We start from the raw sequence: 57,671 nt of genomic DNA on the forward strand, positions 1-57,671 counted from the left end.
CTGCCATTTGAGCTGTTCGTACTGAATATTCAACCGTAAATACGCAATCTTTTGGTGCTTGCGCAAATTGACCTAAAAAAGCAAAATTTGTTGAACCTGTTGGTATAACATCTGGTCTATCTCCAATATTATATGGCATAAAAAGACTATCAATAAATGGCATTGAAACAGGAATACAATTCACTTTTCCAGCTTTCGTAACAGGCTGCATTAACTCTTGAATTTTTAAATGATAATAAAGCTCTTCTAAGAGTTCAGCCCCTGAACACTCCGCCATTGTTTTATTTATATAATTTCCAATTCTATCAGGGAAAAGTCCATAACCCCAAAAAATCTTCACATCTTTAGCTTGGTTTGGGAAGTGCGGTTGCCTTGCAATTACTATTGACATAAGCCAATTTGAATCAGTTAATGTAACAAGTCCACCTGTTCCATCTACGTTTCCTGAGAAGTTTTCCATGTAGTCCAAAAATGTGCTGTCTTTCATGGTTGCTGTAAATGAGTACCATTTCTGTAAATCTATATTGTCACAAAATGGATTTGGATTACCAAAAGAAGCATCTTTTTTTGCTATTTTTTTCCATAATTTCCAAGAACCAGATTCTTCAAGTCCTTTTAATTTAGCTGAAGTATCCCAAGTACCATTATTTGTACTTTCTGTAATTGAACCATTTGTAAAAAATACAAAATCATTTTCTTTGATTATTATTTCACTTTTATTTTTTATATGAAGAACTGTAGCAGTTTTTTTATCATCAGATAAATCAAAATCAATATCAATTACTTCAGTAGCCATATCAAAATTCACCCCTCTTTCTTCAAGGTATTTTTGAATAGGTCTTACAACTGAGTCATATTGGTTATATTTTGTTCTCATTACACCACCTAATTTTGGCAAACCATCCACAAGATGCATAAAACGTTTCATATATCTTCTCATAACAACTAAACTGCTCCATTTTTGAAAAGCAAACATAGTGCACCAAATATACCAAAATTTGCTATCAAAAAAAGATTCATCAAACCAATCTTCTATTTTTTTATTACCTAATGATTTTTCTGAGACATATGTTAATTTTATAAAATCCATTTGTTGTTCAAAAGACAATCCATATGAAGTTACATCTAGTTTTTTCCCATCCTTTAAAAGACGAGCTTGTGCATTTGAAACAAATCTTTCATTAAATTCATAAGATTCATCTCTAACTGATATATTTGGATTTTCTAGTGAAGGAATGTGTGAAAGCAGCTCCCAATAACACTCATAGTGCATTTCGTGCATTCGTCCACCACGAACAACATATCCTTGTTCTGCATTACCAGCTCCATCAGTAGCTCCACCTGCAATTAAATCTTTTTCTAAAATATGGATATTTTCACTACAAATATTGGCATCTTTTATCAAATACACAGCACTAGCAAGTCCTGCAATTCCACTACCAATGATATACACTTTTGAATTTTTCAGGTTTTTCGTTTTCATCTAATTATCCTTTGAATTATTTCTACTTGTATGCTTAAACATAGTAACTTAATAATTGATTTATTGGTGTATATTATTGGAGAATTAGATAATTCTATAAAATTATTATTATATTAACTTAGCAGATATAAATCAATTCAATAAATAATAATATTATGAAGCACTTAATAAATAATATTATCATTATCTGTTATAATTATGTCACATTTTTATAAGTGAAAATAATATGAAACTAAAACTACTTCTTCTCTCAATTTTTTATATATCAAATCTTTGTTTTGCGCAAGAAACTCCAATCAAAATTGGGATTGCACCACATTCATCAACTAGAGTAATTTTAGAATCTCATCAAGATTTGAGGCTTTTTTTAGAAAATTATTTTAAAAGACCTGTTCAGATTTTAACAGCAAAAAACTTTAGTGAATTTACTAAACGCTCAAATGAGGGAACTTATTATGATTTGATTTTAACATCACCAAATCTAGCAGTTCTTGCCCAAAAACTAGGTGGATATAAACCTATAATGACTTATACCAAAGGTCTATCAACTATTCTTTTAGCAACTGACAAAAATATTTTAGAAAGTAAAAATCTACCGCTTCATGTTATTGGATTAGACCCTGTTTCATTTCCTACCTTAGATGCACAAGATTGGTTGGAAAAAAATGGCTTTGAAGAAGGAAAAGAAATTAAATATACATACACAAGTGCAACAGATAGTTCAATATCTATACTTCTAAATAATAATGCCGATATGATAATTATGTCTCTACCAAATTATATAAAGCTTATGACAGAAGAGATTAAATACCTAGTACATATAATATATCAAAGTGAACCAAAACCAAGTAGAATTTATCTAGCAAAAAGTGCAGATGGTATTACTTTAGAAGAGTGGGAAACGGCACTTGATGCTTTTTCAAAATCTCCAGAGGGTAAAAAACATTTGGAAATTACAAAACTTGAAGGCTTTAAAAAAGTTGAACAAAAAGACATAGATAGTCTTGGTTCAATAGCAGATAAAACTCTGGAAAGGTTAAATAATTAAATGAAACTATCTTTATCTTGGAAATGGGTAATTGCAAGTTTATTAATTGAAAGTTTAATGCTTACATTAATGGTAATAAAAAATGTAAATCAACTTGAAACAAACCTATCTGCACAAACTAATGTAAGATTAGATGAACAAAAGATATTATTAAAAAGTGCCTTAGTTGCACCTCTTGTTCAAATGGATTATGCAACTATTGATGCAATTTTAAATGAAACTAAAAGAATTCAGACAATAGATTATCTAGCAGTTGTTGATAATCAAAATAATTGTATTTCAACTGTTGGATTAAAAGATTGTTCAAAATTACCAACAAAAGAAGCAGACCCTTTTAGTAAAGAATCACTTGAAGATGAAAGATTTGATACAAATATTCCTATAACTTTATTCTCAGAATCATTGGGAAAGATATATTTAGGTCTTTCTACAAAATTTTATATTCAAGCAAAAAAAGAGATGATTACAAGAAGTATTATTATTGCAATAATAGAATTAATATTATCGGCAATCTTTCTTATTACTGTGAGTAAATGGATTATAAAAAATCTAGTAAAATTAACTCATAGTGCAAATGCAATTGCCCGAGGAGATTATTCTCAAAGGATAAATCTAGGCAACAGTAAAGAGACAATTGAACTTCAAGAATCTTTTAATCTAATGGCTAGAAATATAGAAAAAAATATAATAGATTTAAAGCATTTAAATAAAAAAGAAAAAGAGTTATTTAAAAAACTAAAATCTCAAGTAGAAAAAAATCAAGAACAAGATATTCTTCTTAAACATCAATCAAGAATGGTAATTATTGGAGAAATGCTTAATAATATTGCCCATCAATGGAGACAACCTTTAAATGCAATTACTGTTCATATGAGTGGATTAAAACTAAGAAAAGAGTTAAATCTAATAGAAGATAAAGAGATAGAAGATACCTCAGATAGTGTAATGAAATATGCAAATTATTTAAGTAATACAATTGATGATTTTAGAGATTATGTTAAAGATTATAGTAGTAAAAAAGAGTATTTTAATATTGAAACTTCTTTAAATAAAGCCCTTGATATAGTATCTGCTTCTTTAGAAAATAATTTTATTACTCTAAATATTGAACACAGTGAAAACGAATTATTAGTAGATGGTGTGATAAATGAATTAACTCAAGTTTTTATAAATATACTTAATAATTCAAAAGATATACTAAATGAAAATAATGTAGAAGAAAAAGTAATAGAAGTAAAATTTTTAAAAGAAGATAGCAAAATAACTATCACCATTCAAGATAATGCAGGTGGAGTAAAAGATGATATTATTCATAAAATATTTGACCCATATTTCACTACTAAATATAATAATCAAGGTACAGGAATTGGATTGTATATGAGTGCAAAAATTATTCATGAACATTTTTCAGGTCAGATAATTGTAAAAAATGAGAATATAGAATTTAATAATAAAACTTATAAAGGTGCAAAATTTTTCATAATTTTACCACTATAATCTCTTTTATTATAAGAACTATATTTAAGTATTCGTTATCTACTTACAATTTAAAAATCTAATTCCGAAGAGTTGCTATTAATCTATTTGAATCTTTTAAAAAAGCAAAAACATCAAAAATAGATTTTACTAAAATATCTGAGTTTAATAATGTTTGCGTACAAAGCCCCTCATCTTGTAAAATTGCTATGCCTAAAACTGTCTCTTTTAGCATCAATTTATCATTTCGACCATTTCCCACACTTAAAGTATATTGCAAACCTAATTCTTTTACAAAATCTAACTTACTAATATCTTGTTGTGAATTAGGAATTACAATTACCTCACACTTTGTATTTTGTAACTCTTTTTTTACAGTGCCATAAGTATCTGCTGTGATTACATAGAAATTAAAACTATTTGAGAGTTCATTTATACTCTCAGAAATTCCCTCTATTAATTTCCCATCAATAGCGACTGTGCCATTGTAATCAAAAACAACATTTTTTATCTCAAAAGATTCTCTTCCTGGTATTTCAACTATCATTTTTTATTCTCCATTTAAAACAGACATAACTGTTGCTCGACTTGTATTTAAATCTTTTGTAATCTTTACAATATTTAAATCGCCATTTTCTGTGTAGTAATTTTCATCATCTAACATTTTTAATATAGTATCTTTTTTATCAAGTATCTCAGCAGAAGTTTGTCTAGTTTCAAAAGTAAAATCTTCTTCACTCATGGTTTTAAGTGCTTCCAAATCTCTTTTGATTGTTTGAATTGTAACTTTCAGTTCTTTTGCTAAGTCTTTTGGCTCATTTATACCTCGCAAAATCAAATCCCACAAAGCTATTCTTCTTGTTTTGATTTTACGTCTGCGATGATAAGAGATTTTCATTATTATTTTGTCTTTTGATTTTATAAAAGTTCTAATTCAAAAGGCTCAATATGAGCATTATATTGTTTGAAATTATTTATAAAATGTGAGTAGTGTGGAGTTTCATAGTGTTTGTTTAAAGCTTCTTCACTTTCCCAAGAATCAATCACGATAAATTCTACTGGATTACTTTTTGTTTGAAAAACTTCATACATCAAACATCCTTCTTCTTTTTTAGTATCTTCAATAGTTGATTTAAGTAATGCTTTTAGTTCTTTTATACAATCTCTTTTTGCCAAAAATATTATTTGTCTTGTTATTGCCATAATTATCGCTTTTATTGGTATTTTTTGTATTTTAGTTAATAGTTAGTGAAAATTAACCAGAAAGCTATTTCATAATCTTTTCAAATCTGAACATTTCATCTTCTTCCAAAGATTCTTGAGATGTATGATTAGGATCTGGTCTATACTTATTGTAAAATTCTACAATTTTAAAACCACATTTATTCACATAAAAATGGATGTTTCTTTTTTCAAAATACGGAGTAACCGTTTCCCAAATTTTTGTTTTTGGATGTTCTTTTTCAATTGCTTCCCAAGCAAGGTGTCCAATTCCACGACTATGATTATTTGTCATAATGAAGAAAAAAGCAAGAGAATTATGTTGAGTAATCTCATTAATATAAACAATAGCTCCTCCAACTAATTCATTTTCAAAAAATATACTGTAAACAATAGAATTATCAGTCTTAATTGATTCATCAATATCTTGATCAGAGGGAATAGGTTCTTCTAAACTATGTCCAAATTCTTTTTCTGCAGATACTCTGAAAGATTCCTGTAAATCGGATTTAAACTTATCTAATTCATGTAATTCAGTTTTTCGAAGAATTACAGATTTTTTTTCAATATTTTCATTCATTTTTTTTACTCTATTTTAATTTGTCATATCTAAAATATCTAATTCAAAAGGCTCAATATGAGTATTGTTATTGGCATAATTATAGTTTTTTGATATTTTTGTATTCTAGTTAATAGTAGCTTTAGTTTCTATATTAATAGTTATGTTAGAATCTTAATAAATAAAAATTTATGGAAAATATAATTATGAAAAAAAATACTAACAAAAATATAGAAACATTTCAAGAACTTGTAAATTCAAGTGATTACTCATTTATAGAAAAACTCAACAGTGACCCTGACGCAAAATTTAATGGAGACAATAAATTATCAAGAGAGGTTTTTAGTGGTCACTATGTACCAGTAAGTCCAACTGCGATTAAAGAGCCAATATATATTTCTCACAGTGTTAATTTTTTTAAAGAATTAGGCTTTTCTGAGAACTTAATAAAATCAGATGATTTTATCAAAATGTTTTCAGGTGATATGTCTAATATTTCTAATCTAACACAAAATGCAGGTTGGGCGACTGGATATGCACTATCTATTTATGGCACAGAATATTATGCTCAATGCCCTTTTCAAACTGGAAATGGTTATGGAGATGGTAGAGCAATCTCAATTCTTGAAGCTCTAATAAACGGCAAAAGACGGGAATTTCAACTAAAAGGTGCTGGAAAAACTCCATATTGTAGAGGTGCGGATGGAAGAGCAGTTTTGCGGTCAAGTGTAAGAGAGTTTTTAGCTCAAGAACATATGCACTCTTTAGGGATTCCAACATCAAGGTCTTTAACTCTATTTACCTCTACAAAAGAGCAAGTAACTAGACCTTGGTTTAGAGATAATTCTTACTCAAAAGACCCCGAAGTTATGATTGAAGAAGATGTTGCAATCACTACAAGGGTTGCATCTTCGTTTTTAAGAGTTGGACAACTTGAACTTTTTGGCAGACGAGCTAGAAAAAATGAACATGAAAATGCTTTAAAAGAGTTAGAGATGATTGTTTTACATTTAATTGATAGAGAATATAGTGAGGTAATAAATCAAGATTTAACTTTAGAAGAAAAGATAATATTACTAGCAAATGAGTTTCAAAATCGTCTTACATCTTTAGTAGCTAATTGGATAAGAGTTGGATATTGTCAAGGCAATTTTAACAGTGACAACTGTGTAGCTGGAGGTTTTACACTTGATTATGGTCCATTTGGCTTTATCGAGATGTTTGACCCAAAATATCAATCATGGACTGGTGGAGGAATGCACTTTTCATTTTTTAATCAGCCAGTTGCAGCTTTTAAAAATTTTAAATCATTTTGTAGTGCATTAAAACCACTACTTAGTTCAAATAAAGAAGCTTTAGAAGAATTAGAAGAATTAGAAAAAATTGAAAATAACTTTTCAAAAATCATGCAAGAAAAAATGGAAGATATGTGGGCTAGAAAACTAGGAATTGATAAATTTGATGTTGAGTTGTTTGAAGAACTTATCAATCTTATGATAGATACAAAAGTTGACTATACTATATTTTTTAGAGAATTATCAAATATTCCTGATGATATAAGTAGCCTTGAAAAAAGTTTTTATGGAAAAATACAAAATGAAAATATCAAATTAAGATGGAACAGTTGGCTTGAAAGTTGGAAATCTTTTATAAATGTAAATGATGAAAATTCTAAAGACAAACTTTCAAATCAAATGAAACTAACTAATCCAAAATATACTTTAAGAGAATGGCATCTTGTTTGGGCTTATCAAGAAGCTGAAAATGGAAACTATAAACCAGTACATGAGTTACAAGAAATAATGACAAATCCATACGAAGAACAAACAAAAGAAATAGAAGAAAAATATTATATAAAAAAACCCTCAGATTTTTTTGGAATAGCTGGTATATCGCATGTTAGCTGTTCGTCATAAAAAATATAAATTTATTATTTAAACAGCAATGAGAATTTTAATTTTCATTGCCCATTTTTTATAGCATCTTTAATAACTTGTGCTACATTTTCAGAAGTTATATTTTTATCTTTACAATATTTTGATTGAAGCCAAATTGAAAGTTGCTTTTGTCCTTTACTTGCATTACAACCACAGCAACATAAAGCAATATTTTCTCTAGTAATGATTTTGGCATCATTAATAATATGTTCCCAACTTGCAGCAGTTTTTTTAGAAACTTTTGTTGAAGTAAATTCCACACCACAATAAACACAAACTTTATCTCTTTGTCTAATTTCTTGTTCTAAAGAAGAAGGTATATTCCAATTATTTGCCATTGAGTTTCCATATAATAAAAAAGTTTAATGATTTTAAATAAAGCTGTAGATTTTAGCTTCAGACAAGGAAAAGAAGAAAATCAACGATTGAGCATACAACAAGTATGTGATTGAGTTGATTTTCTTATTTGACGCAGTATCAAGTTAAAAGATACTGCTTTATTTTATTCCCACTCGATAGTTGCTGGTGGTTTTGATGATATATCATAAACTACTCTATTGATTCCATCAACTTCGTTGATGATTCTTCTTGAGATAGTTTCTAATATTTCATGTGGAATATGTGCAAAAGTTGCTGTCATTCCATCTGTTGCTTCAACGATTCTTACACAAACTGTATTGTCATAAGTTCTGTTATCACCCATAACTCCAACAGATTTTACATTTAATAATACTGTAAATGCTTGCCATGTTTTGTCATAATAACCAGTTGCGTGTAATACATCTAACATAACTGTATCTGCTTTTCTTAATAACTCTAAATCAGGTTTATTTACATCTCCCATGATTCTAATAGCAAGTCCAGGTCCTGGGAATGGATGTCTTCCTATCATAGAAGCTGGAAGTCCTAATTCTAATCCTAAAGCTCTAACTTCATCTTTGAAGATTTCTCTTAAAGGCTCAACTAACTCAAATTTCATCCAATCAGGAAGTCCTCCAACATTGTGGTGAGATTTAATTGTTTTTGAAGGACCTTTTACAGAAACTGATTCAATAACGTCTGTATAAAGTGTACCTTGTGCTAAAAACTCAATACCATCGTGTTTTTTTGCTTCTTTATCAAATACTTCGATAAATGTTTCACCAATGATTTTTCTTTTTGTTTCAGGGTCTGTAACACCTGCTAGTTTTGTTAAGAATTGTTCACTTGCATCTACAGTGATAAGTTTTACGCCCCTTGCTTTGAACATAGCTTCAACTTGTTCTCTCTCATTTGCTCTTAATAATCCATTATCAACAAATACAGGAATAACTTGTTCTCCAATTGCTTCAGCTAAAAGAGTTGCTACAACTGAACTATCAACTCCACCTGAAACTCCACAAAGAACTTTTTTATTTCCAACTCTTTCTTGAATACTTTTTATTTGCTCTTTTGCAAAAGAACCCATATTCCAAGTTGATTCACATTCACAAATATGTTTTGCAAAGTTTTTTAATAGTTTGCTTCCTTCATCTGAGTGGTAAACTTCTGGATGAAATTGGAATGCATAAATATTTCTTTCCATATCTGCAATAGCTGCAAATGGAGAGTTTTCACTTGTCGCAATTCTTTCAAATCCAGCTGGAATATTTTCTACTCTATCACCGTGAGACATCCAAACAATTTGACCATCTGTTGTGTCTTTGAAAATTGGATTTTCAATTTCAAATTTTAATTTAGCTTTTCCATATTCATGATGAGCAGCAGGAATTACGCTTCCACCAAAATGTTGAGAAATTAACTGCATTCCATAACAAATACCTAAAATTGGAAGACCTAATTCAAAGATTGTAGTATCTGGATGATAAGCATCTACTGCATAAACAGAAGCAGGACCACCTGAAAGAATAATACCTTTTGGTGTTCTAGCCATAATATCTTCAATACTCTCACTATAAGGTACTATTTCAGAGTAAACACCAGCTTCTCTTAGTTTTCTAGCAATGATTTGAGTGTATTGACTACCAAAATCTAATACTACGATTGGGACATGTTTCATATATTGTTTTCCTTCATATTTCACACTATTGTGTTGAATATTACAAATTTTAATTAAATATTTTATCTAAAAAGTTGTAAAAAATTGGTTAAACAAAAAATTAGACATAAAAAAAGGCTACCAGATAATCTAGTAGCCTTTTTCATATACTAAAAGTAATTTTAATAGTGACTAATTTCTAAAATATGATATTGGAAATACCAAACACTACAAGAAACTATATATCCTAAAAGAATCGTCCATGCGTATTTCATGTGAGAACCAAATGTATAAATACCATGTAATTTACCCATTACTCCAACACCAGCTGCTGATCCAAAAGAGATTAATGAACCTCCAATTCCAGCTGTCATAGTTACAAGCATCCATTGGTCAACACCCATTTCAGGATTTGCTTTTAGAATCGCACTCATAACAGGAACATTATCAACAATTGCAGATAAGAATCCAACACCAATATTTGACCAAGTAGGTCCAAGAACTGATGGGTCATAAACAACAGCTGCTAATCCTAACCATCCAACAAAGTATAATGCACCAACTGCTGCTAAGATACCAAAGAAAAACATTAATGTATTATTTTCAATTTTTGACATTGATTCAAAAATATTAAAGTGGTTTTTCCCATATTTTTTACCTAAACTGTATGAATACACTTTAAGTAATGCTAATCCAAACATCATTCCCCACATAGCAGGTAAATGTAATACTTGATGAGACATTACCGCAGAAAAAATTGTAAATACTCCAAGAGCCATTACAACTTTTGCACCTTCAGCCATTTTTGGTTTTTTCTCATTTGCTACATCAAAATCTGGAACAACTTTTGGAACAAATCTTGATAATAAAAATGCCGTAACAACATATCCTAAAACTGAAGCTGGGAATAAATACAAGAAGTCTGTAAAGACACCTTTCCCTGCTGTCCATGCCATAAGTGTTGTAATATCACCAAATGGAGACCAAGCACCACCAGCATTTGCAGCAACAACGATGTTAATAGCGCCAGGTACTAAGAAATCTTTTCTTGTTTTTTCAATTGTAATTAAAACTGTTGATAAAATAAGCGCAGTAGTTAAGTTATCTGCAATTGGAGAAATAAAGAATGCAATAAATCCTGTTACCCAAAACAGTTTTCTGTATGTATAACCTTTAGAAACTAAGTTATATTTTAAACTATCAAAAACTCCCATATGTAATAATGACTCAATATAAGTCATTGCGACAAATAAGAAAAAGAATATTTCTGCAATTTCTAAAATCAAATGCTCAGCTTGAGTGTTAACAAGATTCATATCTAAGCCATTTAATGAATAATAAATGGCAACTAACATAAACATAAATGTTCCAATAAATAAAGCTGGTTTTGCCTTGTCTATTGCATATTTTTCCTCTGCAGCAACGAAATAATAACCAATAACAAAAATAAGTAGAGTTGCAAACCCTACCCATGTCATAGTTAAGTTAGGAAGTTCCCCTGTACTTTCTGAACTTGCAAATAAAGACAAAGTTCCTAAGAGTAAAGTCATTAAAACTTTAAACATTAATTCTCCTTAATATAGTGTGCGCCAAGAGACTTTTTACGCTCTAAGGCAGATTTCAGAATGGATTTTGCCGTAAGTAGCCTTAAAAAAAGTAATCTGCCTACATTTAGTTTTAAGTAATCCTCTATCGTATCTAGTGTAACTTTAAGAGTTTTTGGATCTCTTACTATTGAAGCATTAGTCCACATCATCTCTCTTAAATTATCTTTAATATCTTTATCAATATCTTTATTTCTTACGTAGTTGATAATTGGTTTGTCATAGTTTTCTTTTTCAATTTTAAAGTTGTTTTTTAAAGAATCTTCAACTGCAATTTGAGAAAAAACCAAACCTTCAAGTAAAGAGTTCGAAGCTAATCTATTTGCACCATGAACACCAGTACAAGCAACTTCACCAATAGCGTAAAGATTTTTCATTCCTTTAACTTTTGCATCTAAAGTTGTCTCAATTCCACCCATTGAATAGTGAAATGCTGGACTAATAGGAACTCTTTCAAAAGGTAAGTCATAACCTAATTCTTTTAAATTTGAGTAAATATTTGGGAATCTTTTTTTGAAAGCTTTTTTTTCAAAAGTTTCAAAAGATAAATATACTCCTAAACCTGTTTTTTTATTATAATCAAAGATTGAACGACTAACTACATCACGTGGAGCTAATTCTCCATCTTCATGATAATCAAATAAAAATCTATATCCATTTTCATCTACAATATGAGCACCTTCACCCCTTAAAGCTTCTGATAATAAAGGCTTTCTAGCGAAAGTAGTTCCTTTTACAACAGTTGGATGAAACTGCATCATCTCCATATCTTTTAAAGGAAGATGTTTTTCTGCAATAATTCCTTGAATTTCACCTGCATTTGCAGTTGAGTTTGTATGGTATCTATAAATTGAACCTACTCCACCACTTGCAATTATAGTATTATGAGCATAAACCACTTTTTGAGTTGTTTCATCTGAAAAATACTGAACTCCATAACAAATATCATCTTTTATTAATAAGTCACAAACTACTGCTTGAGTTATAATAGCGTGTTCACAATGCTCAAGTAAAAAAATATGCATCATTCTACCAGTTGCATCACCATCAGCATGTAAAATTCTATTTCTACTATGTGCAGCTTCTTTTGTAAATGATAATTCACCATTTTCATTTAGGTCAAATTTCATTCCAGCATCTATTAAGTTTTTGATTGTTGATATTGATTTTTTACTTAAAAGTTCAACAGCGTCTTTGTCATTATAATTAACACCTGCTGTTAATGTATCTTGTATGTGTGCTGGAACATCTGCTTCATCAACTGCACTTGCAATTCCTCCTTGAGCCCAAAAAGTATTGCAATTCCAAGTTGACATTTTGCATAAAATTAGAACTTTTTTGTCTTTTGGAATTAATCGTGCTGCGTTAAGTCCTGCAACTCCAGTACCTATTATTATGTAATCATAAATCATTGTTGTGAATTTTCATTACTATTTTGATTTACAGACGAAGAGTCTTGTTGAATATATTTTGGATCATCTTTGTAACCGCAACCACTGAATGATAATATAAAACCTGCTATAATTAGCCCATGAAAAAAATTAATGAAATACTTAGTCATCTTAAAAATAATCCTGAATTCAGTAAGATTAACACATCTTTTTTAATTAAAAAGTTTATAGAAGTTCTTCCTATAAAATTAAAAAAAGGAGTAAAGTTTGCTTATATAAAGAACCAAACACTCTTTTTTGTGTTAACCCATCCTGTTTATAAAATGGAATTTGAGTATAACAAAGCAGATATAAAATCATTATTAAAAAAATTCAAGATTGCAAATGTTGAAGACATTGGATTTTTTATTACAAATGTTATTGAAAAAAAAGAGAAAGAGAAAGAGCCTATTCCCCTATATAAAGAGCGTTCATATGGAATTTTTGATAATAAAGCAAAAGATGAATATATATTCAAAAAATTTGAAAATATAAGAGAAATTATAAGAAACTCTTAAATATTTTTTCCCTTTGCTTATAATCTGGACAATATTTTTCTACTAAATTCCAAAAATTTTTTGAATGATTTTTATGCTCTATATGAGCCAATTCATGAATAACTACATATTCCATAAGTTCAATAGGGAATTTCATTAATAAAATATTAAAATTCAAGCCATTTTTATAGTTGCAAGAACCCCAAGTTCTTTTATTTTTTCTATAAGAAATTGAAGTTGGGAAAAGATTCATCTTTTTTGAATACTCGTCTACTAAATTTGGTAAATATTTTACAATCTCTTTTTTATAAAAAGTATCCAAATTTTTAATTTTATAATCTTCTAATTTTTTTCTAATACCTAAATATAAAAATTCATCTTCACTTATATTTTTTTCTTCAAGCCTTAAAATCGAATTTTCAATCCAATCTATTTTTTTTTCAATTAAGATTTTTGCATCATACAATGTGTAATAAATATTTGTTTTAATTTCTATTATATTTGGGCTTAAAACCCTTAGATATACGTGCTTTATATTCTTTCTTTTTTCTAGTTTAACAGTGACTATTCTTTGATTTATTTCAATTTGAAAACTCAAACATTTCCTTAAGTTATTATTTGGTAGAATCGCCCCACTATTATATCAAAAATATAATGTTAATTTTATTGAGGGAAATGCTAATGAAAATTGCAAACAGAATGGAAAATCTGTCTCCATCGGTTACTATGGCAATAACTGCCTTAGCTCGAGAGCTTAAAGCTCAAGGTAAAGATATACTAAGTTTTAGTGCAGGTGAACCTGACTTTGATACACCACAAATTGTTAAGCAAGCTGCTATAGATGCTATCAATGAAGGTCGAACGAAATATACAGCTGTAGAAGGTATTATCGCTACTAAGCAAGCAATTATAAATAAACTAAAAAAAGATCATGGTTTAGATTATAAATTAGATGGTATTGTAATAAGTAATGGAGCAAAACACTCTTTATTTAATCTTTTTCAAGTATTAATTGAAAATGGTGATGAAGTTATTATTCCAGCACCTTATTGGGTTACATATCCTGAGCAAGTAAAATTTTCAGATGGTGTTCCAGTATTTATTGACACTGATGATTCAACAGATTTTAAAATCACACCAGAGCAATTAAAAGCTGCAATTACTCCAAAAACAAAAATTTTGCTTTTGAATACTCCTTCAAATCCAACAGGATCAGTGTATTCTAAAGAAGAATTACTATCACTTGGTGAAGTTTTAAAAGGTACTGATATTATCGTACTTTCAGATGAAATGTATGAAAAAATCATCTATAATGGCAAAAAATTCACTGCTGCTGCTCAAGTTAGTGAAGATATGTACAATCGAACTGTAACTATTAACGGTTTAAGTAAAGCAGTTGCAATGACTGGTTGGAGATTTGGATATCTTGCAACTCCTGATGTTAAACTTGCAAAAACTTTAACTAAACTGCAAGGTCAAGTTACTTCAAATATCAACTCAATTACTCAATATGCAGCTATTCCTGCTCTTGAAGGTGATGCAGATGCTGATATTGAAATGATGAGAGTTGAATTTGAGAAAAGAAAAAATATTGTAGTTAAATCATTTAATGATATTAAAGGTTTATCAACTACAGATCCAGATGGTGCATTTTATGTTTTTGTAAATATAAAAGAAGTATCTAATGATTCTGTAAAATTTTGTTCAGATCTTTTAGAACAAAAAGGTGTAGCTTTAGTTCCTGGCCTTGCTTTTGGAACAGAAGGTTATATTAGATTCTCATTTGCTACAGATTTAGCAACAATTCAAGAGGGAATCAAAAGAATCAAAGAGTTTGTAGAAAACAAATAATGACTCCACAAAAAAAAGCTACCGTTGTTTCATCTAGTGTTGCAGCGGTACTTACTCTTATAAAACTAGCAATTGGAATCGCCAGCGGTTCTGTTGCTGTTTTAGCTTCTGCTATTGATTCTGTTTTGGATATGTTTGTATCAATTTTTAATTATTTCGCTATTTCAAATTCTGAGAAACCTGCTGATAAAATTTTTAATTATGGGAGAGGAAAAATTGAAGCCTTAGCTTCTGTGATTGAAGGTACAATTATTACTATTTCTGGTTTATTTTTACTTTATCAAGCAGTTAAAAAAGCTTTGAATTCTGAAACTTCTCAATATTTAGAAATATCTATTTATGTAATGATTATATCTTTAATAATTACTATTTCTTTAGTAACTTATTTAAATTATGTTGCAAAAAAAACAAATTCTATGGTTATAAAAGCAGATGCTCTTCACTATAAAACAGATGTTTTTAGTAATGCAGCTGTTTTAATCTCTTTATTACTTGTAACTTTTACAGGTTATGAGATTATTGATATATTTGTGGGTGGAGGCATTGCTTTATATATTATTTATTCAGCTTATGAACTTATACATGATGGTATTTTGGTTTTATTAGATAGAGCAGTTGATGAAGAACTTGTATTAAAAATCAAAGATATAATAAAAGAAAATGATAAAGTAAATACTTATCACTTATTAAAAACAAGAGAAGCTGCAAATCAAACATTTGTAGAAGTACACTTAGTTTTTAATTGTCTTATTACTTTAATGGAAGCACATAAAGCAAGTGATTATATTGAAAATAAGATAAAAAAATTAGATTCTTCAAGAGATTGGATTATAAATATTCACATGGATCCTTATGATGATTTTAAAGTAAACGATATAACTCATTAGATATAATTTTTCAATTAAATTAAAAGGTTTTTCTTGAATTACATAAAAATTTTGGGTGCCAGTGGAAGTAAAGCGAAAAATCAAAATACAACCTCTTTTCAAGTATTCAAAGATATAGTTGTTGATGCTGGAAATATTTTAAATGCCTTAGGAAATGAGGCAAAAGAGATTAACCATATTTTCCTAACTCACTCCCATGCTGATCATATTGCTGATTTACCTTTTATTATTGAAACTTTTTTTGAAGAAAGAACTACACCTCTTACAATTTATGCATTAGAAGAAACCATTGAAATTCTTCAAAAGCATTCATTCAATAATAAAATTTGGCCTGATTTTACAAAAATAAAATTAAATCATAATGATAAATTTTCACTTATTTTTAAACCTATTTTATTAAATGAAATTATTCATATCCATAACTATTCTATAAAAGCCATCGCAGCAAATCATATTAGTGGTTCATGTGGATATATTATAAAAAAAGATCAAAATAAAAGTTTTGTCATAAGTGGAGATACATATTTAAATCCGATACTTTGGGATGAAATTAATAATGATGAATCAATTAAATCTTTGATTCTTGAGTGTTCATTTCCTGATAAATTAGAAAATTTAGCAAAAATTACAAAACATTTAACTCCCTCTTTAATAAAAAAAGATCTTGAAAATCTTAAAAGGAAAGATCTTTCAATCTTTTTTTATCATTTAAAACCAAGTTATAAAAAAGAGTTATTGCAAGATATTAAAAAAAATAAGCTATTAGACTACAATGGAAAAGTTTTAAATGAAGGTGACATAATTCATATTGATACAGGAAATATTGAAAATAGTTTATTAAGTGAGCATAAATTTGAAGAGATAATGAAAATAAATTTAGCACTTACATCACAACATAATAAAGAGAAATTATTTGAAGATATACTGACATTAACAAGAAAATTGACAAATGCAGATGCTGGAAGTTTATATATAAAATCAAAAGATGAAAAAAATCTTGAATTTAAAGTTGTTCAAAATGAAACACTCAATATTAAAATCGCTAATATAAAAAATGATTCTTCTTGGCCTAATCTACCTATATATTTAGAGGATGGAACTGTAAATAATAAAATGGTTGCTATTGTTTGTGCAAATGAAAAAAGAATTATAAATATTCATGATGTATACAAAACAACAGAATATAAGTTTGAAGGGACGAAGAATTTTGATAAAACAACTAATTATCGTTCAAAATCAATGCTTGTTATTCCATTAATAAACCATGAAAATGATGTAATAGGTGTTTTACAATTAATCAATAAAAAAAGAGATAAAGAGATAATTAATTTTGACAAATTAGATGAAAAAGTTATCATATCTTTAGCTTCACAAGCTGCAATGGCATTAACAAATATGCAATTGATTTCAAGTTTAGAAGAATTTATAAATGCTTTTGTTTCAACTATTGCAAAAGCAATTGATGCTAAATCTCCATATACAAGTGATCATATTGAAAAGGTTGAAAAAATTGCTTTACTTATAGCAAAAGCCATAAATGATGATAAAACAATTTATAAAAATATAACTTATACAGAAAATGATTATAAACAAATAGCACTTGCTGCATGGATACATGATATTGGTAAAATTTCAATGCCTGAATATGTACTTGATAAAGCAACAAAATTAGAAAAGATATATGATAGGATAGATTTAATCGAACAAAGATTTGAAATTATTAAAAAAGATAAAGAGATTGAGTATTTAAAAAAACAGATTTCAATAGAGAAATTTGAAGAAGATATTAAACTATTAGAGGATTATTCTTCTTTTATTAAAAGAGTTAATTTAGGTGGCGAATTTATGAAAGATGAAGATATTTCTAAATTAGATGAAATATCAAAATTAACCTATAAAAAAGACAATATTGATTTTCCTCTTATAAATCCAGATGAATATTATAATTTATCAATAAGAAAAGGCACATTAACAAAAGAAGAGATAGATATTATTAGAAACCATGCTCAACTTTCACTTGATATGATTTCAGAATTACCTTTTCCAAAGAAATTCAAAAATGTTCTAAATATTGCGTGTAATCACCATGAAAAATTAAATGGAACAGGTTATCCAAGAGGTTTAAGTGAAAAAGATATTAGTTTAGAAGATAGAATTATGATTTTTTCAGATATTTTTGAAGCACTAACAACATCAGAAAGACCATATAAAGTAGCTATGAAATTATCTACAGTAAAAAATATTTTTGAAAACATGACAAATAAAGGAGAAATAGATAAAGATTTAGTTCAATTCTTCTTTAATCATAATATTTTAGAGCAATATGGTAAAGAAGCACTAAAAGCTGAACAGTTAGATTTAAATAAATAATGAAAAATATCAATCTAATTTTAGCTTTTTTCATATCAATAATTACAATAACTTTATATATTTATGCTCCAAGTCTACTCCAATCTTTGGATGATAGATTAAGAGATTCAATGTTTACTTTAAGAGGAGAGATTAAACCTCAAAGCGATAGTGTTGTAATTATTGATATTGATGAAAAATCATTGCAACAATTAGGTCAATGGCCATGGCCTAGAGATATTCTTTCAAAAATTCTAGAAAATTTAGCAGATAAAAAAGTTGCAATAATTGGACTAGATATTGTATTTGCAGAAGAAGATAGAAGTTCACCCCATAATATATTTAAGAAATATAATATAAAAAGAGATAATGTTGAAGATTTTGATTATAACTTTGCTCAAACAGTTGCAAGTACTCCAACAATACTTGGTTATCAATTTGAATTTACTTCTAGTGATTATATAAATAAGAAATCACCATTTATTCAAACAACATTTATAGAAAAGAATAAACAAATAGGGAAAAGTTATCTTTTAGAAGCAAAAGGAACGATACTTAATATACCTGTGATTCAAAATATTTCTTACTCTAGTGGATTTTTTAATAATATTCCAGATGAATCAGGAATCATAAGAAGTGTTCCATTAATCATCTCATATAATGACCAAATTTTTCCTTCTCTTGCACTTGAAACATTAAGAATTGCCCTTGGAGTTAATAAAATATTTATTAATTATGATGAAAATGGAGTTAATAATATTCAATTAAATAACTTAACAATTCCCACAGATAGATATGGAAGATTGTTAATAAATTTTAGAGGAAAAGAAAAGACTTTTAAATATATATCTGCTGTTGATATTTATAATAATAACTTTAAACAAGAAGATATTGAAAATAAAATTGCACTTGTTGGTACTTCTGCTGCTGCACTTATGGATTTAAGAGCTACACCTTTTGAATCAATATTTCCAGGAGTTGAAGTCCATGCAAATGTAATTGATAACATAATTACACAAGATTTTTTATATAAATCTTCTTGGATTGATGGTTTTAATGTAACATTGATTTTTTTATTAACATTTCTTACTTTTTTTATGATTAGAAAAGTTCATATTGCATTAACACCTTTTTTTATTGCAGGTTTATTAATTGCAGCATTTTATATTAATTACTATTTATTATTTCATGTGGGAATCGTAATAAACTCTCTTTTCCCTATTATTACTATTATTTTGTCTGGTGTAATAAGTTTAGTTATTGGATATTTTTTTGAAATAAGAAAAAAAGAGGAAATAAAGAAAAAATTTGCTTCAAAAGTTTCTAAAAATGTTATGGAAGAACTAATCAAAAATCTTGATTCAAATCATTTAGAAGCTAAAAATAAAGAGATAACTATATTTTTTAGTGACATCAGGAAATTTACAAATATCTCAGAAAAAATCAGTAAACCTGAACTACTAATTGAATATTTAAATCAATATATGACTCCAATGAGTGAAATTATTATAAAAAATGATGGAACAATAGATAAATATATTGGTGATTCAATAATGGCTTATTGGAATGCTCCTTTTGAAATAGAAAATCACCCAGATAAAGCTGTAATTAGTGGTTTAGAACAGTTAGCTTATTTAAGTATATTAAATGAAAAGATAACTAAAAACAATCAACCAACTATAGATATAGGAATTGGAATAACAACAGGAGTTGCAACAGTTGGAGAAATAGGAAGTATTGGAAGAAACGATTATACTGTAATTGGTGATACAATTAATCTATGTTCAAGACTTGAATCTTTATGCAAATTTTATGAATCAAAATTGATTATTTCTCAAAATACTAAAGATAAACTAAAAGAAAAATATGTTTTTAGATACTTAGATTTTGTACAAGTAAAAGGGAAAGAAGAACCTATAAAACTTTGGGAAGTTATTAGTTTAGAAAAAGATTATAATGAAGATAAAAGCGAATTAGAAAAATATGAAACTGCAATTAAATTATATGAAAAAGAACAATTAAAAGGTGCCGTAGAAATATTCAAAGAATTAAAAAATAATTATAAAAATAGAAAAATTTATGATATTTACATACTAAGATGTGAACAATTCATGAAAAATAATAACTTTAATATTTTATTTAAACATACTTTTAAATGATAGGAAATTGATGTATTTAAAAACCGCTATATTACTTTCGTCAGTTATTTTTTTGGAAGCTGATAATGAAATAGCTTCAAACAATAAAAATCAAATAAAAAAAGATGGATATTCTCAAATAATAGAAGATTCAAATGAATATATTACAGCTTCAATTATGTATAAAATACAAGATTATCAAAAAGCATATGATAAATTTTTTAAACTATTTCAAAAAAATCCACATAATACAAATGTAAATTATTTTCTAGCATTAAGTGCCCTTAAGCTAGATAAATATGATGAAGCAACAGCTACTTTTGAAAGAATTTTGATACAAAATCCAGAATTTAATCAAGCAAGATATGAATATGCAAAACTACTTTATAAATTAAACTTAAAAAATGAAGCAAAAAAAGAGTTTACAATTTTAAGTAAATCAAATATAAAAGATGAGACAAAAGAGTCTATAACTAAATATCTAGATTTATTAAATGAAAAAACTTTTTTTGTAAATGCAACAATATTATTGGGAGTTGGAAGAAGTACAAATATAAATACAGGATTAATTTCTCCTGAATATAGACTACCTGGATTAAATGACATTTTAGTAAATGGAGAAAAACCTATTGCTGATAATTATCATAATGAAATGTTTGGAATTAATTTCTTAAATAATTTCAAAGACTCTTCTTTTAGTTTAAAAAATTCAATTCTTGTTTATAATAAGAATTATTTTAATAATGATAAAGAAGATTTAACAGCTTATGTTTATAAACCTTCTTTTTCTTATTTAGACTCAGATAAAAAGAATCTTTATTCTTTAAATTTTGGTTTAACAAGATTAGATAAAAGAGATAATGAAGATTTTAATATATTTAATATTGGTCCTTCAATTATGAACTCATCATATTATGCTTCAGTTAATTATCAAAGATTTTCATATTTACATGAATCCGACAAAGAAAAAGATTTTGACAAATATGAACTTTTATTAAAATATAAATTATTATCAAATCTTAATATCTATTCTAAATTAGCAAAAAGTATAAGAGTTGATTCTTCAAGAGTTGATTTAGATAAAAATAGTGTTACAGCAGGGCTTGAGTATATCTACGAAATAAATAAGGAAAATTCTATAAAATTTGATTCAGAGTATATAAAAAGTTATTATAAATATGAAAATACTTTTTTTGATTCAAAAAGAAAAGATGATAATTATTATCTAGGATTGTCTTATTTAACTAAAATAGATAAAGAGAATCAAATTGTATTATCATCATCATTTACAAAAAATTATTCAAATCAAGATGGATATATTTATGAAGAAGTTGATGGAAAAATTAGTTATATAAAAACATTTAATTGGTAAAGGATTTAAAATGAAAAGAATTATTTTAATTTTATTATTTATTAGTAATCTCTTACTTGCAAATAATATTGGAAAAATTGTCGCATTAAGTGGAGAAGCCACTATTTTAAGAGAAGGTAAAATTATCCAAGTTAATAAAGATTCAGTTTTTGAAAAAGAAGATACATTAAATACAAAAGATAATACCAAATTACAAATTCTCTTTTTAGATGATACTATTATTTCTGTTGGGCAAAATTCTACTTTGAAAATAAATGAATATTTATTTGAAGAAAAAAATACAAAAGCTGAGTTTTCAATGGCAAGAGGAATTTTTAGAACAATAACTGGAAAGATAGGAAAAATTGCTCCTGAAAATTTTAAATTAAAAACCAAAACTGCTTCAATTGGAATAAGAGGAACTCAAATTATAACGGTTATAGAAGATAACAATGAAAAAATATTTTGTACTGAAGGACAAATTGAGGTAAAAAATAATCTAACAAAAGATACGGTTATTGTAAATAAAGGTGAATTCCTATCTTTTAAAGAAAATAGTACTGAAAAATTAAATATTCAAGAAATCAAACAAAATGATATTCAAGAAATAAATAAAAATATAGCTATTAAAGAAAATCTTCCCATAGATAATATCTCGCTTCCAACTGAAACAACAGATATAACAAAAGAACAGAATAGCCCTATTCCTACAAATAAAACATTAGCATCACTTGAAAATAAAGAAACTGTAATTAATATTCCTTCAACTGACAATTCTTCAACTGACAATTTAAGTGGTTTAGATGATAACAATAATTTCATAACTAGAACACCAGCTAGTTTTTTCAATAGCACTAATTCAACAGCTAGTTACATTGGAAGTTTTCCAACTGAATTATCTTCTTCTAATTATATGGTTAATAGCTCAAGAGAAACTGTTGCAATTCCTAGTGATACAAGAATATCAATGGATATTGATTTTGCAAAATCAAACAATCAAATCTCAAATGGAAAAGTAAACATTAGTGATGTAGGAAATGGAATGGGCAAAACTCTTACATTTGAAGGAGAAATACATGGCAACTCTGGAAATCTATCTCTTTATCCAAGAGGAGAAACTCACGGAGATACAGGTAGTGCAAAATTATATGGAGATACTGCTAATTACATGCAAGGAAATATTAATTTTAAATCATCAGATAATGTTGAAATAAATTCAGAATTTAATGCAAAAAAACAATAAAAAAAGAGTCTTAAGACTCTTTTTTTAAACTATTTATTTTTTCATCAATCAAAGACAAAGTTCTTTCTTGAGTTTTATATGAAATTTCTGGAAGTTCCCCTCCAAAAAGTTTTTTAGCTTCTTCAAAACCTTGAACGATTCCATCTCTACCTTTTTGTAAAAGATCTAAATCATCTCCTGCAAAACTAAATACAAAATTAGAAACTCTATCTGAAGTTTGAGTTACTCCAAAAAAACCATTTTCACTTATTAAACTACTTGCTTCATCTTGTGTAAGTTCAGTTATTGGTTTTCCATCATAACCTATATCTTTAAGGCTCATACCGCTTTGAGTTTCTTTTCCACTTAAATAATCTAATACATCTTGCTGTTTGCTACTTAAACTAGCTTGAGTTAGAGTATTACTTTCATTTACAGATGAACTATTCATAGCCATAAGTATATATTGGGCATTCATTGATAATGACACTTTTACTGCTGATTCATTCATTGTCTGTTCAAGTGATTTTTCACTTGTTTTTTCTGAGTTGTCATTGTTGGTAACATTTGTATTTTGCTTATACTTATTTAAAGCAATATTCGAACTATTTGAATTACTTTGAACTTCCATCTTAACTCCTTCATTTATTTTTACTTATTATACATTTCTTAAAATTAAATTAATATTATTTATATTTAATAATTTTTATATTAGAATAAAAATAAAAAAGAGAAGTTATGCAAAAATATAATTTAAATCTAACAGGAGTCATCTTATGTTTAATGGTTGCCTTAATGTTACCAAATAAACTCTATTCATCAACACAAAAAAAGACTAATGATTCTCTTGCTTTTGGGGATAATAATATTTATGAACTTTATAAAATTTACCCAGTAAATCAAACAAATATTGTAATGTTAGGAGATTCTATTACTTATGCTGTTAATTGGAATGAGTTATTTAATTCTGCGATTATAAACAGAGGAATAAATGGAGATACAACTTCTGGTTTTTTACAAAGAATAGAGCAAGTAACAAACCTAAATCCAAAAAAAGTTTTTGTAATGGGTGGAATAAATGATATTTTTCAAGGTTTTCAAGTAAAAGATATTTTTGAAAATCATAAAAAAATAATTCAAATATTAAAAGAAAAAAATATAACTCCATATATTTATTCAACCCTTTATACAGCAAAAAAAGACAATGGTTATAATGACAAAGTAAAAGAGTTAAATGTTTTGTTAAAAAAGTATTGTGAAGACAATAAAATAGTTTTTATAGATTTAAATAAATCCCTTTCGAAAGATGAACTTTTAATAAAAGACTATACTCATGATGGACTTCATTTAAACGCAAAAGCATATTTAATTTGGAAAGAAGAAATCAAAAAATATATATTTGATAAGAAATAATTTACAATATTTTCAAGTCTTAACAAACACTCAAAATATACCAAAAGTAAATCTTAACCGATTTTTAGGTATATTAATACTTAAACTAACAAAAATAAATCTTAATAATACAAAGAAGAAGAAACATATATGGCTTTAATAGACCTACAGAATATTTCAAAACAATACGATACAAAAGTTATTTTAAAAGATGCAAATTTTACTTTAAACCATGGGCAAAGAGTTGCAGTTATTGGTCAAAATGGGCAAGGTAAATCTACACTTTTTAAAATAATTATGAAACAAACAGAGCCAGATAGTGGTGAAATGGCTATTGATAAATCTCTAAAAATTGAAATGCTTGACCAACAACCAAAATTCAAAGCAAATCTAAATGTAAGAGATGCAATTGAAGATCAACTAGCTGAGTTAAAACAAGCAAGAAATGAGTATGAAGAGCTTACAAATCAATTGGCAACTGATTATGAGAATGAAGATTTAATAAGAAGACAAAGTGAATTAGCAACTTTTATTGACTTTCACAATGCTTGGGATTTAGATAATATGATTGAGCGAGTTTTAGTTGAATTTCAATTAAAACAATATGAGTTCAAAGATGTAAATCTTTTAAGTGGTGGAGAGCAAAGAAGAGTTAGTCTTGCTGGATTATTACTAAAAAAACCAGATGTTTTACTTTTAGATGAGCCTACCAATCACCTTGATGTTTATATGGTTGAATTTTTAGAACAACTACTTTTAAAAAACAATTTCACCCTACTTTTCATATCACATGATAGATATTTTATTGACAATATTGCAACTACAGTTATCGAAGTAGATGGTGGGGTTCTGCGAAAATTTAATGGTGGTTACTCTTCATATTTAGAGCAAAAAGAACACCTTTTAGAAAATATGCAAAAAGAGCATGACAATCTAATAAGACTTGTAAAAAGAGAAGCCCATTGGATGCAACATGGGGTAACTGCTCGAAGAAAAAGAAATGAAAGAAGAAAATCAGAGTATTTTGATTTAAAACAAAAAGCAAGGTCTAATCCAGCAGCTATTAGAAAAATGTCACTGGAACTTCAAAGGGAACAAAAATCTTTTAATACAGAAGATAACCAAAAAAATAAAAAGAAAATGCTTTATGAACTTGATGATGTTTGTAAAAGTTTAGGTGATAAAAAACTAATTACTGATTTTACAACTAGAATTTTACAAAAAGATACAATTGCAATAGTTGGTCCCAACGGAAGTGGAAAATCAACACTTTTAAAAATCTTCATGGAAAAGATGAAAATAGATAAAGGAACTTTCAAAAAAGGTGATTTTGAAATAGGATATTTTGACCAACAAAGGGAATCTTTGGATGATGAAAGAAATTTATTAGAAACTTTTTGCCCAAATGGTGGAGATAGAGTTGTTCTTCAAGATGGAAGAAACATGCACGTTTTTGGATACTTAAAAAACTTTTTATTTCCAAGAGAATATCTTGATAAAAAAGTTGGTGTTTTAAGTGGTGGTGAAAAAAACAGAGTTGCTCTTGCCCTACTTTTCACAAAAAAAGTTGATTGTTTAATTCTTGATGAACCAACAAATGACTTAGATATTCCAACAATTAATATTTTAGAAGAGTATTTACAAAACTTCCAAGGTGCATTAATTTTTGTATCACATGATAGATATTTTGTAGACAAAATCGCTAAAAAACTTTTTGTATTCCAAGACAATAGCCATATAATGGAAAGTTTCCAACCATATAGTGAATATTTAGAAATAGAAAAAGAGTTAAAAGAGTTAGATAATCTTGAAAATGAAATAGCAAAAGAAGCTACAATTGAAAAAGTTGCACCAACTGTTAAAAAACAGACAAAACTATCATATAAAGACCAAAGAGAATATGAGATGTTGCCAAAAGAGCTAGAAGATTTGGAGTTAAAACTTGAAGAGATAAATGCTTGCTTAATGGATCCAAAATGTTATGAACAAAAAGGAATTGTCGCTATGTCAAAAGAACTAGATGAGACAAAAGAGATTTATGAGCAAAAAGTTGAAAGATTTTTGGAACTAGAAGAATTAATAGAAAGCTTTAATTCTTAAAAAGATATAATTTGGTAAACAAATAGTAAATATAGGGGTTTGTATGACTTTAAAAGAACAATTAAAAGAAGATTTAAAAACTGCAATGAGAGATAAAGATGTAGTAAAAAGAGACTCAATTAGAGCTATTAATACTATGATTAAACAAATTGAAGTTGATGAAAGAAAAGATTTAAATGACGAAGATGTTATTAAATTAATTCAAAAAGGTATCAAACAAAGAGAAGAGTCTATTACTCAATATAAAGCTGCTTCAAGAGAAGACTTAGTTGCACAAGAACAAGAACAAGTTGATGTATTTATGCTTTACCTTCCAACACAAGCAAGTGATGAAGAACTTGAAACTGGAATGAAAGAAATTATTTCACAAGTATCAGCTACTTCTATGAAAGACATAGGGAAAGTTATGGGACTTGCTACTAAAAAATTTGCAGGTGTTGCAGATGGAAAAAGAATCAATGAAATGGTAAAAAAACTTTTAGGATAATTTGAAAAAATCACATTTAGGAAAAATTGCATGAATAAAGAGTTTGAAAATATTTTAAGTTTATTAACTGAAGATGAAAAAAATGAAGTTAATTTAAATCAAATTGATTCACCTGAAAAACTAATCCCTCTTTTATTAAAAAGAGTTAACCCAAATAATGTTCAACACTTAGCTTTATTAATAAAACAATCTGTTTTACCGTCTATTTGTGCAGAAACTGATGATGAGATTGATCAACTTTTTTCAAAAATTGAAAAAGAACCTAATCTTTTATTCATTGAAAAAATTCAAGATAAAATTGAAGATTTCATAAACAAAAGATTTGAAAGAGACAAAAGAGTTGTAATTGAGCGAACTTCTGATATTTCTAAACTTGTATTATTAATGGAAGAATATTTAAATGAAGCTATTTCAAGTAATGGTTCAAGCTCAAAAAATGTTATTAATATAAAAGAAAAAATTGAATCTATTAATATTCAAGAAGATGGATTAGAAGCACTTACAAAACTACAAAATGAGCTTATAAACGCAGCATCATCTATTGAAAAAGAGATGCATACTGTTACCACTAAGTTAGAAACTGGGAAATCAAAAGTTCAAGAACTTGAAGAAAAAGTAAAAACACTTGAAAATGAATTAAGTAGAACAAAAACAGAAAATATGAAAGATCATTTAACTGGTTTACTGACTAGAAAAGCATTTAGTGAAGAAGTAAAAAGAATAGAAAGTGCTTATGAAAGAATTAAAACTCAATATGCTGTAGTATTTTTTGATTTAGATCACTTTAAAAAATTAAACGATACTTATGGACATGAATGTGGAGATGTTGTTTTATCAACTTTTGGAAAGATTCTAAATAAAAGTATAAGAGACCATGATGTGGTTGGAAGATATGGAGGAGAAGAGTTCGTGGCAATTATTCACTTTAATCTAAATAGAGAATTATTACAATTCTTAAAAAGAATAAAAACAATAGTTACTGAAAATAGTTTTTTATATAAAACAAATAAAATAAAAGTTACTTTTTCAGCAGGAGTTGCAATAAGAAGTACTTATCCAACTTACGAAAATACTCTTCAAAAAGCTGATATGCTTTTATATCAAGCAAAAGAAAATGGAAGAAATAAAATTATTCTAGAAAATGGAATGGAGATTTAGTCTAAAAATGCAAATAAATAAATTTTTAAAAATTGGATTGTTCGTTGTTGCAACATCATTACTTTTCACTGCTTGTGCAAATAAAGCAGTAGTTAAAAACAATGTTGAAAAAACAAAAGTTAAAACGATAAATGATGTTTTAAATGAATCTTTTGAATATGATGCAAAACAAAGATTGTATAAAAACAAATCTTTGAAAGCTGAAGATACAAAGAATTTGTACTCAAAACTTGATAAATTTTGTTCTGATAACAAAGGTAAATTAGTTAATACTACTTATTACATAAACAAAATTTATGTTAATTCATATTCTAATAATAAAGCTAGCGTTTGTGAAATTAATAATGAACCGTATTTTATTACCCATCAAGCAAGCCAAAATGCTAATAGTTTCTACTCAGTAAGTATAGATGAAAAAGTAAAAAGAGCTTATTCAAATTCTAAAAGACATCCACAATTTGAAGCAGAAACTCCAACTATCATAAATAGTCAAGAGTTAGTAAAAGAAAGACAAGAGATTCAAAAACGTGAAGCGGCAAGAGAACAAAAAACTAAACTTTTATTTAATAAAAAAGATCAAAGAACAATGACTTTTTTTGACTCTTGGAGATATTCTGGGAAAGAAGCTGTTTGTGCTAAAAGATGTACAGATGTAAACAAAAGAACAACTGGATATACAACAATAAAAGAAGCTACTTCTAATAATTGGCAACTTGTTTCAAAAGTTGAAGATATAGAAGAAGCTATTGATAATACGTGTACTTGTTCTGGTTATTCAGTTTTATTAAGAAAGTTATCTACTGAATCAAACAAATAAATAAAGGAACTTCCTTTATTTATTTGTGATTCAACTTCTATATCAACCCTATTTTTTACACAGATATTTTTAACAATACTAAGCCCTATTCCAAAACCACCTGTTATTTTATCACCCCTATAATATCGCTCGAAAATTTTTGATTTATCTTTTATTCCAATTCCTTCATCTTTAAACATAAGCTTTATTTTGCTTTCTTCTTTTTGCAAAGATATTTCAATGTTTGAGCTATCTTTTGAGTATTTTATTGCATTTGAGATATTATTATCAATAATTCTATAAAGCTCTAATTCATTAAAAATAATATGAACATCACTTTGAATATTTTTTGAAAACTTGATGTTTTTTGAAATTGCTAAGTCATTAAAAAATTCAATTCGTCTCTCTAAAAAAATTGAAAAATTAATATCTATTTTTTCATCTTTTACAATATTTTGTTGCATGTAATACTCTAAATCTTCATAAATAACTGTCATATTTTTTAAAGCTGATTTTATTCGCAAGATATATTTATCATTTTTAAGTCGCATTTGTAGCATATCAACATTAATTCGGGCAACTCCAATGGGAGTTTTTAGCTCATGCATTGCATCTTTTAGAAAATCATCCAAGTATTGATTTAATCTTTTGTATGGTTCAATACTTTGTTTGATAATAAAAAAAGAGGATAAAAATATAAAAGAACTAATCAATAAAATCAAAATAATTGCATTATAAATTACTTGTGAATTATCTATATCTTTACAAACTACTAAAAATTTTGCATCAAAAATATTTTGTTCTAAATAATTCTTATAACAAATCTCATTTTTATTTATCAAAAATTCATCAATAAAATCCAAATCGTTTTTCTTTAATAAAGAAAAAATTGCCTGATTATTTTTATCAAAAATTCCTGAAAAATAGATGTTGGAACGAGGATAATAAAAAGTAGAACTATTCTCTTTTTCAAAAGAGTTTACTTTTGAAATAACTGAAAAAGCATAATTTTTTAAATCCATTTTATCTTTTATATTTTGATTTTCAAAGGAAGCATCAAGATAAAAATATATTGGAATAAAGGCAATTAAGAGGGTTAATACAACTTGAATAACAATAAATTTAATCTCATATTTATTACTTATCAATTTTATATCCCACAAATCGTTTAGTTTTTATAAAATCTTTACAGGTTTTTTCTCTAATTCTTTTTATGCACATTCTAATATCAGAGTATGAAATATCTTTATTTTCCCAAATTCTTTCATGTAAAGTCTCAATTGAGACAAAAAAACCTCTATTTTGAACTAAATAAGAGACAAGTTCACTCTCTTTAAAACTTAAGTCTATTTGTTCTTTTTCTTTATATAAAATATTTTTTTTCACGTCAAATTCATAATCTGGAACTACTTGTATAATATCATCCAAAGTTTTAAAACAACTATTTTTAATTAATTGCTCTATTCTAAATTTTAGTTCAATCAAATCAAATGGTTTTCTAATATAATCATTACAACCTAAATCATATCCACGACTAAGATTTGTTATATCTGTAAGAGAAGTAAGAATTATAATTGGTGTATTTAAGCCCTCTTTTCTAATAGTTTCAACCAAAGTAAAACCATCCATTCCAGGTACTCTAATATCTAAAAGAAGTAAATCATAACTGTTTGTAAAAACTGCATCTAAAGCATCATCACCATTTTCAAAATCATCTACAATAAAATCAAGTTCTTGTAAAAACTCTTTTATGGATACCTTATATAAATAATCATCTTCAAGTAGTAGAATTTTCATTTTTTCACTTTATAATAATCTCTTTTTTCTCTTTTAAAAGATGGTTTTTAAAATTTGTATCTTTTGCATTTATTTCACCCATATATTCATATTTTGGTAAATAATTAAAGTTCTGTTCACTTTTATCAAAAGAAATCATCAAAACACCCACACTTTTCGAATCAATATCACCTAAAGGAATTTGAGTAATGATTTTATTCTTATTTTTATAATAAAACTGTTCATTTGACAAATACTCTTTATTTAAAGATAGATAATCATAAAACTTTTTGTCATAATCATTTTGAATCACTACAAAATCATCCAACATATTGTACTCTTGATAATATGTAGCAATTGGTAAATACTCTTTTTTCAAAAGTGCAATAACATCAATTCCCATATATTTTAGCCTATTTTTCAAGTCACTATAATCAACTATAACTTCAATACTTCCAATATATTCCTCTTTTTGATTAAAAATTGGCGAAATCGCTTTTATATTAAATCTTTTCCCAAGTTCATTTGATACAAAAGGTTCTTGGGTCTCTTTTACTTTTACAATTCCTTTTCTAAAACTCTCCAAACTCAATCCCGCATCTTTATCTTCCCAACTTCTTACAAAAACTTTTAAATCTTTTGTGTGAACTTGAATTTGAATATTATTTATATTTGTGTAGTTTTTAATATTTTCAAGGGAAGTTAAAAGCTCTTTTTTTAACTCTTTTGGTTTATTGTTTTCTAAAAAACTAATGACATTTTGATTCTTAGAAAATAATATAGCCAAAGATAAAGCATGATTTTTTTGATTTGTTAATTCATTTTGTACAATCTCAACTCTATTTGAAACCAAAATATCAACTTGATTTTGTTCTACTTTATTGTTGTATTTATATAAAAAATATAATAGTGTTATAAAAATGATAATAAAAGATAAGATAAATTTTTTGTATGTTTTATTCATGAGTAATTTTAACCAATTAAAAGAGAATACACATAAGGTATTCTCTTTTTTTACTTTATTTTATGAATTTTCCAAAAGGACCTACTTGGTTCTCTTTTGTTTCAATATTTGGTCTATAAACATCAGGAGCCTTAACATCTTCTAATGGGAAATCATTTATTCTATCAGCTTTATCAGGTCTAAAATTTGAATCCATATTGATAAATGCAGCTACATTATAAGCTTCTTCATCTGTTAAAACTGGAGTTTCTTTTGTTGCACCTAAAGGCATATTACTTTTTATAAAGTCCGCAGCTTTTAGAACTCTGTACATTCCAGCACCTTTATTATATGTATCTTTACCCCATAATGGTGGATACATATATCCATTTGCTCGACCATCATTTTTTATACCTTCACCGTTTGCACCATGACATGAAGCACATTGTTGTTCATAAACAACTTTACCTTTTACAGGATCAGCAGCTTGTGTTTTAATCATTTTTCTGTCAATTGGACTTAAACTTCTACCTTCAAGTTTATCAACTCCACCAACTGGATAACCTTGACTTAACCAATACATATAAGTCTGCATTGCTTTCATTTCTTTACTATCAAGTGGTAGTTTTTTACCGTTCATACTTCTTTCCATACAGCCATTAATTCTATCAGCAAGTGTACCTATACTATTACCCCTTGCTCCATACTGTGGAAATGCAGCAAAGATTCCAATATATGATGAAGAATAAGGTTTTGTTCCTGCATCTAAGTGACAACTTTGGCAATTTAGATTATTCCCAGCATATCTCATTTTTGGGTCTTCTACTTCTGGACCTATGTATTTTGAAGTATGAACAATAAGTTCTTTTCCATATTTTACTAACTCTCCAAATTCATTATTTGGAATATTTTTTTCATCTGGAATTTTATACTCTAATTTTGCATCGGATTTATATCCAGTATCTGAATGTTCTTTTAAAACTTTTGCATCAAATGCAAATGAAGAGCTAACACATAAAGCAGATAATGTAACTGCAGCGATAATCTTTTTCATAAATAATTTTCCCCCTACTATTTAATTAGGAAAACTATAACACTTGTATATAACTTGAAAGTAACAACCAATTAATCAAAAAACAATAAAATCCACCAACTAATCAATATTAAGTTATATTAAATGTTTAAAAAGTATAATCAATACGAATAATATAATTTTAAGAAAGTTGAATGTATATGAATAAACCAAATCTTTTTATAATTGGTGCACCTAAATGCGCAACAACATCAATGTATCATTATCTAAAAAATCATAATGATGTTTTTGTCCCTGAAATTAAAGAACAGCATTTTTTTTCTCTACCTATGGTTAAAGATACATATTACGATGTTTACTTCGCAAAGAATGAAAATGATTATTTAAGAAACTATGATGATGCGAAAAACAAAAAGATTATTGCAGATATATCACCTTCTTATCTATATTATAAAGAATCTGCCGATAAAATAATAAAATTTAATACTAAATCAAAAATCATCGTTATCCTTAGAGATCCAATTGAAAGAGCAATATCTCATTATTTAATGGATTTAAGAATCGGTTATGTAAATAAACCATTTTTTCATTATTTAAAAGATAAAAATACACTTTATTATAAAGAGTATGTTGGTAATAGTCTATATTATGAAAATGTTAAATATTACAAAGAATTATTTAAAGATAATTTATTAGTAATTTCTTTTAAAGAGTTAAAAAATAATCCAGAGTTAATTATGAATGATGTATTTGATTTTCTTGATATAGAAAGAATTAAAATTAATTTTTCTACTAAATATAATTTTTATTCAAGAGCAAAAAGCCCTATAATTTATTATTTAAGAAAATTACATCTTTTTAATTTTATATATAAATATATTCCCGAGAATTTAAAATGTAAAATAAAGACTTTGTTATTTAATACAGTAGAAGAAAAACCTAGTTTTAATGAAGAAAAAGATTTTCTACAAAAAATTTTTGAAGAAGATAGTAAAAAACTAGAAAAATTATTAAATAAAAAATTATGGTAAAAACTATTTTAATTTAACTAAAAGGGAAAATAAATAAATGTTGATTCTAGGACGGAAATACATTTTTACAGAAATAGAAAAAAAACAATTATCTAAAAAATTTAAGATTTTTAAACAAATAGATTATAAAAATATAACTCCGAATGAAACTAAAAATCAAATTGAATCTTTAATTAGTAACAAAGAGTATAAAGTAATAGTATTAAATACACAAGGGAAAGTATCTGATGACCTTGTTAGGTATTTAACAAACTTACAATTTGAGAAAAAAATAAAATTAATTGGAATAGAGAAATTTCTTGAAAATTATCTTTATAAATGCTATATACCTAAAGATAATGGAGATTTACATTTTTTAGATGATATAAAACCTTTTAATACTTTTCAATATATTCAAAAAAGAACTATTGATTTTATAGGAGTTAGTTTATTATTTTTATTTGGATGGCCTTTTATTTATATTATAAAAAGTAAAATGAAAAAAGAATCTCCAGGAAAACTTTACTTTAAACAAAATCGAATTGGAAAAGATAAAAAAGTTTTTCAATGTAGAAAGTTTCGTACTATGCATGAAAATAGCTATCATGATCCATATACAAAAGAAGGAGATGCTAGAATATATCCTTATGGTAGATTTTTGAGAAAAAGCAGAATTGATGAGCTCCCCCAAATACTTAATGTAATAAGAGGAGAAATTCACTTAATAGGACCAAGAGCTGAATGGGAGATATTAGTAAAGGAGTATGAACAGAAAATTCCTTATTATCATGAAAGACATCTTATTAAACCAGGAATAACTGGTTGGGGACAAGTAAATTACCCATATGGCAGTAATGTTGATGACACTATACAAAAGCTTATGTATGATTTATACTATATTAAACATTGGACTATACTACTTGAAATAAAAATTATATTTAAAACTATAATGATAGTAATAGGGAAAAGAGGATTGTAAATAACTTCATATTCATTTTAATATCATTTTCTTAAATATAAAATAGATGTAATTATAATAAATTTTTGTGCTCTTTTATTATTTTATTATTAATTTTAAATCTTTTTTTATCAAAAATCCATCCCCACTTATTAAAATAATTAATTGCCGATTTAATATGATAAATTAATAATTTTTTATTTTTATATGAATCTTTTGCATATTCATGATAAATTTGAACTTTGGGATAAAATATTGTCTTATATTTTTCATGAATTCTCCTATTTAAATCTACATCTTCTAAATACATAAAAAAACTTTCATCAAATAGTCCAATTTCTTTTAATACATCAGATCTTAAAAACATAAAACAACCACTTAAACTAGGGACATTCATAATTTTATCATATCCAGTAAATTTCAATTCATATTTATCGTTTTTTTTATTTTTTAAAGTTTTAAAGGGAATAAACCTTCTAAATATTAAATCCAAGGGAGAAGGGAGAAGTTTACATAAATATTGAATATCTTTATTTGGATATTTTACAAGAGGAATGATATTACCTACATCTTTATGCTTTTCCATATAAATATATAATTCATCTAAAATATTGTCATTAAAATACACATCAGGATTTAAAACTAAATGATATAAAATTCCATTCTCTATACTCTTTTTTATTGCAATATTATGAGCTTTAGCATAACCTAGGTTCATATTATTAAAAATATACTCTATTCTATGATTATCTATATTTACTAATTCTTTTAAAGTATCATTTTTTGAATTATCTATAAGGTATAGCTTTATATTCAAATTTTTACATAAAAATAAACTTCTAATTATTCTTTTAATCTGCTCTTTTTTATTATGATATAAAACTATTGAAACATTAATTACATTCATTTATTTTTGCCTTTTTCTAATAATTTATCAAATAATTCATTCCAACCTAAGAATACATCTGATTTTAATTTTTCAAATTTCACTTCATCATATTTTAACTTTTTAAGATATAAATCTATAATAATTTTTTCTAATTCTTCAGTATTATTTGGATCAAAAAATTTTACTTTCTTATAATTTCCTATTGTTTCTTTTGCATAAGGTAAATTAGAAACGATGATTGGTTTATCAAAAATTTTATACTCCGATATAGGAAGTCCCCAAGTTTCTAATTTAGAAGGAAATATTAAACAGTCAGAAATTTCATATAATTCAAAAATACGTTTTCTAGTTTGTAAACCAATAAATTTTATATTTTTATTCTTAAAGTATTTTTTATATACATATTTTGAATACTTATTTTCACTACCATTAATTGTTAAAATCAATTCAATATCTTTATATTTTATAAGTTTTTCCATAACTTCACAAATAAGTTCTATGTTTTTAAAAACTCTAGGAAAAGAAGGATAAAATAAAATTAATTTGCTTTTTTTTTCCAAATTAGTATCAATCTCATTAGTATTTCTAATTGGAATAGAGGGATAAGAAACTATGCAGTTCTTAATTTTATACATTTTTAAAAATTCGTCTTTTAACCAATTTTGTTGAACTACAACATAATCATTTTTTTGGATATTAATTTTATAAATGTACTTATATAATAAACAAAATAAAAATGTTTTTTTATCAAGAAGAAACTCTTTAAAACTTATTTTATAAAAAGGTGTTGGATTATGACAATAAACAGCCCTTATATCTGCTGTCACATTAGGTGTCATATCATGTAAGGAAAGCCACAGATAAGGTTCTTTTCTTTTTGATAAATATTTAAAATAAATATATTCATAATAAAAGCGAAAAAAGTATGATTTTATAGAATTAGGAAACTCTATAAAATCTAAGTTTTTGGTATTTAACATTACATCTTTACTATGAATAAGTACTAAAATCCGATAATTTTTATATAAATATTCATCTAAAAAACTCAAACAATCATTTAAAATTGAAAGAGTTCCTCCACTACGCAAATTTATAGCAGAAATAATAATTAATTTTTTTTCGGATGTGTTATTTTTCTTTAATATATTATATTTCTTTAAGTAAATACAAGAGACTAAAAATAGAAACATACCTGGAGTGAAATATCCCATCCCTCTTAAAAAAAATTCAAAAAAAGCTGAAATAAAAAAAGAAAGCATTAATATATCTTTATTATTTAATATTATTTTATTTGTTATTAATTTATAAAATTTATATAAAATATATAAATATATTAACAATAAAAAAACTCCTGCTATCCCTATTTCTGAAATCAGTTTAGAACCTGTTGTTCCACCATCATAAAGGTTAACTGTGCCATGCTTATCATTTACTAAAATACTTCTATAATAACCTTGTTCACCAATTAATCCTAATTGATTAAAACCTATTCCTAATCCATATGTATCTTTAAAATTTAATATTGCATTTTCCCATCCACTTAAAAAAACTATTGTAGACTTATTTTTTACACTAAAAAAATCCAATCTTTTACTGAAATAAGAAAAATCATAAAAACTCATTAATAAAATAACTATAGTGCCTAATATTGATATTTTTAATAAAAAATAATTTTTTCTTTGACACATAAAAAATAAAAAAAGTCCTACTAACAATGTTAAATTTTGTATAGCTAATGAGATAATCAATGGAGGGATAAGAATTAAAAAATTATTATCCTTTTTAATATAAATAAATAAAGTTATTGGCAAAAGAATTAATGCAAAATGAGATGGTTCTGCAAATAATATCATGACTTTTGAAGGTGTAAAATAATAATTTATACTACTTATAAATCCATCTAGTAATAATATAAAATATAATACTTTTACATAATTATATATTTTTGTATCATCCATATTATATATTGATACGGCAACATAAAAAGCTGATATTATATAAACAATTATTAGAATATAAGAACTAATAAATCTTAAAAAATCAAAATTTGAATGATTAATAAAACTAATTATAGATATAGTAAATATATAAACTAATAAACTTATTAAAAATGGTTCTAATCTCAAAGAATATTTTTGTTTTAATTTTTCATTTTTATTTATCATTAGAATTATAAATATAGACATTAAAAAAATAAAAAAAGTTGTAAAAAATTGAAAGGAACTCGTCTTAAAAATATTACTTAAATAAGATGTAAATAAAATAAATGAAAAAAATAAGAAATAAAAATAAGTCTCTTGTTTAATAGCCATAAAAGATATTCCTTAATTTATATTTCATTAATGCAATTATTAAATCATAGTACAACAATACAATATTTCTTGTATGATATTTTTTCTTGGCATTAAAGGTTTCTAAAAAAACTGTATTATCTATATTGCTTATCCCACCATTTCTCATAAAGCATGTTTTTTCATCAAGAAATTCTGTAATTAAATTTTTTCCAACTCTTAAAAGAAATTCATAATCAGCACAAATTTTAAATTCAGTATTATAAAAACCATATGTTTTATATAATTTTCTATTATGTAATGAACCTACATGTGCAACATTCATATAAACTTTAAATTTATTCCAATTCCACTTTTGACCTATAATTTTTATTTCATTTTTATTTTCATCACATAATATATTTTTAGAAGATATATACATTATATTATCTTTAGGAGAAGTTATAATTAAATTTATATAATTTGTTATAGCATCATTTAAATAAAAATCATCCGCACCAAGAAAACTTATCCATTCACCTTTTGCTATTTTAATTCCTTTATTCCATGCATCATAAATACCATTATCTGACTCACTAACCCAATAATCTATTCTATTTTCATATCTCTTTATAATGTCAATAGTTCCATCTGTTGAGCCACCATCTATAATAATATATTCTATATTATTATAAGTTTGATTTAATACACTTTTAATTGTTTCTTCAATAAATCTCTCACCATTATATACAACTGTAATTACAGAGACTTTTGGGTTTTTGTTCATTTTATTGCTCTTTTAATTTATAAATCCTATCTTTATTTAATAATTTTATTCACTCTTTTTTATAGAATAAACTTTAAGTATAAAGACTTTATACTTAAGAATTCAAATAATAAATCATAATTATTAATATATTAGAAGTAAACGAATTTCTAATTTTATTTTTTATATATATGATTATTCTTTACAATGCCTTTTGGAAATAACTTTCTAATTGATGTTCTCAAAATCGTATCACCTTGAAGAATTATATCTTTTATCTTTTGGTCAGGAAAACCTCTAAATGATGTTACATGAAAATAATCATCAGTGCTCATTGGTTTTTTTGAAAAATAATAGTTAGAAACACAACATCTATTCCCTTTTTTGACTTTACTTACACCATGCCAAGATTCTTTATTTGTGACCATAATTGCCAATCTATTAAATTTTGAATGAATTACAGTTTGATCATTTTTAAGTCCTTTATCCCATAATTCAAGATTTCCTCCATCTTCTATCTCTCTATTTGGTGTTATATAATACAGTAAATTCAAAACTCTATATAAACTTCTATCTTTATCATGAGAATTATCCAAATGAGGGTTTAAATAGTTTCCTTCTTCCATTCTACTTAATCCACCTGCATATAAAAACTCATCAGCAATGATGTCATCTTTGCCAATAATAGATGCAATACTATTTATAACCTTTTTTTCTTGAAAAGAATAAGTTATTTCTTCAAGAATTCTATCATGATTATTTAATTGTGCTTCTATTAGTTTATATTCCCTTAAATTTTTTTTCTCTCTCATCTCCTCTTTTTTTGGAAATTTAGAATAAATTTCCATTACATCTTCAACAGGTAGAAGATTATCAATTGTAAAGAATATAAAATTGGAACCTTTTTTAACTTGTAGTTCAATATTTTTTATAATTATTTCTCTATTTTCTTCAATTTTATTTACAATGATATTTGAATAATATAATCTATCTTTAATCATGTATTTTCCCCTTAAATCTTTTAATTTATCTAATTAATAAACTTTGATGATTATTGTGATTTCTTTGTTATTATATTTTTATTACACTGTGAGTATAATAAGTCAAAAAATATATAAATTATTTTAATTTACAGAAATAGGAAAGGAAAGTATATTTGACGAATGATGGTACTAAAATTATAAAAGAAAATAATTTTGATATATTAAGATTAATATTAGCATTATTAGTTGTATTCGCACATTGGAATGCACTAACAGAAAATAAATCAACAAATTTTATTTTTTATATTTCTGGTTATTCAGTAGCGATGTTCTTTATCGTGAGTGGCTTTTTAATATTTTGGAGTTTTGACAAAGATAACTCAAAAAAAAATTTTTTTGTAAAAAGATTTTTTAGAATTTACCCATTATATTTGATAATCATAATATTACAAACATTATTTTTTATTTTTTATTCAAAAGAAACTAATATATTTTTGTATATAAAATACTTTTTTGTAAATATCTTTTATCTTAATTTTTTGTCACCTTCGGTAGGTCAAACATTAAGTGAATTACATGTAAATGCTATAAATGGTAGTTTATGGACATTAAAAATTGAAATAATGTTTTATCTTGCAGTTCCATTAATATATTTTCTTTATAAAAAAATTGGAATAATGTTTATTATATTTCTTTATTTTATTTCATTCTTTTGGAAATATTTTATGAATTATCTACATCTTGAAAGTTTATCACACCAATTTCCTGGTCAACTTAAATTTTTCGTTGTTGGAATAATTTTTTATTTACTATATGAAAGAATAAATCATAAACATTTCCATTTAATAAGTTTTATAAGTTTAATAAGTCTTATAAGTTTAATTTATATTAAAAATTATTCTAATATTCATATTATTAATTTTTTTGGGCCTATTCTTTTGGGAATAATATGCTTTTATTTCGTTTTTTTCATTAAATATATTAAAATTGAATTTGATTTTTCATACAGTATTTATGTTATACATTTTCCTATTATACAAATAGTATTATATTTCAATCTTAATCCAGATAATCCACTATTATCATTTTGTCTTATTATTTGTTTAGTCTTTATTTTTGGATTCTTTTTAGAAAAATATGTAGAAAAAAGATTTATTAATTTTGGGAAAAGATTTTTATATAAATAATATGATTAGTTAAGTTTTCTATTCCCAACATTCTCTAATGTATTGATATCTTTTAAATACTTTTAATAATTTATTATAAAAGTCTTCTTCTTTCCAATTATCTAAAATATTTTTACCATTTAAAATTTTATAATCAACTATATCTTTATTATTTTTTATAAATAATATATTTTCAGATAAACTATTTGGATTATTTAAATCCATAAAAAATACTGATTCTTCAAACTGTTCTCTAAAAAATGGCATATCTGAATAACAAACTGGTGTTTCATATGCAAATGCCTCCAAAGGAGGAATATTTGTTGGTCCTAGATATGTAGGCATTACTAAAGATAGAGATTGCTTATATAAATAAGGTATTTCTTCATTTTTTACAAATCCTACATAATGAATTAAATTCTCTATCCCCATACTCTTTGCAGATTTTAAAATATAATTAAGATTTCCTTTATTTGAACCAGAAAAAACAACACTGACATCGATATTATGTTCATATCTCAATATTTTAATTGCTTTTAGTATATACATATGATTTTTATGTGCCCAAAACTGTGCAGGATAAAAGATATAATCATTTTTAATATTATATTTTTCTTTTATATTTATATAATTTTTATTATCAACAATTAATACATTAGGAAGAAAGGGTAAAATTTCAATTCTATTTTCTTCCAAATTATACTTTGATATACAATAGTTTTTTAAATATGTAGAATCCACTATTACATTTATAGCCTTTTTTAAACTTTTGGAGTAGTTCTCTTCTCTACCTTCAAATATTTTATTATTACTTAATTCGGGAAATTCTATCAGATTTAGATGACCTAAATCCCATAAAGTTATAATGTATGGAAGTTCACTTAAAGAGTGTGTAATTTGACTTGGAGATAAAAAATATATCAAATCAATTCCATCTTTTAGAATCTTTGATTCTATTTTTGATTTTCTTAATCCTAATTTCTTGAAAAAATTGTAAAAATAAAGATTTTTCAGAGCTATTCTATGAATTTTTTGGAATAAATTTTCACTGATTTTTTTTATCTCTAAATCTAAATCTTGGTAATCATTAGAAATATCTTTATTAATACTATAAAAAGATAATTTGATTGTCTTATCATTATGATATTTTTTTAAAAGATTTAAAACCATATAAGAGTATTGAAATCCACCACCTGAATATATATCATGATTTATAACTATGGCTATATTTAAAATTTTATTATCCACAGAACATTCCAAATAATTTCCAAATTGATTCATATATTTACTTTTACTGCCATTTCAAGAGATACAGTACCATTTGTAACAGATAATGCTATTCCAAACTTATCATTCTCACTTTTTATTATAAATAATTCTTGGATGTAATGAAGATTTCTATTAACAGTATTATAACTAGGTCTAATTATTACAGACGATAATTTATCGTTAATCATATTAATTTTTCATAGTATTTATTGTATATTTTGCTATTTTTAACATTATCATAAATATAACTCTTTATATCTTCATTCATATTTTCTTCAAAAAAGTTTTTACTCTTATCCACAAATTCAAATTCTGTACTAGCTGAACTATTTATATTATAAAATTTTTCAGTTTTTTTCATATTCTCTATATTACTTAAAGAGATAGCTTTGTTAATATTTTTATCATCAACTAATAATCCTAGATTAGTATACAAATTATTTATTGTTAAAAAAGGATCATCAATTAAATCCTCATATTTTAGAAAATGAATTCTTTGTGCAGAAACTTTTCTATCCAACCAACTATTAGTATGATGAACCCAAGATTTAATACCAAAAACAGGATCTTCTACAAATTCTTTAAATGTTTTATCATACCATCCTAATTGTTTACAAAAAATATAATAACTATTCATAACCTTATATGGATCTCTTATTAAATATATTACAAAATTATAATTTTTATTATAAGTATCATGACTTTTTATAAATCTATATTTAGGAAAATTCCATAAAGGTTTATCAATCAAATCTCTAGATTTATGAATATCAGGAATATATTGATGTAAATTGTAAAAAGTAGCCTGTACTTTTTCATTTGATTCAAGTAAATTTATATTAGCTATTAATGTAGCTAACCATGTCACACCTGATTTTGGAAACTCAACTAAATAGATATCATTATGTTTTGGATTATTAGGATAAAGTCTATAAGATTTTTCATCTCTTACTTTTCGAAGTCTTTTTTTTATTAATTCAAAATATCCTAGAACTATTGACTTTAAAATATTGTTCATATATTATCCTTATTCATAAAAAGTTATTTTATTTTTATTATCTTAAAAAATTACAAACAATACCATTGTTGATAAAAATTTTATTGTAAAATGGATAAGCATTCTATCAAACTAAATCTTATCTATAGATTTATAAAGAAAATCATTTATTTTTTTTAGCCAAATAATAGTCACTTGGTTCTCCTATATCTAACCAAGATGTTTCTAAATTGTATATTCCTATATTCAAATTTAATTCATTTAATTTTTCAAATAATGTAGGCATATCAAAAAATGTATCTTTAGGAATATATTTTAAAATAGAAGGATTTAAAACATATATTCCTGCATTTATATTAAATTTCTGAATTGGTTTTTCTTTTATTGATATTATTTTATTATCTGCATCGGAAAGTATCACACCATATGGTATTTTTATTTCATATTTTGATGTACACATAGTTGCCTCAAATTTGTTTTTTATATGATAATTTAAAATTTGCTCAAAATTTTCATCTGTTAAGATATCTCCATTCATAACAAAAAAAGGCTCATTTAAATTCTCATTAATTAAACTCAAGCAACCAGCTGTACCCAAGCGTTTAGATTCATTTATATATTTAATATTAACATTAAAGTCATCCCCATTTCTAAAATGTTTTTTTATTACATCCGCTTTATAATTTACAGATATATAAAAATCATTAAAGTGATATTTTTTAAAACCATCAATAATTATTTCTAAAATTGGTTTATTACCAATATGTAACATAGGTTTAGGTATATTTTTAGTTATTTCTCCTAGTCTATTACCTAATCCTCCTGCCATTAAAACGACACTATTAACTTTTTTAAGTAAATCTTTTTTTATTACGATTTTTTCTAATTTTTTGTTTCTATTAATAATTGGTAAAAATTGATAATCTTCTGGAAGTAAATCAATTTTTTTAATTTTTTCTTCTAAGGATTCATCAATATAAGCATAAATTATATCTTTATTTATAATTTTATCAACTAAATTATTTATATCGATATTTTTTTCAATAGATCTTCTTACATCACCATTTGTTAGAGCACCAACTAAAGAATTTTCATTATTGATAAAGAATATAATTTTATAAAACTCTAATAAATCTAAAACTTTTTTAATAGAAATATTATCATTGGTAATATTATATGTCATATTATAGTTAGCCCTCCATCTACAATTAAATTATGTCCTGTTACATAAGATGAAGCAGAAGAGAGTAAAAATAGCAAAGGTCCAATTAACTCTTCTTTATCCATCATTCTACCCATTGGCACTTTTGGTAAATACTTTTCCATAAAATCACTTGGTTGATTGTTAAAAACTCCAGCTGGAGAAATTGAGTTTACTCGAATATTATACTTTGTAAGATTAACAGCTAAATATTTTGTTAAATGTATCAATCCAGCTTTACTTGCAGCATATGCATCAGGGCTATTTAATCCACTATTGCCATATATATTTGGATCTGCTGATACAATACCATACATTGAACCTATATTAACTATATTACCCTCTTTATTTTCAATCATATATTTAGAAACAGCCTTAATACAAATATATGCTGCAGTTAAATTTATATCAATACTTTTTCTAAAATCTTCTATTTTCATATTTTCAAAACTATTTGTTATTTGTAAAGCAGCATTATTAACTAAAAAATCAATTTTATTTTCTTTACTAATTATATCTATCTCATTAAAAACTTCTGTTTCATTTGATATATCAATTTTTCTATAAATTATATTTTCACTTTGAAAATCACATGAATCTGCTATATCAAAAAGATAAACTTTATTTCCTTTTTCTGATAATGCTTGTGCGAATGTTTTTCCTAAACGTCCTACACCACCAGTTATAATTCCAACTTTATTTGTGTAATCAAACATCAATTTTTTCCTTTTTTATATAATCAATTAAACCTTTTTTTAAAGAGAATAGAGGGCTCCAATTTAATATTTTTTTAATTTTTTCTATATTTGCAACACAATTCATTATTTCATTTTCTCTTCTATTATTATTTGAAATAATTTTAAATTCTTTTCCCAAAATATCAGATATACAATTAATTACTTCTAATACATTATAACTTTCTCCACTACCCACATTAAAAATACCCTTTATTTGTTGATTAATAATATTATCCATTAAACTTAATAAATCTTCAATATATAAATAATCTCGTTTAGGTTCTAAATCATTAACTGTTATTGTCCCATCTTTTATTTGTTCAAAAATAAAAGGAATTAGAAACTTATTATTTTGATTTTTACCATAAATATTAAAAATCCTCAAAGAAATAACATCCACAGAATTATCTAGATAATTAAAAATAAGCTCTTCGGATAAATATTTACTCTTATTATAAGGTGAATGCAATGATATAGGATGGTCTTCATCTATTGGTAAATAGCTTGGTTTTCCATAAGGATAACTATTTAAAAAGATCAATTTCTTTACTTTTTTAATTCTACAGAATTCACAAATATTTAAAGTAGAATTAATATTAAATCTATAAAAAGAGTATGGATTTTCAAAAGATTCTGGGACATAAGTTTTAGCAGCAAAGTGAAGAACTACATCAATATCAGATATATCTAAAAATGTATCAATGTCTAAAATATCATAGTTTGAGTCCCTACTTATTGATATAATTTCATATTTATTTTTGTACTTGTCAATAAAATTTTTACCTATAAAACCAGAAGAACCTGTTATTAATATTTTTTTCATTTATTGATTAGATCCATAAGAACTTTACAAATTCTTTTTTTCCCATTATTATCTATAGTATCTTTGATTTTTATTTCTTTTAAATTATAAAAACTGTCAATTTTTTGCTTTAATAAATCAAAATTTAAATCTTTAAATAAGCCCAAGAACTCAACATAACCTAATAATTCAGCATTTTTAGCAAATGACATTTGATGTTCATTATGTGCTATTATTATTGATGGTACTGACATATATATCAATTCATACATCATATTTCCAGCTGCACTTATTGCTAAATTTGCTTTTGACATATACTCAAATAGATTTTCTGGTTTAATAATATATTCAATATTATTAAAAGCTTTGAGACAAAGTAAATCATTAAAATCTCCAATATGTATCTTAAATTTTAAATGAGACATTTTTGAAGCAATCAACGAAACAAATTTCTGAGTTAGTCCAGATGGGTCAGAACCTCCAAAACTTACAAAAATATAATCTTCTTTTTTAATTGACTTGTATTTTTCTATATTATCCGAAAAGATAATATATTCATATCCAAATAATTTATCAGTAATAGTTTTATCTAACACATTGTAATTTATTATTAAATCAGCATAATCTGAATAATCATTATACTCATGAAAACATATAATTGGCATCTTAGTTAATAATTTTATAGACTTAATATAATCTTTTTCATAATGTAATAAATCAAAAATTAATAAATTGAATTCTAGTTTCAATAAAGTATTTCTAAAATGTGTTTCATCCTCTATAAATATAACGTTTATATTTTGAAATAGTTTATTCTTCTTATCATCTGTAGAAATTAAAAAAATAAAGTTAAACTCTTTTAAAAAAAGTGATAAATTAAACATTCGTCGAAAATGTCCTGTACCTATTTGTTTTGAAACTTTCAATTTAACTAAGATATTCATTAAATCATTTCTTTTAAAATTGTAGTATCCTCATTTATATCAACTTTTGCTGTACTCCCAATAACAAAATCTAAATACTCTGGATAAATACCAATACCAGGTCTTTTTGCTGTTAACATATTTTCTGAAATAACCGTTCCTTTTTTTATATTACAATTAGATACTAAAGATTTTCTTGCATTAAGAAATGATGCTTCTTCTGCTGGATAATATCCATTATGAAAATAACCCTTTGCTTTTTCAATTGTTCTTATCATATTAACCATATCTTCTAATTGAGATGGATTTGCTGAGAGTTTATGATCTGGACTATCTGGTAATTTATTATCAATAGTAAAATGTTTTTCTACACTAAAAGCTCCCATTGCAACTGACATTGCAGGTATTGTAATTCCTATAGTATGATCAGAATATCCTACTGGAATATTAGGAAAAATTTCTTGTATTTTTTGCATTTTCACTAAATTTGCATTTTCATCATCACAAGGGTATTGCAAAATACAATGTTGTAACATAATTTTGTTATTTCCCTCTTTTTGGATTATGTCAACAGCTTTTTCGATCTCTCCAATTGAAGCACATCCTGTTGATAATATAATTGGCTTTCCTTTTGATGCAACATATTTTATAAGTTGAATATAAGTAATATCTGATGATGATATTTTATAAAGATCAACCCCTATTTCTTCTAATAAATCAACATCTGGCAAATTAAATGGTGTGGAAGTAAATATTACATTTAACTCTTGACATCTCTTTTTAAATGCTTTATAACCCTCAATTCCCATACCATCTAATTTAGAAAAAGTATCATATTGAGTTCCACCATTATCATCATTAAGCTTATCATCCCAATATCTTGGAGCACTTTTTGTTACAATTTGCTTAGCTTTATAAGTTTGAAATTTTACAACATCTGCACCTGCTTTTGCAGCAGCTTCAATAAGCTCAATTCCTCTATCCACACTTCCATTATGATTAACACCAACTTCTGCAATTATTAAAGCAGGAAAACCAATGCCTATAGTTTTGTTGTTTATTGATATATTCTGCACTCTATCTTTCCTCAAAATACTTTATTGTTTTAGTTAAAATTTCTGCTTCATTAATAGTATCTTTTTCATCTATAAAGTTTGTTTTTAATTGTATCAATCGAGGTTGTAAATACTCTGCATTTGGACAAATACCTTTGTTATATTCTCTTTGAATAAATTCTTTCCTTCTACCAAAAAGTTTCTCTTGAAATAGTGGTTCTAAATATGTTAATTGCCAAGCTCCATAATATTTACTACCACCAAAATCTAAGTATTTTTTTCTGAACTCTTCCCAAGAAACTTTTTCAATATCTAATTTCATAGTGAATGCCCAATATGATGACTCATCTCCCTCCATAACTTTTTGAGGTCTTAACCAAGTACAATTATTAATTGCTTCAAGATATATTTTTGCATTTCTTTTTCGTATGTTTACTAACTCCACTATTCTTTCCGTTTGAGCAAGAGCCACTGCACAGTTTAATTCACTTAATCTATAATTCCATCCTAAAAAATCATGTCTTAAAAAAGAGGGATGCTGAATCTCCTCTTTTGTAATTTTAGCTTTTTTTGAACCAATAGTTGAATACCCAAGTCCTGAAACTTTTCTTATTCCAATAGCAAGTTTTTCATCATCTGTCGTTATTATTCCACCTTCGCCAGCTGCTAAATGCTTAGAACTTTGAAAACTAAAACTTGAACAATCTCCAAAAGTTCCTATTAATTTATTTTTATGAAATGATAAAAAAGATTGAGCGTTATCTTCAATTACATATAAATTATATTTCTTTGCAATCTCAACTATTTTTGTCATATCAGGAGAATTTCCATATAAAGAGACAACAATTATTGCTTTTGTTTTTGATGTTATATTTTTTTCAATACTATCTGGATCAATTAAAAATGTATCTAAATCTACATCTGCAAATACAGGAGTAGCATTTGCATGAAGAACAGCAAGGCTTGTACTCGACATTGTTAAAGGAGGAACAATTACTTCATCTCCATTACCTATATTCATTGCTTCTAATGCAGAATGCATTGTAGCAGTTCCATTAACATGACTTATTGCAAAATTTGAATTAAATACCTCAGCAAATTTAGATTCAAATCTTGTCATAAAATCTGCACCTTTTGATGTTCTAAACTGAGTATCTAAAACTTCTAATACATATTTTCTTTCTAATTCACCTATTCTTTCCATTTTTCCCTCTTCTTTTAAAGATTTTTTGTAGCCTTCATTTCTTTCAATCATTGAAGTATTTTTAATATTTTTATTTTTTATAAGGCTTAAAATATCATCCATTAAAAAAATCTTTTTTAATGGATACAATTCTTCATATACTTTTTTTGCAAAAACAAAATCTTCTTCATAATCTATCGTCCATCTCATTTCTGAAATATTAGTTTTATATTTAAAATTTAAAACATTAAATTTATCAGTATTTTTCCAAATATATGGAGTTACATGTTCTTTCTCAGATAAAAGTTGTGCTTGTGTATAAGCTTTACGTAAAGCATTCATAGTAAAAACTTCTATATCAATACCTTCAGGATAAGTTGGCTCTATCGTATTACTTACATAATCAAGAGTATTATTATCTAGTAATAACTCTAAAGCTTTTTTTATTACCTCAGGATCCTTAAATGGATCATCGGATGTTATTCTAACAATTACATCAGCTTCATATTTATTCGCACTAAGATAAAACCTTTCTAGTACATTATCCTTACTTCCTCTAAAAACTTTTACTTTTGAATTTCTAAAAAGCTTTTCAATTTTATCATCTTCTTCATTTATTGTTGTTGCAACAATTATCTCATCAATCAAATCAACATTTTGAACTCTTTCTATAATATGCTCCAACAAACTTAATGAGTAAAGTTTCTTCATAACTTTACCTTCTAGTCTTGTAGAACCACACCTTGCTTGAATAATAGCAACTATTTTTAAGTTACATTTTTTCATCAAGAAATTTTCCCTTTTCTATATGTTCAAAATCTGGAATTAATTTAAGAAATTCATTAAGAATATCTTTTTTATCCCATGTTCTAGAGTTCTTTAACTTATTTATTGATTCTGTAAAATTATTTAATTTTTCATCATCATAAATTGCCTCATTTTTTATTATTCCCATACTTTCAAATCTATCCACATCTAAAATCTCTTTATTTGTAAAAAATTCTTCAAAGTATTTTTCCCCAGTAGTATCACTTTGCGTAAATAAACAAGGCCATTTTTTCTCAGATGGTAAAATTTTAGATAAATTTCTAGCTTCTTCTTCATCCTTACATAAATAAGGTTCATAACCCAATTTATTTAAATATTTTACTGCAATATCTGAAAATTTCATAAGATGTAAATTTTTATCAAATTTTGGGAAAAAAATATCTCTATTATTCCCAAAGATGCAACTCATAAGACATAATTCTGCACTTTCTTGAGGTGTAACAAAATACCTTTCTATATCATTTGGTGCTACTATTGGCTGTTGTTTTAAAATCCTCTTATTAAATCCATCTAACAATGATCCATCACTAAAAGCAACGTTTGCAAATCTTGCCATCGATATAGAAATTTCTTTTGATTTTCTCATTACAAACATTTCCATTATACGTTTACTTGCACCCATCATATTAACTGGATTTGCTGCTTTATCTGTACTTATACAAAAATATTTTTTACATTTCTTTTCAATAGCTTGACAAAGTGTTTTATCTGTATTAAAAATATTTGTATCAACCATTCTCATTAAAGTAAAAGGGTCTCTTTCACTTCTTACGTGTTTAAGAGCAGAAAGATTTAGTATATAATCATATGAATTATTTTGTTCCATAAATATATCAAACTCTAAAGAACCAACATCTATAATATAAGTTGCAAATTTTCCATCTATATATCCAAAACTACTTCTTATATCTCTAACTAACTCAACCATATTATTTTCACTTATATCTATAACATCGAGTTTTTTTGGACTTCTCTTAAAAATCTCTTTTGTAACAGCTTGTCCGATTGAACCTGCTCCTCCTAAAATAAGGAAAGATGAAGAAGATATTATTAATTTTAATTCATCTTCATTATCTTTTATATCATTAGTAAAAAGTTCTTTCGTTCGCCCTATTAAATTCAACATATCATTCAAAATTAATTTCTCCTATAAAAAGTAAACCAAATATCATATAATTTTCATTATTTACTTAAATACCATTGATAAACTTGTTGTATTCCTTTATTCAATTCCATACGATACTTCCATCCTAGATTATCTAATTTTTGAGTATCAATTAATTTTAACATTGTTCCATCTGGTTTATCTGTATTAAAAAAAAGTTTGCCTTTATATCCAATAATTTCTTTGACTAATTCTGAAAGTTCTTTTATGGATAAATCTTTTCCTGTACCTATATTAATGTGTGTATTTTTTATCTCTTTATCATCTTTATTATAAGTATCTTTAAAATCTTTTTTTTCTAATAAAAATATACAAGCATCAGCCATATCTTCACTATATAAAAACTCGCGTCGTGGATTTCCTGTACCCCATATTTCTACTTGTTCTGCACTTACACCAAATTTCATAAGATATTCTTCTGCTTCAGTAAAGTTATTTACCCCTAAATCTCTTATTACATCATCATATTTCTTTTCATTTAGAAGTTTTGCCAAATGTATTTTTCGTATTAAAGCAGGAAGAACATGAGAGGTTTCTAAATCAAAGTTATCATTTGGGCCATAAAGATTAGTAGGCATTACTGAAATATAATTTGTACCATATTGAAGATTATAACTTTCACACATTTTAATTCCAGCTATTTTTGCTATAGCATATGGCTCATTTGTATATTCTAAAGAACTTTCTAATAAACAATCTTCACTAATTGGTTGTGGAGAATTTTTGGGATATATGCAACTGCTTCCTAAAAACAATAATTTCCTAACATTATTTAAATAACTTTGATATATTACATTATTTTGTATTTGAAGATTTTCATATATAAAATCTGCTCTATACACACTATTCGCAATTATTCCACCTACTTTAGCCGCAGCTAATATTACATATTCTGGTTTTTCTAATTCAAAAAACTCTTTTACAGCAAGTTGATTTATTAAATCTAATTCATCATGAGTTTTATATATAATATTAGTGTAACCTTTATCTTGCATATTTTTAAGTATCGCACTACCTACTAAACCTCTATGTCCAGCAATATATATTTTACTATTTTTTTTCACTCAAAACTCTATTCAAAATAATTCATTATTTGGTAACCACCATCTTTGAGATATTGATCTTTTGTCATTAATTTTAAATCACTTGCCATCATATCATTTACCAAATCTTGTAAATTATATTCCCTATTCCAACCAAGTTTTTTTTCTGCCTTAGAGGGATCTCCTAAAAGTATATCAACTTCAGTTGGTCTAAAATATTTTGGATCAACACATACTAAAGTATCTCCTATTTTAAGATGAGATAAATCTATCTTAAGGTTCTCTAATTTTTCTTTATCAAAAGAATCTATAATTCCAACTTCATCTATGCCAGTATTTTCAAATTTCAAATTTATTCCAACATATTCAAATGCAAATTTTACAAAATCTCGTACTGCTGTGGTTTGACCTGTTGCTATTACCCAATCTTCTGGTTCATCAGCTTGTAATATCATCCACATCATTTTTACATAATCTTTGGCATGTCCCCAATCTCTTTTTGCATCTAAATTCCCAAGATAAAGTTTATCTTGAAGATTAAGTACTATTTTACTGGTTGCTCTTGTAATTTTTCTTGTTACAAATGTTTCACCTCTTATTGGTGACTCATGATTAAATAATATCCCATTACAAGCAAATATATCATATGCTTCCCTGTAATTTACAGTTATCCAGTAAGCATACATTTTTGCTACAGCATAAGGACTTCTTGGATAAAAGGGAGTAGTTTCACTTTGAGGTGTCTCTTGAACTTTTCCATAAAGTTCACTAGTACTAGCCTGATATAGTTTTGTCTTTTTTTCAAGCCCAAGTAATCGTACAGATTCAAGTAATCTCAATGTTCCAATACCATCAGTATTTGCAACATATTCTGGCGTTTCAAATGAAACTGCAACATGACTCATTGCTGCAAGATTATATATCTCATCTGGTTTTATCTCTTGTATAATTTTTGTTAGATTCATACTATCTGTCATGTCTCCATAATGAAGTATAAAATTTCTATTTTCAATATGAGGGTCTTGATATAAATGATCTATCCTATCTGTATTAAAAAGAGAGCTTCTTCTTTTTATACCATGTACTATATAACCTTTTTTTAGAAGAAATTCGGCAAGATAACTACCATCTTGTCCTGTTATACCGGTTATTAAAGCAACTTTTTGTTCAACCATTTATTTACTATCCTCTCTACAAAAATCATCTTCAATTCTTATAATATCATCTTCTCCTGTGTACTCACCTACTTGAGCTTCTATTATTACAAGGGGTAATTTACCTTCATTTTCCAATCTGTGAAGTTGACCTGCTTTTATATATGTACTTTCATTAGGATTCAAAATAAACTTTTTTGAACCTTTTGTAATAGTTGCACATCCGCTTAATACTATCCAATGTTCATTTCTATGAAAATGTTTTTGTAAGCTTAATCTAGATCCTGATTTAACACATATTTTTTTTATTTTATATCCATTTGAATCTTCAAGAACAGTATATGTTCCCCATGGTCGATAAATTATTGAATGTTCTGATGTCAATTTATTATTATAAAGTTTTAAATTATCAACTATACTTTTAACTTTTTGAGCTGAACCTTTTTTTGAAACTAATAGTGCATCATTAGTATCTATTATAATCAAATCTTTTAAATCTATTATAGAAACATGTTTGTTTGAAATAATGAGGTTGTTATTTTCATCATTTGGTAATTCATTAGAAAGTGAATCAAAGTTACCGACATCTGACCACTCTATATTTGAAGGTATTACTTTTACCTTATCTGATTTTTCCATTACTGCATAATCAATACTATCTTCATTAATATTTATCATATCTTCATATTTTATTCTTATAATATTTTCTTTCTTTGCATTTTCAAATGCTATTTTTGATGATTGATAAATGCTTAGAGAATATTTTTTAAGTTCTTCTAAAAATACTCCTGCTTTAAACATAAACATTCCAGAATTCCAGTAATAATTACCTCCTTCAAAATATTTTTGAGCTGTTTCATATTCTGGTTTTTCATGAAATGCTTTTACATCATTTCCTAGTGCTTCTATATATCCATATCCTGTCTCTGCAAAAGTTGGTGTTATCCCAAAAGTTACTAAAAATCCATCATTTACAAATTCCTTTGCTTCTTGCACTACTTTTTCATATTCTTTTTTATTTTTTATTAAATGATCACTTGGGGTTACAAATACTATTTCATCTTTCTCAAGACTCATACAAGCTAACGCAATAGCTGGAGCTGTATTTCGGCCTATGGGTTCAAGAATATAAGAACTATTTTCTTCTTTTAACTCTTCTAATTGATCTATTGCCAAAAAATATTGTTCTGCATTTGATACTATAAGTTCTTTATCACAAAAGAATTTATTACGTTCGACAGTTAATTGAAATAAAGATTTATTATCAAAAAGTCTTATAAATTGCTTTGGAAACAGTGTTCTACTCATCGGCCAAAGTCTTGTGCCACTCCCACCACATAATATTATGTTAGTCAATTACATCTCCAAATCATTTAATTCTTATAAAATATATAATATTTATTATATAGGAAATATTTTAAATTATACATTTTCATTACTTTTTATTCTCTAAGAAGAATCCCATTTGATATTAAATTCAGTAATATTTACTCTTTATAAATTAATATCCTATTCTCAGTATTTTGCATAATTATTGTTAAAAAAGATTTATTTCCGCTCTCCCAATCTTCTTAAACAATCATCTAAACTATCTTTCCAATAAGGAATAGTTATATTGAACTTTTGTTTTATTTTTGATTTATTTAATAAAGAAATATGTGGTCTTTTAGCTAGTGTAGGATATTGGTAAGTCTGTATCGGATTTATTTTACAATCTAACTTTGACATTTTCATTATCTCTTTAGCAAAATCATACCAAGATAATACTCCCTCATTTGAATAATTGTAAATTTCTACTTTTTCATTTTGTATTTTTGGTAAAATATCTAAAATTATTTTGGCTAAATCTTTTGCATGAGTAGGAGTTCCTATTTGATCAAAAATTATTTCTAAGGAGTCTTTTTCTTTACCAAGTCTTAACATAGTTTTTACAAAATTATTTCCATAATAGCTATATAGCCAAGAAGTTCTTATAATTATAGAATTTTTAGGATTAATATTTATTAGTTCTTTTTCACCTTCAAGTTTTGTTTTGCCATACACACCTTGTGGATTAGCTTGGTTCTCTTCGCAGTATGGTTTAAAATTCTTACCATCAAATACATAATCTGTACTAATATGTATTAATTTTATATTAAGTTTTTTAGATACTAATGCCAGTTTCTTTATAGCTTTTCTATTTACTATATCGGCGTTTTTTTCATCTTTTTCTGCTTTATCAACTGCTGTATATGCTGCACAATTAATTATTACATTTATTTTATTAGTTTGACAAAAGCTTTTTATTTTTTCTTTATTTGTTATATCTAAACTTATCCTATTTGTAAAAAAAAAATCATAAGGATATTTTGATGACAATTCTTTTATTTCACTTCCTAATTGTCCAGTTGAACCAGTAACTAATATATTTAAATTAGACATAGTAATTTGACTCAAATTTAAATAACTCTTCTATATCCTTAAATTTAGGTTGTTTCGTATCTTTTAAAGATAGTTGTAATTCAGATTGATTGATTTGCCAATTTATATCTATATCCTTGTCATCAAAAGCTATTCCTCTCTCATACTCAGGGCAATAGTAACTATCTACTTTATATGTAAAAATTGCATCTTCTGATAAAACTACAAACCCATGAGCAAATCCAATAGGAATAAAAAGTTGTTTTTTATTATATTCACTTAATTCTACTGCTGTATATTTTCCAAAAGTAGGACTACCTTTCCTTATATCAATGGCTATATCTAGAACTTTTCCTTTAATAACTCTTACTAATTTGGTTTGAGCATAAGGTGGTATTTGATAATGAAGTCCTCTTAATACTCCATAAGAAGACTTACTTTCACTATCTTGGCAAAAGTTTACTTTAAATCCTAAAAAATTTTCTAATTTATCTTCTCTAAAAGTCTCAACAAAATATCCTCGTTCATCTGCAAATATTTCGGGTTCACAAATTATTACATCAGGAATTGTAGTTCTTATAAAATTCAATGTTAAAATCCTCTTGTAAAATTAATTGTTATATTTTTTGTATTAATTTCACTAAATTGAATAATCATTGTTTTCTTCTATATAACCAAATTTAATTAAATGATTTATTATAATATCTACACATTCTTCTACAGTATTTTTAGCTGTTTTTATATGAATTTGTGGATTTTCTGGTTTTTCATAAGGAGAATCTATTCCTGTAAAATTTTTAATTGCACCACTTCTAGCTTTTTTATAAAATCCTTTTGAATCCCTTTCTTCGCAAATCTCAAGAGGAGTATCAATAAATATTTCTATAAATTCATCATATCCAACTAAACTCTTTGCTATTTGTCTATCACTTTTAAAAGGGCTAATAAAGGCTGTTAATACAATAAGACCTGCATCTACAAAAAGTTTACTTACTTCACCTATTCTTCTTATATTTTCAATCCTATCGGATTCAAGGAAACCTAAATCTTTATTTAAACCATGCCTAACATTATCGCCATCAAGTAAATATGTTTTTCTACTTTTATTAAATAATTTTCTTTCAACAGCATTTGCAATTGTTGACTTTCCACTCCCACTAAGTCCTGTAAACCATAATACACAAGGTTTTTGATTTAATAAACTATTTCTGTCATTTTTAGTTATATTTGTATCATGCCAAACTATATTTTTTTCTTCCAATGTTTTTTCCAATAATTGATATAATTCTATTATAACTATAATATCTTTTAGTTTATAATAATTTCCTTGTAATTTATTAATCTATTTTACATATTATTAGGCTCATTTATTTTAAATTTGCAATTTTGAACAAGCTTTAAAGAAAAAAAGAGAAAATATACTTTCTCTTTTTTTCTAGACTTAATAATCAATATCCTTTTTTAACATTTCTTGCTCAAAAGTTGATTTAGTATCTTTTATAAAAGATATTAACTCTTGTAACTTAGGTTCAAATTTTGATTCTATGTTCAAATATCTCGTTTGCTTTGAATAATCTTTTTGGTAATTTCTTTTTTTGATTTTTTCATAAATATCATCTGGTATCAAATAAGAGTGTGATTTGCAATTTTTTAATTTTGGAACAATTGTGTTAAGATAAATATTAATACCTGCTAAATCAAAATCTCCAAAATGAAGATATTCTCCCAAAAATGATTCAAGCCATTTATATTGATAAGTTGTTTTGTATTCACTTATACATAAAAATAGATACTTTTTTTCTTTATTAAATAGGTGTTTATATTTATTTATATACCACACTACTTGGGGATTTTCTACGCCAACTACTATTACCTCATCGTCTAGTTGTAGTTTTGAAGAATAATGTATAAATAAACCCATTCCTTCCATTGCATATAAATATTGTTTTTTGTCATTACATATAACTTCTACTTTATCAAGTACATTTATCATTAGACCATTAAAACTTTTTGATTCAACTCTTTTTGTATGGGAATAATTATCTGCAATTTCATCACGACTTTTAGGATTTTCATTTTCTTTTATAAAATAATCTAAATCTTCTATAGAAGTTACC

At 25.8% G+C, this 57,671-nt stretch carries 55 protein-coding genes (2 of these 55 running past the window's edge); 18 read left to right on the plus strand and 37 right to left on the minus strand.

The window, feature by feature from the left end; translation table 11 throughout:
• Positions 1-1,483, minus strand: partial view of an oleate hydratase gene (locus AVENP_RS09810; RefSeq protein WP_128357946.1) — the 5' portion only. 101 nt of this gene lie to the left of the window's left edge; only the first 1,483 of its 1,584 coding nucleotides appear in the window; the start codon lies at positions 1,481-1,483; its stop codon lies off the left edge, out of view.
• 226 nt (positions 1,484-1,709) lie between these two features.
• Between AVENP_RS09810 and AVENP_RS09815 the strand changes: the two genes are divergently transcribed.
• Both AVENP_RS09815 and AVENP_RS09820 read left to right on the plus strand, forming a co-directional pair.
• Positions 1,710-2,531 carry a phosphate/phosphite/phosphonate ABC transporter substrate-binding protein gene (locus AVENP_RS09815; RefSeq protein WP_128357945.1) on the plus strand — a complete coding sequence of 274 codons (822 nt, stop codon included), beginning with the start codon at positions 1,710-1,712 and terminating at the stop codon, positions 2,529-2,531.
• On the plus strand, positions 2,532-4,028 hold the full coding sequence (locus tag AVENP_RS09820) for a sensor histidine kinase (RefSeq protein WP_128357944.1): 1,497 nt from the start codon (positions 2,532-2,534) through the stop codon (positions 4,026-4,028). It begins immediately after the preceding gene.
• 58 nt (positions 4,029-4,086) lie between these two features.
• Here the strand turns inward: AVENP_RS09820 and AVENP_RS09825 are convergent, their stop codons facing one another.
• The 4 genes from AVENP_RS09825 to AVENP_RS09840 form a co-directional block, all read right to left on the minus strand.
• A complete protein-coding gene (locus AVENP_RS09825; protein WP_128357943.1) occupies positions 4,087-4,554 on the minus strand; it encodes an HAD family hydrolase in 468 nt (155 codons plus the stop codon).
• Positions 4,555-4,557: 3 nt separating this feature from the next.
• Positions 4,558-4,905 carry an HTH domain-containing protein gene (locus AVENP_RS09830; protein ID WP_128357942.1) on the minus strand — a complete coding sequence of 116 codons (348 nt, stop codon included), beginning with the start codon at positions 4,903-4,905 and terminating at the stop codon, positions 4,558-4,560.
• Between the two features lie 20 nt (positions 4,906-4,925).
• Positions 4,926-5,210: a putative quinol monooxygenase gene (locus AVENP_RS09835; protein WP_128357941.1), complete on the minus strand. Its 285-nt coding sequence runs from the start codon at positions 5,208-5,210 to the stop codon at positions 4,926-4,928.
• Between the two features lie 64 nt (positions 5,211-5,274).
• Entirely contained in the window at positions 5,275-5,808 is a 534-nt protein-coding gene (locus AVENP_RS09840) for a GNAT family N-acetyltransferase (protein WP_128357940.1), read from the minus strand.
• A 185-nt stretch (positions 5,809-5,993) separates the two neighbouring features.
• Here AVENP_RS09840 and AVENP_RS09845 point away from each other — a divergent pair, with 185 nt between their 5' ends.
• The gene (locus AVENP_RS09845) at positions 5,994-7,703 is read left to right on the plus strand and encodes a protein adenylyltransferase SelO family protein (RefSeq protein ID WP_228201840.1); all 1,710 of its coding nucleotides are present in this window, start codon (positions 5,994-5,996) and stop codon (positions 7,701-7,703) included.
• Between the two features lie 44 nt (positions 7,704-7,747).
• On the opposite strand, the gene AVENP_RS09850 is transcribed toward AVENP_RS09845, so the two are convergent.
• The 5 genes from AVENP_RS09850 to AVENP_RS09870 form a co-directional block, all read right to left on the minus strand.
• Entirely contained in the window at positions 7,748-8,062 is a 315-nt protein-coding gene (locus AVENP_RS09850; protein ID WP_128357939.1) for an HNH endonuclease, read from the minus strand.
• A gap of 164 nt (positions 8,063-8,226) precedes the next feature.
• Positions 8,227-9,762 (minus strand): glutamine-hydrolyzing GMP synthase, encoded by a 1,536-nt coding sequence (gene guaA / locus AVENP_RS09855; protein WP_128357938.1) that lies wholly within the window; start codon positions 9,760-9,762, stop codon positions 8,227-8,229.
• Positions 9,763-9,923: 161 nt separating this feature from the next.
• Entirely contained in the window at positions 9,924-11,306 is a 1,383-nt protein-coding gene (gene nhaD, locus AVENP_RS09860) for a sodium:proton antiporter NhaD (protein ID WP_128357937.1), read from the minus strand.
• The gene (locus AVENP_RS09865; protein ID WP_128357936.1) at positions 11,306-12,757 is read right to left on the minus strand and encodes an L-aspartate oxidase; all 1,452 of its coding nucleotides are present in this window, start codon (positions 12,755-12,757) and stop codon (positions 11,306-11,308) included. The genes nhaD and AVENP_RS09865 overlap by 1 nt, the downstream gene beginning before the upstream one ends.
• Entirely contained in the window at positions 12,754-12,906 is a 153-nt protein-coding gene (locus AVENP_RS09870) for a hypothetical protein (protein WP_172664169.1), read from the minus strand. Before AVENP_RS09870 ends, AVENP_RS09865 begins: the two co-directional genes overlap by 4 nt.
• Before the next feature lie 153 nt (positions 12,907-13,059).
• On the opposite strand from AVENP_RS09870, the gene AVENP_RS16065 reads away from it, so the two are divergent.
• Positions 13,060-13,293, plus strand: coding sequence for a hypothetical protein (locus tag AVENP_RS16065; RefSeq protein ID WP_306461054.1), 234 nt, complete (start codon positions 13,060-13,062; stop codon positions 13,291-13,293).
• On the opposite strand, the gene AVENP_RS09880 is transcribed toward AVENP_RS16065, so the two are convergent.
• The gene (locus AVENP_RS09880) at positions 13,277-13,870 is read right to left on the minus strand and encodes a M48 family metallopeptidase (RefSeq protein ID WP_128357934.1); all 594 of its coding nucleotides are present in this window, start codon (positions 13,868-13,870) and stop codon (positions 13,277-13,279) included. The two genes, AVENP_RS16065 and AVENP_RS09880, sit on opposite strands and share 17 nt — an antisense overlap.
• An 83-nt stretch (positions 13,871-13,953) precedes the next feature.
• Here AVENP_RS09880 and AVENP_RS09885 point away from each other — a divergent pair, with 83 nt between their 5' ends.
• Genes AVENP_RS09885 through AVENP_RS09910 form a run of 6 tightly spaced genes read left to right on the plus strand, consistent with a single transcriptional unit; the run spans position 13,954 to position 23,091 of the window.
• Positions 13,954-15,123, plus strand: coding sequence for a pyridoxal phosphate-dependent aminotransferase (locus AVENP_RS09885; RefSeq protein ID WP_128357933.1), 1,170 nt, complete (start codon positions 13,954-13,956; stop codon positions 15,121-15,123).
• Entirely contained in the window at positions 15,123-16,010 is an 888-nt protein-coding gene (locus tag AVENP_RS09890) for a cation diffusion facilitator family transporter (protein WP_172664285.1), read from the plus strand. The genes AVENP_RS09885 and AVENP_RS09890 overlap by 1 nt, the downstream gene beginning before the upstream one ends.
• A 33-nt stretch (positions 16,011-16,043) precedes the next feature.
• Positions 16,044-18,380, plus strand: a complete 2,337-nt coding sequence (locus AVENP_RS09895) for an HD domain-containing phosphohydrolase (RefSeq protein WP_128357931.1) — start codon at positions 16,044-16,046, stop codon at positions 18,378-18,380.
• On the plus strand, positions 18,380-20,518 hold the full coding sequence (locus tag AVENP_RS09900; protein ID WP_128357930.1) for a CHASE2 domain-containing protein: 2,139 nt from the start codon (positions 18,380-18,382) through the stop codon (positions 20,516-20,518). The genes AVENP_RS09895 and AVENP_RS09900 overlap by 1 nt, the downstream gene beginning before the upstream one ends.
• 10 nt (positions 20,519-20,528) lie before the next feature.
• Positions 20,529-21,869 carry a tetratricopeptide repeat protein gene (locus AVENP_RS09905; protein WP_128357929.1) on the plus strand — a complete coding sequence of 447 codons (1,341 nt, stop codon included), beginning with the start codon at positions 20,529-20,531 and terminating at the stop codon, positions 21,867-21,869.
• A 10-nt stretch (positions 21,870-21,879) separates the two neighbouring features.
• Entirely contained in the window at positions 21,880-23,091 is a 1,212-nt protein-coding gene (locus AVENP_RS09910) for a FecR family protein (RefSeq protein WP_128357928.1), read from the plus strand.
• A 10-nt stretch (positions 23,092-23,101) separates the two neighbouring features.
• On the opposite strand, the gene AVENP_RS09915 is transcribed toward AVENP_RS09910, so the two are convergent.
• Positions 23,102-23,701 carry a hypothetical protein gene (locus tag AVENP_RS09915; RefSeq protein ID WP_128357927.1) on the minus strand — a complete coding sequence of 200 codons (600 nt, stop codon included), beginning with the start codon at positions 23,699-23,701 and terminating at the stop codon, positions 23,102-23,104.
• 107 nt (positions 23,702-23,808) lie between these two features.
• Between AVENP_RS09915 and AVENP_RS09920 the strand changes: the two genes are divergently transcribed.
• From AVENP_RS09920 to AVENP_RS09940, 5 genes are all read left to right on the plus strand, one after another.
• Complete coding sequence (locus tag AVENP_RS09920; RefSeq protein ID WP_128357926.1) at positions 23,809-24,483, plus strand: GDSL-type esterase/lipase family protein; 675 nt, start codon at positions 23,809-23,811, stop codon at positions 24,481-24,483.
• Between the two features lie 129 nt (positions 24,484-24,612).
• Positions 24,613-26,562 carry a ribosomal protection-like ABC-F family protein gene (gene abc-f / locus AVENP_RS09925; protein ID WP_128357925.1) on the plus strand — a complete coding sequence of 650 codons (1,950 nt, stop codon included), beginning with the start codon at positions 24,613-24,615 and terminating at the stop codon, positions 26,560-26,562.
• Between the two features lie 43 nt (positions 26,563-26,605).
• The gene (locus AVENP_RS09930; RefSeq protein ID WP_128357924.1) at positions 26,606-27,049 is read left to right on the plus strand and encodes a GatB/YqeY domain-containing protein; all 444 of its coding nucleotides are present in this window, start codon (positions 26,606-26,608) and stop codon (positions 27,047-27,049) included.
• A 30-nt stretch (positions 27,050-27,079) separates the two neighbouring features.
• Complete coding sequence (locus AVENP_RS09935) at positions 27,080-28,207, plus strand: GGDEF domain-containing protein (RefSeq protein WP_128357923.1); 1,128 nt, start codon at positions 27,080-27,082, stop codon at positions 28,205-28,207.
• A gap of 7 nt (positions 28,208-28,214) precedes the next feature.
• Complete coding sequence (locus AVENP_RS09940) at positions 28,215-29,024, plus strand: hypothetical protein (RefSeq protein WP_128357922.1); 810 nt, start codon at positions 28,215-28,217, stop codon at positions 29,022-29,024.
• On the opposite strand, the gene AVENP_RS09945 is transcribed toward AVENP_RS09940, so the two are convergent.
• The 4 genes from AVENP_RS09945 to AVENP_RS09960 are packed head-to-tail and all read right to left on the minus strand — an operon-like array spanning position 28,979 to position 32,776.
• Positions 28,979-30,151 carry a sensor histidine kinase gene (locus AVENP_RS09945; RefSeq protein ID WP_128357921.1) on the minus strand — a complete coding sequence of 391 codons (1,173 nt, stop codon included), beginning with the start codon at positions 30,149-30,151 and terminating at the stop codon, positions 28,979-28,981. The two genes, AVENP_RS09940 and AVENP_RS09945, sit on opposite strands and share 46 nt — an antisense overlap.
• Positions 30,141-30,800: a response regulator transcription factor gene (locus AVENP_RS09950; protein ID WP_128357920.1), complete on the minus strand. Its 660-nt coding sequence runs from the start codon at positions 30,798-30,800 to the stop codon at positions 30,141-30,143. Before AVENP_RS09950 ends, AVENP_RS09945 begins: the two co-directional genes overlap by 11 nt.
• Before the next feature lie 4 nt (positions 30,801-30,804).
• Positions 30,805-31,743, minus strand: coding sequence for a cache domain-containing protein (locus tag AVENP_RS09955; protein ID WP_128357919.1), 939 nt, complete (start codon positions 31,741-31,743; stop codon positions 30,805-30,807).
• Between the two features lie 55 nt (positions 31,744-31,798).
• Complete coding sequence (locus AVENP_RS09960; RefSeq protein WP_128357918.1) at positions 31,799-32,776, minus strand: c-type cytochrome; 978 nt, start codon at positions 32,774-32,776, stop codon at positions 31,799-31,801.
• Positions 32,777-32,955: 179 nt separating this feature from the next.
• On the opposite strand from AVENP_RS09960, the gene AVENP_RS09965 reads away from it, so the two are divergent.
• Positions 32,956-33,786, plus strand: a complete 831-nt coding sequence (locus AVENP_RS09965) for a sulfotransferase family protein (RefSeq protein WP_172664286.1) — start codon at positions 32,956-32,958, stop codon at positions 33,784-33,786.
• 37 nt (positions 33,787-33,823) lie between these two features.
• The gene (locus AVENP_RS09970; protein ID WP_128357916.1) at positions 33,824-34,744 is read left to right on the plus strand and encodes a sugar transferase; all 921 of its coding nucleotides are present in this window, start codon (positions 33,824-33,826) and stop codon (positions 34,742-34,744) included.
• A gap of 52 nt (positions 34,745-34,796) precedes the next feature.
• On the opposite strand, the gene AVENP_RS09975 is transcribed toward AVENP_RS09970, so the two are convergent.
• The 4 genes from AVENP_RS09975 to AVENP_RS09990 all read right to left on the minus strand — a co-directional run bounded on the left by AVENP_RS09975 (position 34,797) and on the right by AVENP_RS09990 (position 39,649).
• Positions 34,797-35,630, minus strand: a complete 834-nt coding sequence (locus AVENP_RS09975) for a glycosyltransferase family 2 protein (RefSeq protein WP_128357915.1) — start codon at positions 35,628-35,630, stop codon at positions 34,797-34,799.
• On the minus strand, positions 35,627-37,924 hold the full coding sequence (locus tag AVENP_RS09980; protein ID WP_128357914.1) for a glycosyltransferase: 2,298 nt from the start codon (positions 37,922-37,924) through the stop codon (positions 35,627-35,629). Before AVENP_RS09980 ends, AVENP_RS09975 begins: the two co-directional genes overlap by 4 nt.
• On the minus strand, positions 37,914-38,669 hold the full coding sequence (locus AVENP_RS09985; protein WP_128357913.1) for a glycosyltransferase family 2 protein: 756 nt from the start codon (positions 38,667-38,669) through the stop codon (positions 37,914-37,916). The genes AVENP_RS09980 and AVENP_RS09985 overlap by 11 nt, the downstream gene beginning before the upstream one ends.
• 155 nt (positions 38,670-38,824) lie before the next feature.
• The gene (locus AVENP_RS09990) at positions 38,825-39,649 is read right to left on the minus strand and encodes a 2OG-Fe(II) oxygenase (protein ID WP_128357912.1); all 825 of its coding nucleotides are present in this window, start codon (positions 39,647-39,649) and stop codon (positions 38,825-38,827) included.
• Positions 39,650-39,804: 155 nt separating this feature from the next.
• Between AVENP_RS09990 and AVENP_RS16105 the strand changes: the two genes are divergently transcribed.
• Entirely contained in the window at positions 39,805-40,818 is a 1,014-nt protein-coding gene (locus AVENP_RS16105) for an acyltransferase family protein (protein ID WP_128357911.1), read from the plus strand.
• 18 nt (positions 40,819-40,836) lie between these two features.
• Here AVENP_RS16105 and AVENP_RS10000 read toward each other — a convergent pair whose 3' ends face one another.
• The 17 genes from AVENP_RS10000 to AVENP_RS10080 all read right to left on the minus strand — a co-directional run.
• Positions 40,837-42,078 carry a glycosyltransferase gene (locus tag AVENP_RS10000; protein ID WP_128357910.1) on the minus strand — a complete coding sequence of 414 codons (1,242 nt, stop codon included), beginning with the start codon at positions 42,076-42,078 and terminating at the stop codon, positions 40,837-40,839.
• Positions 42,075-42,254, minus strand: coding sequence for a hypothetical protein (locus AVENP_RS10005; RefSeq protein ID WP_128357909.1), 180 nt, complete (start codon positions 42,252-42,254; stop codon positions 42,075-42,077). The genes AVENP_RS10000 and AVENP_RS10005 overlap by 4 nt, the downstream gene beginning before the upstream one ends.
• A complete protein-coding gene (locus tag AVENP_RS10010) occupies positions 42,251-43,084 on the minus strand; it encodes a sulfotransferase domain-containing protein (protein ID WP_128357908.1) in 834 nt (277 codons plus the stop codon). The genes AVENP_RS10005 and AVENP_RS10010 overlap by 4 nt, the downstream gene beginning before the upstream one ends.
• Positions 43,085-43,226: 142 nt before the next feature.
• Complete coding sequence (locus AVENP_RS10015) at positions 43,227-44,246, minus strand: nucleotidyltransferase family protein (RefSeq protein WP_128357907.1); 1,020 nt, start codon at positions 44,244-44,246, stop codon at positions 43,227-43,229.
• Positions 44,243-44,980, minus strand: a complete 738-nt coding sequence (locus tag AVENP_RS10020; protein ID WP_128357906.1) for an SDR family oxidoreductase — start codon at positions 44,978-44,980, stop codon at positions 44,243-44,245. The genes AVENP_RS10015 and AVENP_RS10020 overlap by 4 nt, the downstream gene beginning before the upstream one ends.
• Entirely contained in the window at positions 44,973-45,824 is an 852-nt protein-coding gene (locus AVENP_RS10025; RefSeq protein WP_128357905.1) for an NAD-dependent epimerase/dehydratase family protein, read from the minus strand. The genes AVENP_RS10020 and AVENP_RS10025 overlap by 8 nt, the downstream gene beginning before the upstream one ends.
• A complete protein-coding gene (locus AVENP_RS10030; RefSeq protein WP_128357904.1) occupies positions 45,821-46,747 on the minus strand; it encodes a glycosyltransferase in 927 nt (308 codons plus the stop codon). Before AVENP_RS10030 ends, AVENP_RS10025 begins: the two co-directional genes overlap by 4 nt.
• Entirely contained in the window at positions 46,747-47,802 is a 1,056-nt protein-coding gene (locus tag AVENP_RS10035; protein ID WP_128357903.1) for an N-acetylneuraminate synthase family protein, read from the minus strand. The genes AVENP_RS10030 and AVENP_RS10035 overlap by 1 nt, the downstream gene beginning before the upstream one ends.
• 1 nt (position 47,803) lies before the next feature.
• Positions 47,804-49,750 carry an aminotransferase class V-fold PLP-dependent enzyme gene (locus AVENP_RS15875; protein ID WP_128357902.1) on the minus strand — a complete coding sequence of 649 codons (1,947 nt, stop codon included), beginning with the start codon at positions 49,748-49,750 and terminating at the stop codon, positions 47,804-47,806.
• On the minus strand, positions 49,737-50,927 hold the full coding sequence (locus AVENP_RS10045; RefSeq protein WP_128357901.1) for a UDP-N-acetylglucosamine 4,6-dehydratase: 1,191 nt from the start codon (positions 50,925-50,927) through the stop codon (positions 49,737-49,739). The genes AVENP_RS15875 and AVENP_RS10045 overlap by 14 nt, the downstream gene beginning before the upstream one ends.
• 47 nt (positions 50,928-50,974) lie before the next feature.
• Positions 50,975-52,021, minus strand: a complete 1,047-nt coding sequence (locus AVENP_RS10050; RefSeq protein ID WP_128357900.1) for a GDP-L-fucose synthase family protein — start codon at positions 52,019-52,021, stop codon at positions 50,975-50,977.
• An 8-nt stretch (positions 52,022-52,029) separates the two neighbouring features.
• On the minus strand, positions 52,030-53,175 hold the full coding sequence (gene gmd, locus AVENP_RS10055; protein ID WP_128357899.1) for a GDP-mannose 4,6-dehydratase: 1,146 nt from the start codon (positions 53,173-53,175) through the stop codon (positions 52,030-52,032).
• Positions 53,176-54,510, minus strand: a complete 1,335-nt coding sequence (locus tag AVENP_RS10060; RefSeq protein WP_128357898.1) for a mannose-1-phosphate guanylyltransferase/mannose-6-phosphate isomerase — start codon at positions 54,508-54,510, stop codon at positions 53,176-53,178.
• A 192-nt stretch (positions 54,511-54,702) separates the two neighbouring features.
• Positions 54,703-55,575 (minus strand): dTDP-4-dehydrorhamnose reductase, encoded by an 873-nt coding sequence (gene rfbD / locus AVENP_RS10065; RefSeq protein ID WP_128357897.1) that lies wholly within the window; start codon positions 55,573-55,575, stop codon positions 54,703-54,705.
• Entirely contained in the window at positions 55,568-56,143 is a 576-nt protein-coding gene (gene rfbC / locus AVENP_RS10070) for a dTDP-4-dehydrorhamnose 3,5-epimerase (protein ID WP_128357896.1), read from the minus strand. Before rfbC ends, rfbD begins: the two co-directional genes overlap by 8 nt.
• Positions 56,144-56,194: 51 nt before the next feature.
• Complete coding sequence (gene cysC, locus AVENP_RS10075) at positions 56,195-56,815, minus strand: adenylyl-sulfate kinase (protein WP_128358188.1); 621 nt, start codon at positions 56,813-56,815, stop codon at positions 56,195-56,197.
• A gap of 180 nt (positions 56,816-56,995) precedes the next feature.
• A protein-coding gene (locus AVENP_RS10080; protein ID WP_128357895.1) for a DUF7281 domain-containing protein crosses the window boundary here: on the minus strand, positions 56,996-57,671 show its 3' portion. 206 nt of this gene lie beyond the right edge of the window; the window shows 676 of its 882 coding nt (coding positions 207-882); its start codon lies off the right edge, out of view; its stop codon occupies positions 56,996-56,998.

The sequence above is a fragment of the Arcobacter venerupis genome (genome assembly GCF_013201665.1).
In the GTDB taxonomy this organism is placed as follows: Bacteria; Campylobacterota; Campylobacteria; order Campylobacterales; family Arcobacteraceae; genus Aliarcobacter; species Aliarcobacter venerupis.

Bases quoted from the DNA above. Each gene is read 5' to 3' on its own strand.
- AVENP_RS09815 (WP_128357945.1), top strand. From the start codon at position 1,710: ATGAAACTAAAACTACTTCTTCTCTCAATTTTTTATATATCAAATCTT.
- AVENP_RS09820 (WP_128357944.1), top strand. From the start codon at position 2,532: ATGAAACTATCTTTATCTTGGAAATGGGTAATTGCAAGTTTATTAATT.
- AVENP_RS09825 (WP_128357943.1), bottom strand. From the start codon at position 4,554: ATGATAGTTGAAATACCAGGAAGAGAATCTTTTGAGATAAAAAATGTT.
- AVENP_RS09830 (WP_128357942.1), bottom strand. From the start codon at position 4,905: ATGAAAATCTCTTATCATCGCAGACGTAAAATCAAAACAAGAAGAATA.
- AVENP_RS09835 (WP_128357941.1), bottom strand. From the start codon at position 5,210: ATGGCAATAACAAGACAAATAATATTTTTGGCAAAAAGAGATTGTATA.
- AVENP_RS09840 (WP_128357940.1), bottom strand. From the start codon at position 5,808: ATGAATGAAAATATTGAAAAAAAATCTGTAATTCTTCGAAAAACTGAA.
- AVENP_RS09845 (WP_228201840.1), top strand. From the start codon at position 5,994: ATGAAAAAAAATACTAACAAAAATATAGAAACATTTCAAGAACTTGTA.
- AVENP_RS09850 (WP_128357939.1), bottom strand. From the start codon at position 8,062: ATGGCAAATAATTGGAATATACCTTCTTCTTTAGAACAAGAAATTAGA.
- guaA (WP_128357938.1), bottom strand. From the start codon at position 9,762: ATGAAACATGTCCCAATCGTAGTATTAGATTTTGGTAGTCAATACACT.
- nhaD (WP_128357937.1), bottom strand. From the start codon at position 11,306: ATGTTTAAAGTTTTAATGACTTTACTCTTAGGAACTTTGTCTTTATTT.
- AVENP_RS09865 (WP_128357936.1), bottom strand. From the start codon at position 12,757: ATGATTTATGATTACATAATAATAGGTACTGGAGTTGCAGGACTTAAC.
- AVENP_RS09870 (WP_172664169.1), bottom strand. From the start codon at position 12,906: ATGACTAAGTATTTCATTAATTTTTTTCATGGGCTAATTATAGCAGGT.
- AVENP_RS16065 (WP_306461054.1), top strand. From the start codon at position 13,060: ATGGAATTTGAGTATAACAAAGCAGATATAAAATCATTATTAAAAAAA.
- AVENP_RS09885 (WP_128357933.1), top strand. From the start codon at position 13,954: ATGAAAATTGCAAACAGAATGGAAAATCTGTCTCCATCGGTTACTATG.
- AVENP_RS09890 (WP_172664285.1), top strand. From the start codon at position 15,123: ATGACTCCACAAAAAAAAGCTACCGTTGTTTCATCTAGTGTTGCAGCG.
- AVENP_RS09900 (WP_128357930.1), top strand. From the start codon at position 18,380: ATGAAAAATATCAATCTAATTTTAGCTTTTTTCATATCAATAATTACA.
- AVENP_RS09905 (WP_128357929.1), top strand. From the start codon at position 20,529: ATGTATTTAAAAACCGCTATATTACTTTCGTCAGTTATTTTTTTGGAA.
- AVENP_RS09910 (WP_128357928.1), top strand. From the start codon at position 21,880: ATGAAAAGAATTATTTTAATTTTATTATTTATTAGTAATCTCTTACTT.
- AVENP_RS09915 (WP_128357927.1), bottom strand. From the start codon at position 23,701: ATGGAAGTTCAAAGTAATTCAAATAGTTCGAATATTGCTTTAAATAAG.
- AVENP_RS09920 (WP_128357926.1), top strand. From the start codon at position 23,809: ATGCAAAAATATAATTTAAATCTAACAGGAGTCATCTTATGTTTAATG.
- abc-f (WP_128357925.1), top strand. From the start codon at position 24,613: ATGGCTTTAATAGACCTACAGAATATTTCAAAACAATACGATACAAAA.
- AVENP_RS09930 (WP_128357924.1), top strand. From the start codon at position 26,606: ATGACTTTAAAAGAACAATTAAAAGAAGATTTAAAAACTGCAATGAGA.
- AVENP_RS09935 (WP_128357923.1), top strand. From the start codon at position 27,080: ATGAATAAAGAGTTTGAAAATATTTTAAGTTTATTAACTGAAGATGAA.
- AVENP_RS09940 (WP_128357922.1), top strand. From the start codon at position 28,215: ATGCAAATAAATAAATTTTTAAAAATTGGATTGTTCGTTGTTGCAACA.
- AVENP_RS09950 (WP_128357920.1), bottom strand. From the start codon at position 30,800: ATGAAAATTCTACTACTTGAAGATGATTATTTATATAAGGTATCCATA.
- AVENP_RS09955 (WP_128357919.1), bottom strand. From the start codon at position 31,743: ATGAATAAAACATACAAAAAATTTATCTTATCTTTTATTATCATTTTT.
- AVENP_RS09960 (WP_128357918.1), bottom strand. From the start codon at position 32,776: ATGAAAAAGATTATCGCTGCAGTTACATTATCTGCTTTATGTGTTAGC.
- AVENP_RS09965 (WP_172664286.1), top strand. From the start codon at position 32,956: ATGAATAAACCAAATCTTTTTATAATTGGTGCACCTAAATGCGCAACA.
- AVENP_RS09970 (WP_128357916.1), top strand. From the start codon at position 33,824: ATGTTGATTCTAGGACGGAAATACATTTTTACAGAAATAGAAAAAAAA.
- AVENP_RS09975 (WP_128357915.1), bottom strand. From the start codon at position 35,630: ATGAATGTAATTAATGTTTCAATAGTTTTATATCATAATAAAAAAGAG.
- AVENP_RS09980 (WP_128357914.1), bottom strand. From the start codon at position 37,924: ATGGCTATTAAACAAGAGACTTATTTTTATTTCTTATTTTTTTCATTT.
- AVENP_RS09985 (WP_128357913.1), bottom strand. From the start codon at position 38,669: ATGAACAAAAACCCAAAAGTCTCTGTAATTACAGTTGTATATAATGGT.
- AVENP_RS09990 (WP_128357912.1), bottom strand. From the start codon at position 39,649: ATGATTAAAGATAGATTATATTATTCAAATATCATTGTAAATAAAATT.
- AVENP_RS10000 (WP_128357910.1), bottom strand. From the start codon at position 42,078: ATGAATCAATTTGGAAATTATTTGGAATGTTCTGTGGATAATAAAATT.
- AVENP_RS10005 (WP_128357909.1), bottom strand. From the start codon at position 42,254: ATGATTAACGATAAATTATCGTCTGTAATAATTAGACCTAGTTATAAT.
- AVENP_RS10010 (WP_128357908.1), bottom strand. From the start codon at position 43,084: ATGAACAATATTTTAAAGTCAATAGTTCTAGGATATTTTGAATTAATA.
- AVENP_RS10015 (WP_128357907.1), bottom strand. From the start codon at position 44,246: ATGACATATAATATTACCAATGATAATATTTCTATTAAAAAAGTTTTA.
- AVENP_RS10020 (WP_128357906.1), bottom strand. From the start codon at position 44,980: ATGTTTGATTACACAAATAAAGTTGGAATTATAACTGGTGGTGTAGGA.
- AVENP_RS10025 (WP_128357905.1), bottom strand. From the start codon at position 45,824: ATGAAAAAAATATTAATAACAGGTTCTTCTGGTTTTATAGGTAAAAAT.
- AVENP_RS10030 (WP_128357904.1), bottom strand. From the start codon at position 46,747: ATGAATATCTTAGTTAAATTGAAAGTTTCAAAACAAATAGGTACAGGA.
- AVENP_RS15875 (WP_128357902.1), bottom strand. From the start codon at position 49,750: ATGAAAAAATGTAACTTAAAAATAGTTGCTATTATTCAAGCAAGGTGT.
- gmd (WP_128357899.1), bottom strand. From the start codon at position 53,175: ATGGTTGAACAAAAAGTTGCTTTAATAACCGGTATAACAGGACAAGAT.
- rfbD (WP_128357897.1), bottom strand. From the start codon at position 55,575: ATGTCTAATTTAAATATATTAGTTACTGGTTCAACTGGACAATTAGGA.